Below are 57671 nucleotides of genomic sequence, written 5' to 3'. Positions count from 1 at the left end.
CGACATTCAAAATCTTGCCTTTCAGGGGCAGGATGGCCTGGAATCGACGATCGCGACCCTGTTTCGCCGAGCCGCCGGCCGAGTCGCCCTCGACGATATATATCTCGCACAACTCCGGATCGCGAGAGGAGCAGTCGGCAAGTTTGCCGGGCAGCGACGCGCTGTCCAGCGCCGTCTTGCGGCGGGTCAGTTCCTTGGCTTTGCGGGCCGCTTCGCGTGCGGTCGCCGCCTGGACCAGCTTCTCGACGATCTTTCGGGCAACCGGCGGGTTCTCGTCGAAATACTCGCCCAGTACCTCGTTGGTGATCGATTCCACCACCCCGCGCACCTCGGAGTTGCCCAGCTTCGTCTTCGTCTGCCCTTCAAACTGCGGGTCGCGGACCTTCACCGAAATCACCGCGGTCAATCCTTCCCGGGAGTCGTCGCCGACAAAGGTGAAGTTTTCCTTTTTCAGCAGCTTGTTCTTCGATGCATAGGAGTTGATCGTGCGCGTTAGCGCCGTGCGAAATCCGGTGACGTGCGTGCCGCCCTCGATCGTATTGATGTTGTTGACGTAGGAATACAGCGATTCGATATAGCCGTCGTTGTACTGGATCGCGATCTCGACTTCGACGTCCTCGCGCGACTTCGTGATATAAATGGGCTTCTTGAAAATCGAGTTCTTGTTTTCGTTGAGGTACTCGACAAACGACGCCAGCCCGCCCTTGTACACGAACTCCTCTTCGCGGCCATCGCGATTGTCCTTCAACTGGATTCGCAACCCGGCATTGAGGAAAGCAAGCTCGCGGAGGCGCGACGCGATAATGGAATAGCGGAACTGGGTCGTGGTGAATATCTCGCTGTCCGGGAAGAAACACGTTTTGGTACCGGTCTTCTTGCGTGACCCGGTCTTCTTCGCCGGCCCGGTCGCGATCCCCCGGCGGTATTCCTGACGCCACAGCTCGCCGTCACGCGCAACCTCCACCCAGCACCATTCCGATAGCGCATTCACGACGGAGACGCCGACACCATGCAGGCCGCCGGACACCTTGTAGCTCTCATGCGTGAATTTGCCGCCGGCATGCAGCGTCGTCATGACCACTTCGAGCGCCGATACCCTCATTTCGGGGTGCTCCTCGACCGGAATGCCACGGCCGTTATCGGTCACGGTGACGGAGCCGTCCGTGCCGATCTCCACGATGATAAGATCGCAGAAACCCGCCATGGCCTCGTCGACCGAGTTGTCGACCACCTCGTAAACCATATGATGAAGGCCGCGCTGCGAGATATCGCCGATATACATCGCGGGGCGCCGGCGAACCGCTTCGAGCCCCTTGAGTACCTGGATAGAGTCGGCCTCGTAGCCGCCGTTCTCGGAATTTCTCTTCTTCTTGTTGTTGACGTCAGCCGTTCCTGAGGCCATCGGGATCGAGTCCTTTCTTTCCTCCCACCAGACGGATTTCCCTGATCGTGCGACCATAGGGGAGGCGGTGGATTTTGTGCAGTATCTCTTCTCGTTGCATGTGCAACTGCTGTCGCCAGACGTCCTTTTCGACACACACGAACAGAACGCCGTCGACCACACGGTCCGCAACAGCGCGCGCTGCGATGTCGGCGCCGACTATCTCCGGCCAGGCATCAATCACCCGGGCCGCTTCGTAGGAAGCCTTAATGCCCATCGACGACACCACCGAATTCATGACCGCCGAGATCTCAACCGGTCGCGATCGGTCGCGCGAAGAACGCGCCGCGTTGCTCGTGGCAGATGACTTTCTCAAGCGTATAAGATACCAGATTTACCCTCCTCCTGCAAGAAAAAAACTCTATTTAATTTATTGTGGAACAACCAGTTACGACGGTTTCGAAAGGTCTGTTTTTCAACAGATCAGCAGTCCCGTTTGACGTGTCAAACCGCAGGACTTTTGAGCCATCGACGTCATGAACGTGGACCACGAAAGTCACGAAAAAAACGTGCCGCGCCGACTTCGATTCGCCGGCAAAGCACGCTCATGCGTCTGGTAGAATCACGGCGGGACACGAAAGGCGCCCGTCAGCGTGCTTTGATACGACCCGAGCCCGACACGTTCACTGAAGTTTTCGCCGGATCACCGTAATAGAAAATATCGCCGCTGCCGCTGACAACTCCGTCGAAATCATCCGTCGCGTAGACAGCGATCTCTCCCGATCCCGACACGCGCGCGAACGCCGACTTCGCTTTCAGATTACGCGCGTCGATATCTCCCGAACCGGATATCGTCGCCTCGATCTCGCCTATCTCGCCTTCTGCCGTAATAGACCCGGATCCGGACAGGCGACATTCAAACAGTTCGCCGCTGAGACGTTCGACAGTTATGTCACCCGAGCCGCTCGAGGTAATCCGTTCCAGCGATGGTACCGTGATGGTGATCGTGCAGTCGCTGCGCGAGCGGAAGGATTTGCGCGAGTCGATGCGCAGCGTACCGCCGCGCACCTCGGTTTCGATGAGCTCGATGAGGTTGTCGTCGAACTCGATCTTCAATGTCGGTTCCGGGCCGACCGTCACGTGGATGTCGAACGCGCCCGCCGAATTGATCCGATCGAAATCCCCCACGTCACGGCTTTCCGTTACGATATCTCCCGAACCCTTGACGCCGTTGCCCCACGTGAACCAGTCGTCGGCCACAACCGAACCGATCGGCATCAAAACCGCGGCAAGCAACGGAAGTACCCAGCGCACTGTGCGTTTCATGAATCTCTCTCCCTGCTTCTGACGTGAACTGCGCTTGTGTTGTATCTGTCATACGAACGAAACAGGGGCGAGGTTGCGTTGCGGTGCCGACGATTGTCAGCGGCGAGTTACGTACTCAACCGACTTCAGTTTCTTGCGGTTGGGATGTCGGGGGGAGGGAATGAAGAAATCCGGTCCTTCACGGCGTCGCATGCGCACCGTGTAGTCCTGACAGCCCTGGCAGCGACGAATATTCCCCAAAGCGTCCTTCTTGATACGGCGGAATCGGCGATGGGTAGGAGCGTAAATCTGCTGATCGACCACCTCGTAGCCCTGTGACGGGTCGTCGTCATTCTTCCAGCGTACTCCTTTGGCCACCGTGATTCCGTCCTCCGCGTACAAGGTCGCGCCGGGACACTCTATCACCACGTAAGCCGTGTCATCATCGGCGTCGAGGAAGACCCGAAGTTCGGCAAGATCCTGCGCATTGCAGTGAGGGCAGAGGCTGATCGATCCGATCGTAACCAGTTCGCTCTGGCAGTTGACACAGTGTTTCGGCTCCGGCATCGGGCCTCCTTCGGCTCTCGGCCACGGCGTGTTTAGCGAGAATTGCTCCCCGCAGTGATCCGCGTAATTGTCTCTCTGGTGCCGTCAGCCCGTGCAAGCACGCTGCCGGAGGCGCAAAAGACCACGTATCCCTCCCTCAGGCAGGTGGTTACCGATCTCCGGGCACGATCATACATGGGCTGTTCCGTCGCGAACTGTGGGGATGATTCGCTATACTGAGTGGGACGCGGCCTATCCTTTGAAGAGCATCACCAGCGAGCAGATGGTCACCGTCACCGGCAGGGCGACCGCGAAGTTGAGCCCCATGAAGTACGAGGCCAGGCCCGCCAGCACCACCGACGGTACTACCAGGTACTTCAGTGCGTTGAATCCGATTTTGGCGAGACGGGAAAGAAGCACGATCACGATAACGCCGCCGGCGATATAAGCCGCGAGCAGGCCGTTCTGACCGAAATGGTCGACTATCCACTGCCGCGCCTGCCCGATCACCCCTTCGTATTCGTGCGCACGCGCGGCGGCTTTGTCGGCGAACTCCCTGACCTGAGCAATCAACTCTGCGTTAAACATTGTTGCCCTCTTCCAACGGCTCGATCGTCAGCGACGATTCGCCGACCCGCATCAATCCCTCCATGCGGGTCGTCAGAAAATTCTGGGTGGTGATCCAGCGGTGAGAGATTTCCAGTATCTCTTCCTGCGCCAGATCGTCGATCCAGTCGAGTACGAGCTGGTCGATTCGACGGTCTTCCACGACGACGTCATCCATGGTGAGCACAAACTTGACCTTCATTGTCACCCGTCCTCTAAGCAGTTTCGTCTTCGCTTTCCGACAGATGTGCAAGGGGAATGCCGTCGCCGGGGCGGCACCGGATGACTTGAGCTAAGGCGTTGTAAATCAGTATCTTATGCGGGAGATTGTGGGAGAAATGAGCAGCCGGGAAACCTTTTCCGTGGCGCCGGACAGCGCCGATTGGGGGGAGCCTCCCCCAGTATGTAGGCTAAGGAAATGCCCGGTGGCGGGTTACGACACCGGGCGATCGTTTTGCGCAGCGTTTGATCCGTTCGTGGTGAGTCTCGGAACGGATCTCCACCGGACACTCCCCGATACCTCAGGAACCGGCAACGCGGTCCCGAGAGCCACTCCGGACTGTTGCGACCACCCAAGCGCGCAGTGAACGGGCGGTGGATCAATCCCTGTTCGTCGGATAAGCGCCGATGTCGGCCGGCCGGCACTGGCGGCCGACAGGCCGTTTCTGATTGGTCTGTCTCTCTTCTTGATGTCTTCCGAGACTGTCGCTCTCATCCCTGCAGGGCGACGCCCCGGAACAATTCATTCCATAGGCTTTCCTCCATCCGTTGTCACGTTTTCGCGCGTACGCCAACGGCAGTGGAGGGTTGAGAGGTTTTGAGGATGGGGAGTCTCAAGAGTACTGCACTTCTCTCAGTGCTACTGGCAGTATAGACGGGGCCCCGGTACCTGTCAAGGCAAAACAAAGACCGTCACACACTATCATTATCGCGGCGCAGATGTTGCGTGTGACGGTTTTGGTCAGAACGCAAACCCCGCATTGAAGTAAAACTGATCGACATCGTCATCCGCTCTCCCATACCCGAATTCGATCGGGCCGAGCGGCGAGCTGTAGGCCGCGAACGCGCCGTACCCGTGACGGAGATTCCTCAGCTTGATCTGATCCGTCGACGAGTACACGTCTCCGATATCGAATCGTGCGATCGCGTACAGGTTGAGCGGCAGATTCAACCGCACTTCCTGGTTGAACAAAAACACCTTGTCTCCCGACAGCTCGTCGGTATGATATCCCACGAACGACTGTGCACCGCCCACGTAAAACTTCTCGGGCGGCGGCATGCCCGTGCGCGACAGCCCGATCGCGACCCTGGGATGCACCGTGAGCGCCGTGCCGAATGTCCAGTAGGACTCCAGCGACGAATAGTACTTCGTGAACTCCACGTCGCCGCCGAAAACCTCCCCGGTCAACTGCAGCTTGAAATGGTGCTGATTGCCCGATGTCGGGAAGGGAACGTGATCGAGATTCTCCACTCTGGATTCCAGCGTCAGCGATCGCAGGCTCATGCGGTTTCCCGCATCCTCGACCTTGTCGTACCACCTGATTGCCTCGGTGGTGAGCCCAGCGGTTACCGTGCCCAGCCGGGCAATCTGCTGTCCGATCGTAAACTCGCCGCCCCAGCGTTCCTCTTCGCGCTCGCCCAGTTCGACTCCCCGCGACGAAAACAGCGAACGATCGATCCGTTCGTAGAAAAGGCGCGTCTGCGCCGTCATGTACGTGAAAAAGATGCGATCGAGTTTTCCCTTTACGAAGTACTGCCAGCGATCCTTCCCCACCCGGGCGTGCGCGAGCGCCTCGAGACCGACGCCGTACAGGTTGTCATCCCGCAGTTCGAAAAATTCCTCCGACTGGTACTCGTCAACCCAGTGCCACCCGACACGAAGCTGCGTATATCTTTTTTCGACCACCTGGATCTTGACGATTGCCCCCCCTCGATACGGAATGAGGTCGACACTCACGCGGTCGAACAGGTCCGTACCATAGAGGTTTGAAACCCCCTGCGCGGCGCCCGACGTTGAGTACGGCTGACCGACCCGAAAGGGAAAGTACGACCGGATCAACCAGTCGCGGCTGCGCGAGTTGTTCTCCACGTCGATTCGCCGGATAATTGCCTCGTCGACTGCAATCGTCACTCTGGCGCTGTCCCGGTTGTAGCTGATCGTGCGGATGTCGGCGAAATCGTAGCCGTCGCGACGATACTGCGCCCGAATACTGTCGATACCCGCCCGCAGATCGCGTGCGCTGATATCGCCGTCGGACAGGCGCATGAGTGAGGTCAGTGTCGAGTCGTCATAAATGGCGTTGTTATCGAACGTAACCGTGACGCGCTCTCGCGGCAACGCCGGCTCGACAACTATCTCCACGTCGACCGCGTGGTCGGACGACATCCCTTCATCCAAAACCGCGTCGCGAATGATGGCCTCTATCTGGAAGGGCTCGACCTCCCGATAGAAGGACCGCAGGTGCGCGATAAGCTCGCGGCGTGACATGAGGCGGTCGATCAACTCGGCGTGCAGCCGGTCCGCATGAAAGCGATCGACTCCCGCCACCCGAACCGCGTGTATGCGAACGAGCCGCGCACGATGCTGCGCTTCCTGGAGTGCGATAATACTGTCGGCGGCGCTCAGACCGGCGCGGTAGCCCAAAGCAATCAGGCTGTCCTTGCTGTCGAAATCGGACGATGAGTAGCTTTCGATGGCCGGAGTCACGACGTACGATGCGCGAGACAACTGATCGCGGAGCTGGTCCGCGGTCATGATTGATGTCACCTGACCCGCGATATCTACCGGTGTCGTCAGGTCGTCCTTGCCGACGAGCGGGCTGGTCGTATTGACTGCCACCACGAACGACACCGAATCCACCAACGCTCGCGCCAGGTCGACCGGCACCGGCGCCAGCATGCCGCCGTCCATCAGCAGTCGCCCGTCCGTCTCCACGCCCGTGAACGCGAGCGGAAAAGCCATTGTCGCCCGCATCGCATCCGACAGAGAACCGCCTCGCAGCGGCACGAGTTCACCCGACACCACATCGGTACTGACTGTGACAAACGGAACGACAAACCGACTGAAATCGCCGCCCGCGAGGTAGTTCGCCTTGGTGGTCAGGCGCGTGAACAGCGCGGTCAGCTTCTGGCCCGTCGTAAGCCCCTGCGGAATATACGGCGTAATCCCGTCAAATCGGATCGTGACCAGATGACGATCGCGGTCCGCCCGCCGTGTCTGGAACATTGTCGATCGCGCCGGCTGGTTGGAAAAAACTTCGGAAAAGTCGAACGCGCCCACCGTGTCCGCCAGCTCGTCGGGAGTATAGCCGCAGGCGTACAGGCCGCCGACAATACCGCCCATTGACGTGCCCGCGATGCCGCGTATGGTCAGGTTTTTTTCCTCGAATGCCTTGAGCACGCCAATCGCCGCAAGACCCCGCGCGCCACCGCCCGACAGCGCCAGCAGCACGGGATAGTCGGTAGAGTCGCCGAGTGGATCGAGTCCGTCGAGGCCGCCGAGGCGCACTCGTTCCTCGGCCGCAGGGCACAACGACGCGAACCACAACAGCGTGAGGCATAGAACGAAAACAGTTTTCGCTTGCATAAGCTGCCGAAGTCTCAAGACATTACCACCATTGGATTTGCGAAAGGCTCGCTATGGCGACCATTACCGGTACCGAACTCAAACATATTAAATCTCTTCTTACGAAAAAAGGACGAAAAGAACACGCACAATTTGTCGCCGAAGGCGTTCGTGTGCTCGAGGAAGCTTATCGAAATCAAGCAAGCCCGGCAGCCATCTACTACGCGCCGTCGCTGATCTCCGATCGTGGCGAAGGGCTGGTGACGGTGTTCGCCAAGCGCGGCGTCGTGATCAAGGAACTCTCAGCCCAGCGAATCCAGTCGGTGACCGATACGATGACCAGTCAGGGCATTCTGGCCGTTTTTCCCGTGCCCGACGGTCGATTCACCGAACTTTGCCGATCTTCCGTTCGTAAGGTCCTTCTGTGTGAGAACATAGGCGACCCGGGCAATCTCGGAACGCTGATCCGGTCCGCGGCCGCATTCGGTTTCGGAGTGGTCGGACTGCTCGGCGCTTGCGCCGAACCATTTGCGCCGAAAGTCGTCCGGTCTTCGGCAGGTTCGATCTTCGCCGTGGCCATCGCACAGGCCGGCCTTGATGAGGTTCTCGGTCTGCGCCAGAAGCGACAGATGAAGTTGATCGCGGCCGACAACACTGGCCAGATCGACCCCCCGTCGCTCGGCGATCTCGCTGCCCGGTCGCCTTTCATGCTGGCGGTCGGCTCCGAAGCTGAAGGCCTGTCCGCGAACGTGCTGCAGGCTGCGGACCTGGTCGTCCGACTGGAGCATGAAACTGCGGTGGAGTCGCTCAATGCCGCCGTCGCCGGGTCGATACTTATGAAACAGATTTATGACTTCACTCGGGAAAGGACGACATGACGCCTCTGCGACGTATACTCCTCCTTGTGATCGCGGCTCTGCTGTGCGATCTCGTGCCCGCGTCCGCGCAGGATATATTCGAGATCGAACGCGGATCGTTCTCCACCCCGGAATTGGTCGTCTCAAGGGCGATGGGTCAGCGGCGGCGCGTACAGGTTCGCTCGACCGAGAACCTGACCGGGCGCCTGCGTATCGAAACGGGCCCCGCTTCAAATGTTGTCGCGACCTATACCAAGCAGGCGAGGACCGACTCGCGCTCCCGCGCTTTCGACTACATCGACGTCATCTCCGTCACCGTGGATGCCCTTCCCGACTACATCCGCGTCGACCTTCGTGCGCCCAACCCCGCGCCGTGGAGCGAAAACATGGAATCCGGGCAGGTCGACCTGCGTATCACGCTGCCGGTCGACTGCGAAGTGCGCGTCGAAGCGCTTTATTTCGATATCGAGGCGACCGGCCCCTTCGCCGAACTCAACATCCCGTCCTCGTACGGCCGGCTCGACGTCAGCCGCGTTACCCGCAAGCTCGAACTGGACACCAAGAACCAGCGAGTGACGATCAAGGACGTCTCCGGCGACATAACCGTCTCGACCACCAACGCCCTGTTGAGCGCGGCGGGTGTGCGGTCGCCCTCGGTCGCGTCGCGGTTTCGTAACGACGGCGGCGACATCCGCATCGAAGATGTTCACGGACAAATCAATGTCCGCAACAGCTTCGGAAGAATCGACATCGTCGGCTTCGTTGCGACCGGCGAAAGCAGCTTCATCCGAGGCGCCTCCGAGCCGATCGCAATCGAAGTCCTCTCGATGCCGAACGGACAGCTCGTCGTTACCAACCGATACGACGATATCGAAATGACCGTGCCTTCGGACATTTCCGCCTACTTCTCGTTCTCTGTCGAAGACAACAGCATCATCGAAGCCGTCAGCCTCCCGTTCCGGGCGGACCTCGTCAAGCCGAACCGGCTTGCCTTTCGCTCCGGTGACGCCGATGTCAGTATCAGCGGCTCGGTGCGCGGAAAGGGCAACATCTATCTGCGGGGGACAGGAAGGGATAATCAGTAATGAGAAGATGCACGACAATCACGACCGTCCTCGCCCTCTGCCTGGCCTGTGTGTTCGCCCGAAACTCCGCCGCCCAGTCAATCGACCGAATCCCTGTTCCTGACGGAGTGTTTTTTCACGTACCCGCCGCCGACGCCTTCGGCGTTGAGGCCGCCTGGACCAACCCGGCGGAACTGGCGCGATACCGTGCCCGCGCCGCGATGATTATGGCTGACTATTTCGACGGTAAGGTCGCACGAAGCTGGGGCTGGGCGGTGACGGGCGATCATGTGACTTCCGCGTACCGCTATCTCGACCGTCCCGATGGCATCTACAAAGAGTGGATTTGGGCCGCCGGGTTTCCGGTCATGTCCGGCATTCAGGCGGGCGTCTCGTACCGGTACTTCAGCGACGGTCCCGGATTCTACAACAATCGCCACTTCTGGAATATCGGGGTGTCGGGCGCGTACGGACCCAAAGTCCGCTGGGGTGCGCTGTTCTCCAATCTCAACAGAGGCCGAGTCGACGGTGACCGCACGGAAACCGAAATGCGTTACTCGCTGGCCCTGCAGCCGTTCGGCCCCAAAGCCACCCTCGCTGCCGATATGCTGCTGTCGACCGGGACGAGCACGTCCGATGCCGACTGGATCTACCACGGTACCTACACGCCGATACGCGGACTCTACCTCTATGGCAGCCTGGACTCCCATCACAACTTCATGCTCGGCTTCCGTACGAATCTCGTCGAGTATTTTGCAGGCGCCCGGAGCCGCTTCACCGACGAGGGTGACGGCAGGGGAACGATAGCATTCGTGGGCCTGACGAACCACCGACAAACGTCCATAATCAATCAGCCGAAACGCCGGCTCGCCCTCGCCCTGTCCGGTGAGCAGCCGGAGAATCCTCCGCGCCCTGTCTTCGGCCCGCAGACCGAACCGTTCGCGACCTTGCTCACGACCATCTATCGAGCCGCCGAAGACCCGTCGATATCCGCCATGATTCTCGATCTCAAACGGCTCCGCCTCGGTTTGGCGCAGGCACAGGAATTACGCTCGGCGCTCCACTTCTTTCGCGATCACGGCAAGCCCGTCACCTGCTACGTCCAGGACGCCAACAACATCGCTTACTATGTCGCGTCGGTCTGCGACGACATCCTCATCCCGCCGGTCAGTCGCGTCAATCTGGTCGGCTTGCGGGCGGAACTCACCTTCTATGCCGGCACGCTCGACAAACTCGGCATCAACGTCGAATTACTGAGGATCGGCGACTATAAGTCCGGTGCCGAGCCGTTTACACGCAGCTCGGCTTCGCCTGAATACCGCGAACAGGTCGACCGTCTGCTCGATGAAACGTACGACCAGTTCGTGGACGGCATCGCGCGCGGTCGCGGACTCAGCCCCGACTCGGTACGCGCACTGATCGACCAGGGGCCGTATACGTCCGAGGACGCCCTCGCGGCCGGTCTTGTCGACGGGCTCTTGTACCGCGACCGTTTGATCGGCGAGTATTTGACCGGTCAACCGCAGGTCTCCTTCAAGCACTATCTGCGCGACACTCTGCTCAACGACTCCTGGACCCCTCGGCCGAAAATCGCCGTCGTGGTAGCCGACGGTGACGTGGTCGATCGATTGGCGTCAATGCCGTTTCTGGCGGGGGAGGGCGTTACCCCCGGCGCCATGGCCGGCGCACTCCGACAGGCGGCCGGCGACCGCAGTATCAAAGGTATCGTCTTCAGGGTGAACTCCCCCGGCGGCGAGGCGCTGGCCGGAGAATCGATCCATCGCGCCGTCGATCTCGCCGCCCGGCAGAAACCTCTGGTCGTGTCGATGGCAAACGTGTCGGCGTCGGCCGCCTATTACTTCAGTATGCCGGCGCACCGCCTGTTCGCTGACGAAGGCTCGATCACCGGCTCAATCGGCATTTTTGGCGGCAAGGCGGATCTCAGCGGGCTCTACGAAAAGATCGCTCTGCACAAGGAACTCTACACCCGTGGACAGTACGCGGGCATGATGACCGCATCGCGACCGTTCACCGACGACGAACGGGCGAAGTACTTCTACCAGCTGCAGGCGTTCTACAACCATTTCGTCGACCTTGTCAGCGACAACCGCTCCCTGTCCCGCGACTCGGTCGATGCGCTTGGACAGGGGCGGGTGTTCAGCGGCCGCGACGCCCTTCAGGCGGGACTGGTCGACGAAATCGGCGGGCTCAAACAAGCGCTGGAATATACGGCCTCGCAGCTCGGACTCGACGACTACGATATCGTTGTGTACCCCGAGCGACGCCCGCTCTTTATCCTTCCGGGAGGGTCGCTGGTCCGTGCCGCCGCATCGATACTCGCCCGAGGCGATACCTCGCCGGACAAGCTGTGGTCGTCAACGGTATCGACCGACGACGGCCCGACGCTTCTCGCGCGACTTCCGTTCGACGTGACAATCGAATGATCGCCGACCTTTCGCCACAAACAAAAAGCCCGCCGCATGCGGCGGGCTTTTCGTTGTAAGGGCGTCGAAGGTGTCGTGCGTCGATGCTTTCGGCGACGTCACCTCTTAGTTGGTCGGAACCAGCGCGTCCCAGTCGAAGTCGTCGGCTGCATCGGCATATCCGACGTTGACCTGCCGCCAGCCGGTGCGCTGGAAAATGCGCACCACCGGGGTTTCGGGAGGCAGCTTGTTCGGGTCGTCGAGATCCGTGTCATATTGCCAGTTACGGACCGGCGGCGAGTAATACGAACCGCCCCAAAGACCGTCAGCCTGCTGCGAGTACCACAGGTTGACCGCCGAGCCGCTCCAGTTGAACGCACGACCGGACCACACCTCGAGGAAGCGCGGAAGGTTCTCGAAACCGCCGTTGTAGTTCGATGCGGTCGTCTCCGTGTTGCCCGTCAGGTAGGATACGTTGACGGTCGTCTCGATCGCCTGCCGGTTGTCCTTGCCCAACGTACTCTTCGAATCATCGAAATTCCCCGAAAGAAACGTGATGGCGTCACCCATGATAGCCGCAGGCTGCTTATTGATGCTGTTGAAATTGCCCTTCGTGTAGAGCGGGTTCTCGCTCGCGATAGTCAGCGGCGCGTCAAGCTGGGCGCCGTTGTTCAGCCTCAGCGCCGGCCAGTCACCCGAACCGCTGATCTCATCCGAGAAATACACCACGCCGTTGTCGGGCGCGTAGCCCTCGTCGTACATCCGGCCGATATCAAGGTCCATCACGTCGACCCACGTCTGCTCACGCTGATCGTAGAACTTGTTGGCCGTAGTCGTGATGACGCCGTCCGCGATCATGCTCGCGGTGACGTTGTTCCAGACGCCGCCGACTTTCTGGTACGCCTGCCCGTCGATAAACTTCAGCGTCGCCTTGTGCTCGTAGGAGTCAGGGTTGGAATTGCCGCGTTCGATAATCTTGTGCGGATCATCGGCGTTCGACAACGGCAGGTTCAATTCACCCTGCCCGTGCGCGCCGTCCTGGACGCGGCCGTCCCACCGGTCGACCGACTGGTTGTACCAGCTCGTATCAAGATGCGTCAACCAGCCGTCGCCGTTGACGTCGGCCGGAGCGCTCGCCTGCGCCGAGCGATAGGTACCCGTCGCGTCCTTGATCCGGACATCACCGCCGTCCACGCTGCCGGGTCCCTTACGGCCGTGCAGGAACTCCCCGCTGCACGTCACGTACGAGTCCATGCGAAGCGTGCTCGCCGCCTGCACCCAGAGATTGCCGTTCGAGTGCACGCGACCGATCAGCGTCATCTCGGCGCCCGGTGCGATCTCGAGATCGTTGCCGTAAAACACCGCGAACTGGAATATCGGCACCAGCGCCGTCTCAAATGACTGCTGAAGCGCCACTCGGGAGCGGTCGGCAGACTTGTATCCGGCCGATGAGATGGTAAACGACTTCACCAGCGCGTGCAGCCCCGCCAGCGTGCCGGTCGTCAGCGTGCGCTGTGTTGCAGGACCGTCGTCCGCGGTGATATACCGGACCCGACACCCGTTGACCGAGTCGCTGCCGGCCGGCATGATGGTCGGCGGAACCCCCGTCGACTCATATTCGTGCTGCAGCGTCGCCGCCGCCGCCTCGAGTCCCGCTTCAGCGGCATAAAACGCCCGCATCTCCTGGAACTCGTTGCCGGCAATATTGACTTCGTCGTCTGACGTCGACAGCGCCGCCAGTCCGATCAGCGTCAACATGCCAACCATAATCAGGGCGATGACGGTGACGATGCCCTGTTCGGATTTCAGTTTCGTTCGGTTCATATGCTGCACCTGCCTGTTAGAGGCCTATATTGCGTAAGTGAATCGCCGATGCGTACGTGCGCTCGCGATATTGCTCGTCTTCATCGGCCTCGGCATCCGGCGTTTCCGAGCGGCCGGTTACGCTGATCAGAACCTCCCGCACGTCTTCGATCAGCAGCGGATTGTCGACCACCGCGCCGCTCTGAATGCGATACCGGAACTGGAGGTCGCTGACGTTGTCCGCGTAGATCTGTGCCGCCTGGCCCGGCAGCTGGATCATCAGCAGCGGGTTGTCCGGCGTCGTCGTCTGATCAACATAGAACAGCACCTGCTCCATCGTCATCACGACCGCGCCTTCCACGTAGGCCTGCGACAACGGCGCCGTCGCGTGGCTGATCCGGCCGTTCGCGCTGTCCACCGAGGTCACCCAGAACCACTCCCCACCCCCGGAGTCGGGATGGAAAATGTACGCGATCTGGTCCGCCTCAAAACAACCCACGCTGCCGGCGCAGATGATGTCTGCGGTCACCGACGCCATCGTCGTGTCCAGGGTCGCCTCGCAGTTGTCGACTCGATATCGGACCCACAGACTGTCCGGGTTGGAATTGACCGGAATCAAACCGTCGACGCCCGCCGGAAGACCATTGCCGGCCATACGGACATGCCGACCGATCTCATCGATCGCGGCGCGGGCGCTCTGCTGCACGGCGGTTACGTCATCCTGCACCATGTAGTTGCGGTGCTGCGTGACGTATGCCTGGAGAATCGCCGCCGTGATCACGCCCGTAAGCGTCAGGGCGATCAATACCTCCAGCAGCGAAAAGCCGCGCGAGTTTTTCAGTATGCTCAGTTTCTTCATATACCACCTACACCGAATCGGTCCGTATGAAACTCGTTATCGAATTTGTCTGCTGGTCGTCACTGATATCGCGCCAGTTCACCTGCACGTCCACCCGGCGCAAGTGACTCGACACCGCCGTCACCGTCCACGTCCGCGCGATATCGCCGACCGTATCACTGCCGCTCACCGGGAAGCCGTCGCCCCGCAACTCCTCCAGCTTGTCCTGAAGCAACTGCGTCGCTACGGTCGTGTGGTTGGCCCAGTCGTTGCCGTCGAGCGCAACCATCGCCATGTTCAACAGCACCAGCAGAGACAACGTGAGGATGATCATGGCGATCAACACTTCCAGCAGCGTGATACCATCCTGATTCTGTATGCGTTTCATCTTCATGTCGAAATTCCTCATGTTTGGCGCAAAGGGTGTAAATAGTATGCCACGGCGCTACAATTCCCCGACCGCCTCTCCGGTCGACGCCTATGTGCCTACCGTCCAACCAATTGGATACTGCCATCCCGCTTCGGAACGGCCCTTGAAAGGACCGTGTCCGCAGCAATCGTGTCCATTGTCCCCCTACAGGTATGGGATGCGTCCAATACCATTTGCACAGGAAATGAACTCACCGGGGCGCGCCGATGTTGACCGTGGAAAGAGATGATCCAGGTCGCTTCGAGCCTCGGACGTCAGGATTGCAATTGAGCAGCCGACTGCTCCTCAGTATACTTGGAAGACTCGGGGGAGAGCCGGGATACGCCCGAACACTGCAAAGCATTGGAACGACAGCGATAAAACCGCGCCGCCGCGCGGGGGACAAAGGACCATGGCGAAGAAATACAAGATGTACCTTGCCGGAGAATGGGTCGACCGCAAGGAGACCATCCGCGTAGAAAACCCGTATGACAACTCACTGGTGGCGACTGTCGCCCGCGCCTCCAAAGAAGACCTGACGACCGCAATCGCCCGGGCCCACGACGCCTTCCGTCAAACCCGCGAGTTGACCACTTATCAGCGCGAAGAAGCATGTCTGGCGGTTGCCGACGGTCTTCGCCGCAACGCCGAGAAGTTTGCCGCGATGATGTCGATGGAAGTCGGCAAGGCGCTGGTGGATTCGCGGGCCGAAGTCGCCCGCGCCGTCGAAGTCTTCAAAACGGCCGCCGAGGAAGCGCGTCGGATCGGCGGCGAAATCACCGACCTCGACTGGACCCGTGGCGCCGAAAACCGCCTGGGGCTTATCCGTCGCTTTCCGATCGGCGTCATCGCCGGTATCTCGCCGTTTAACTTTCCGCTCAATTTGGTGGCGCACAAGATTGCCCCGGCCATGGCCACCGGCAACACGATCGTCCTGAAACCGGCGCCCAAAACGCCCGTTATCGCCCTGATGCTGGCCGAATTGATCGACAAGACCGACTACCCGAAAGGCGCCGTCTCCGTTCTGCCCGCCGCCAACGAGGATTCCTCGCCGCTCATCGAAGACGAGCGAATAAAACTGATCTCGTTCACCGGATCCGATACGGTCGGCTGGTGGATCAAGTCCCGCGCGAAAAAGGCGCGCGTCGTGCTCGAACTCGGCGGCAACGCCGGCGTCGTTCTCGCCGACGATGCCGACCTCGACTTCGCCGTCGAACGCGTCGTGAAAGGCGGGTTCGGCTCGGCCGGACAGTCCTGCATCTCGGTCCAGCGTGTTTTCGTTCAGGAGAAAATCTTCGATCCGTTTCTCTCCAAAATTACCGCGCGCGTCAAAAAACTGAAACTCGGAGACCCGCTCGACGAAAAAACCGATATTGGGACCATGGTCGACGACCGCGCGATCGAAAAAACGAAAGCCATTTTCGACGACGCTCGGGCAGGCGGCGCGACCTTTGTCACCGGCGGCAAAATCAAAGGCCGCCTGGTCGAACCAACCATCCTGACAAACGTCACGAAATCGATGAAGGCCTGTTCGATGGAGGCCTTCGCTCCGCTGATCGCCGTCACGAAATACAAGGACTTCAGGAAAGTCGTCGATGATCTCAACGACACCCCGTTCGGTCTGCAGGCCGGTATCTTCACGAACCGGCTCGACGACGTCTTCTTCGCCTTCCGGCACGTCGACGTCGGCGGGCTTGTGATAAACGACGTTCCCACGTTCCGGGCGGATCACCAACCCTACGGCGGGATCAAAGACTCCGGGATCGGCCGCGAAGGCGTGCGGTACGCCATCGAGGACATGACCGAGATCAAGATCCTTTCGATGAACCTCCGCTAGGCCGATGATCTTGTCGGCTTGCGTCGCCGCGGGAAAACGCCCCCAGTGATTTCAGCCGGGAGACAATCGCTCCCGGCTGCCGCTTGAGTTGCACCGAAATCTCGTTGATCGATAAACCCTGACGGTGCATCGAAACCAATTGGTTGTCTTCGCCCGACTCCCAGTTCTCGTACGCGCGCGGGAACTTCTCGCGAAGCTTCGTCAGGTCGATCACCTGCCCTTTGTTCGCAATCAACTTGATCTCAGCCTCGATTTGAATCTCGTGTTCGGTTGATACCTGCGCCATAATCAGATCATGCGCGAACATCGCCGCCGCCATGATGTCGGTCTGGTTCAGCGCCGGCAAATACCTGAGGATCTGTTCGTAAGTGTACCCCTTGCCGATACCACGAAGAATGTCGGTGACCGATACGCCGGTGTCGCGAATCACGATTGACTTTTGCATCAACGACCCCTTTACTCCAGTATTTATCGGACAAGAAAGGCAGTCCCACTGACAGGGGACGTCAGCGAAAATGAAAGGTCATCACATGCTACGACAGCGCGTCTCATCCGGCTCACCGTGGGAAGAACCAATCGGCTATTGCCGGGCTGTGCGGGCCGGCAATCAGATAGTCGTGTCAGGCACCGCGCCGGTGGCCCCCGACGGCTCCACGGCCGCTCCCGGTGATCCGTACCGCCAGGCTGTCCGCTGCCTCGAGATCATCCGCGACGCAATCGAGCAACTCGGCGGTCGCCTTGATGACGTGGTCCGTACCCGCATGTATGTGACCGATCTCGCGTACGCCGACGCGGTCGGCCGGGCTCACGGCGAGTTCTTCCGGTCCGTCCGGCCCGCCGCCACCATGGTTGGAGTCGCCGGGCTGATTCGAGAGGATTTCCTCGTCGAAATCGAAGCCGAATGCATCATCGACGAACGGCAGGACTAGTCGGACATGAGCACGAAACCACGAACGCGCCTGCCGAAACTCGGCGCCCACGAATCCATCGCCGGCGGCGTGTTTAACGCCATCCTCAACGGCGAGCGGGCCACCTGCGATACTGTCCAGATGTTCAACAAGTCGAACAGCCAGTGGAAAGCCAAGATCCTGACCACCGATGAGATCGACCGATACTTCGCCGAAATCGAGCGAACCGGGATCACCGTCGCCTGCTCGCACGCCAGCTACCTGATCAACCTCGCATCCCCCGACAAAGCGCTGAACAAAAAATCGTTCCTGGCGCTGAAGGAAGAGGTCGAGCGATGCAACACGCTCAAGATCCCCGGCCTCGTGTTCCACCCGGGAGCCCACATGGAGTCGGGCGAAGAGAAAGGAATCGCCGCCATCGCCCGCAACATCAACCGCATTCTCGAAAGCGTCCCCGCCAATACCGTCACGCTCTGCCTCGAAACGACCGCCGGACAGGGAACGACTATCGGTCACACCTTCGAACAACTCCGCGCGATCATCGACCGGGTCGACGACCGCGAACATGTCGGCGTCTGTCTCGATACCTGCCACGCGTTCGCCGCCGGCTATCCCTTGTCAGATCCGAAAGACTTCAAAACGACTCTGAAGTCCTTTGATACCGTGATCGGTCTTGACAAGCTGAAAGTGATTCACCTCAACGACAGCAAGAAGGGGCTCGGCTCACGCCGCGACCGTCACGAGCATATCGGCGACGGGGAAATCGGTATCGAGGCGTTCCGCAGTTTCATGAACGACCGTCGCCTCAAGAACATCCCGATGGTGCTGGAGACACCGAAAGACGACACGCTCTCCGACGACATCCGCAACCTGAAACTCCTCCGCTCGCTGATCAAGTGATCACTTTCCCACACGCTCCCGATCGTGCTGGTCCCCACTGCGCGAAAATGCTGCGCGAAATAGCGCGGCTTTATCCTCTTGTCGCACCATAGCTTCCGATAGCTGCGCGAATTTCCGCGCGGCACCTGCGCGAATTCGCGCACCTTATGCACTCACACGGCTTCCCCGCCACCCGTCCCGTTTAGCCTAAGCGCTTGATCCCCATGCGCATAAGTTTTATGCGGTATGCCCGAAAAAACCGGCACTGAAGTTGTTTACTGTAATTCTATCAGCATCGAATAATCACCGGTTCACTCATCTCGCACGGTCCAATCCGGATAAACTGAATCTCTTTTAACTCTCTCACGAGGGGCTGTCCATGCATCGAGAGAGCGCCCAATCGGTGAACCCGAGCGTCGCCACATTCGTCGTCGATCCCTTCGTACTCCACGCGCTCCACAACCGACCCCACACCCGCGCGCTCTGGACTGCCCTGATTCTGCTCTCACTGGTGTTCGCGCTGCTTACCTGTCGAATCGAAGCCCAAACATTCCTTGCGGCGAAAACGGCGTACCTGGACCGCCAGCCGATTGATACCGCACAGGCCGCCCGATTCATCGAGATTCTCACGGTGTTGATGGGGATTATCTCTCCAATTATAAAACCGCTTCTCACCGCAGCCCTTCTGTGGGGAGCGGCGCTGTTCGTCGCACGGCTGACCGGTTCAGCCGAAGGCGCCGGCCCGATCGGTGTCAGCCACCCCGGCTCGCTTTCCGCGCCGCGCACCTTCTCGAGAATCCTGTATGTGGCTATCCTGGGCGAAACCATCGCAATCCTCTGCGCGTACCTCCTGCTTCCCCTGATACTGCTCACCCGAACGACCTCCATTGAAATCAGTCTCCGTCCGATTGTCCTCGCTCTGGGCGGCCGCCCAGGAGACTTCTACGAATTGTTTCTGCTCACTATCAGTCTTCCGCTGGTGTGGCAGGCTGTCGTGGTCGGTTCCGGAATGCAGCGCGTGTTTTCGTTTCGCGGACGCGAAGGCTACTGGGTGGCGGGTGCGGTGTTTGGCCTGCTGCATCTGATCGATATTTGGATGTTTGAGTAGGGGAGAGGAAGTTGCCCATGCAATCAAAGCCGCAGGCAATAGAAAGAAGACAGGGCGTCACGCTGTACAAGGCGCTGATCTACGTGTTCGCCTCAATCGGTTTTGTGGCCGCGTTATGCCTGATCTTCTTCTTGAGTTTCATTGTACCCCGTGCGCGGGCAATTGCCCGGCAGGTGTCCGACCAGGCCCATCCGCATCCGGTCGAGGTGTACATCGTCGATCTCGACGCCTCCCTGCCGGATTCGTCCGTCACCGCCGGCCTCGCCGATTTCTACTGGCGTCTCTACGACTCGTTACGTCAGGACTCGGTGTTCCTGTTCGATTCGCAACTACCCCAGCACGGCTTCATCGTCAGAAGCAACCCTGAGACTCAAGCCGTCATGCTCGTGTTCAATCGCCATTGCGGCTGTGAAGTCAGTGGCCTGTTTGATGCGTTGATCGTCCGGGCGGAACTCGCGGACGGACTTCCGGTGGAACGGGACCGCTGGGTTTCTTCCGGTCTGCTCCGGGCTGCGTATCCCTTTAACATCCTCGCGCTCGTGAAGGACGAACGCGCTGTGCAGATAATGATGTCGCGTCGCGATTTGACGCGACTGTCGGACAAAGATCGACTGTAGGGCGCCGTCAGTTCGGCCTCGTAGGTGCCGATAACTTCTATACAGGGAGGAACTGCCATCGGAATCTTCGCGGGGGATATAGGAATCAATCCCGAACGGAATCAGAAAGCGGATCTTCTTGAAAGGAGTTCAGGATGCTGAAGAAGATGGTTACCGTGCTGATGTTGCTGGTCCTGTTTGTGGCCTGCGCGCAGTCCGTCGCGTTCGCCATCGGACCCGCTGACCCGATCAATGTCGCGATCGACGGCGTCCCTGCGACCTGTGCGGGCGGATGCGTCGGCATGTCGTCCTGCGCGGCGTGGGCGCTGTTCTGTGTATTCCAGGCGGTGTTTCCGCCCGACTTCTGGCTTGTTGGGCCATTTGAAACCTGGTAAGTTCACCATACCCTCGTGTCCTGCCGCTGCCGCGTAACTCGCGGTATGAGAATCGGGACAGTGGGCTCGTCGTACGTGGAGGGAGTCGCAAAAGTGCAATCGCAAGGTCATTGGCGATACCTGGGACTGGACCACAAACGCTCCTATCAGCGCAATATGGCGATCAGCCTGCTGATCGTCACCATTTCAAGCGTCGTCGCCGTTGTGATCGGCAGCCTGTGTTTCGGGCCCGGACCATCCACGTTGGTTCGCTTCACCGTTAGCGAACCAACGCTGCCGACAGGCTTTCGCAGCGGCGGCCCGGGACGGCACACTGCGCCGACTGCCGGCGAGCGCGCACACGCCGTGTTCGCAGGAGGATTGCTGGCAAGCATCAGAATCATCCCCGATACGCCGCGCGTCTCCCTGACTCTGACTATCCCGAACGACCAACCACTGTCCCCTCTCCCTGGATTCGAACTGGGTGATCCCGCCGTGATATACGCGCAGGCCGGTGACGGTGACGGTTCGGGCGGCGACACCGACTTCGGCCTGCCCGCAGAGAACTGGCTGCTGCCGGTCGCAGCCCGTTTCGATCTCCCCGCTGCGAGCGAACCCGACCTGATTTTACGCGGTCATGATCGATGCGCCATGATTGCGGTCAGCAATATCTTCTGGCCGATGACCGCTCACCGAAGCGACACCGGCTATGTCGTCGTCGATATCACCATTCACGAAGATGAAACGATATCATATCAGTTCATCAGTGAACAGCCCCCCGGCCGGGGATTCAGATCGGTAACCGAGGATGCGATTGTCTTCCGCTACGACTACAAGGCAAGAATAGTCAACGGCCACCCGGTCGAAAGCACGGTCCGCCTGTATATCACGATCTGCTACGACTGCGAACCCGCGGTGGCCGTCATAAGCGGAAAAGACGACTATCTCGTCAGTATGAAAACCGACTGAGGTTTATATCCCCTGCTTTTGCACACGCGCCGAGACCACACTCTGCCGGCCCACCGACTTTTCACTAGACAGTTTTGCTGCTGCGCGACGCGGCGAGAGGTTTACTGCGCGAATTCGCGCAGCAAACCCCTCCTGCACTGTAGTCACACACCTTGGTGATACAACACTAACCCGTTAAAGCGTAACTCCTTCGGTCTTTTTCACACCACATCATCAGAGTCCGGCACATCTGTTGCTTTACGCCGCGCAGTCAACGTTGACGCTCGAGAGATCATTGTTGTAACGATCAATCACGAGTACGCCGGCGGTTCACGCAGACTGTGGACGCACGGTTCCGTGGTTGAGCGAAATGTTAGCGAGGCGGTCCTGACAGTCGCACGGTCTGCGCGTGCGACCGTCGGGCGCTTGCCCAAAAAACACTTGCATCGCACTGCGAAAGGACCAATGTTATGTTTCATAAAACTATTTCACGGGGGATGGTTCTGATGGTTATCGTGGCCATGATGAACCTCACGATCGGCTGCAACCACCACACCGCACCGACAGATTCGGTTCAACCGACTGCCACCGAAACTGACAAGGTCTCTCAGACATCGGCAGCCGAGCATTCAGCCATCAACGACTTCCTCCAGGACGGCTGGCGCGATGCTATTGTCGGGACCGACGAGTACATCGAGCCGGGGGATGATCCCCTGATCGGAGCGCTTCAGATGCCGAGAATCGAGGCGATCGTCGATAGCTTCTATACTAATGGGTATCGTTTCTCTCGTACGTACTCGTTTGCCCAGTCGCTGTACGCGGTATCTGACGACGGGACCGACTCCGTTTTCGTCAACCGGATTACAGTGGCGTTCGTCTATGCTGCTGACACGACCGAGAAAGCTGCGTATGTCGATGTCATCGATTGCGAGTACGGTCGCGTCATCTCACCCTACTTGCTGTCGTTTGTCTATCCGAGCGGTCAGCAGGGGTGGGCTGGAGTGACGGACGGCGTTTGGCAGTTTGACTACCCGGCAGCAGTCTATCCGGCACGAGCGATGAGCGGGCGTGACGGCAATGCTGCAACGCTCGATGCGCAGATATTCAAGTACCTCGACTGTGTTCGTCGAGAAGCAGCATGGCCGTGTGTTGGTGCCTTGATAGTCTGCGGTGCCACGGGCCCGGGGTACCCGAAATGCGTCGCGCTCGGCTGTGCGGCAGGGGCTATCTATGCCGCTGTCAAATGTGCATTCAAGGTATTCGGATGATGGAATATGGGCAGCCAGTGTAGCAAACTGGTTCAAATGAGGAGTAGCGTATGAGCAAAAATGCCGCCGACACAAGTAAGAAGCCCATTAGTGCGGGTTCCTGGATCGGGATCGGCCTCGCCGTCGGTCTCGGGCTTGGATTCTCGACTGGAGCTGCAAGCGGCGGGGAGTTCATTCCCGCACTGGCCTGGAATCTGATATCGTTCGGCCTCGGCTTGGTAACCGCGCTGCTCTTCCAATGGGCACTCGGCCGCGATGACAAACACGAAAAAACCGTCAGGAATCAGTAGACCGTACCGACGTGCGATAACTATTTCATCGCCGACAGACCCCGCCCCACCACAGGCGGGGTCTGTTGCTCAAATACGATCCCGCGTCACAAACTGTCAACGACGCTCCATGCCCACGTCTTGAAATCTCATCCAATCTACGACTTTTTTCGCCTTTCACCTGTCAAAGTGTGGCAGTACGAGTCACCACATGACGTTTCTGCCTGCGCGACGCGGCGAGGGGTTTGCTGCGCGAATTCGCGCAGGAGACACCACTGAACGTCAGTGTCCGTCATCCGTCACACACACTCCAACTCCATACCCAACATCCGCTTGTACGAATTCTGTGTAAATCCATGGGCGATCGGCACGAAAGTTGTATTGCGAACACACTGATACATGTGGAGCTTCACGCGAGTTGTTCTTCATCAAGTTTGGGCGGTCACGTTTCGATTCAGCTCGAAACTACCTCTTGCCGAACTGCCACGACCAGACTTGTTCCACTCCGGTTGTGAAAGGGGGTGATGTCATGAAGTCCATCAAATGCATCGCGATTGTCTGTCTTGTCTGCGCCTTTGCGGCGCTCAACGGCACGGCGCTGTTTGCGAAAGCCGACGTTCGAAAGCCGAAAGTCCAGTTCTCTGCCGGAGATCAATTGATCCAGGGCGGTCAAATCGTCGGCTGCATGTGTCCAAAGGACACGGGACCGTGTGTTTGTCAGTACAACAACGAGTCGTAGCCGGACCGCGTGAGATAGCTGCGACGTGGATATGGCCGCGCAACGCTCCTGGATCGGCGGCCTAATATCGAGTCAGTTGCAACCGATGTCGTCCGGCGCCTCTCCGCGGGAGGCGTCGGCGACCTTCAAGTAAGGAGGGAAATCATGTTTACGGTTTTGCTAATAATGACGGCTGTACTCGCAACCGATTCGACATTTGTGGCCGAAGAGAGATGGTCCATTCCGCCCGATTTCCAGGTCTCTGCTGAACGAGAGTGGACCTTCTACTCGTTCTGGTCGGTCAATCGTGAAGGCACGAAAGCCGCGTTTATCGATCTGGCTCGCCATGAAGTATGCGTCATGGATCTCCGCGATGAGGTCGTGAAATCGGTCGCGCGTCACACCTCCCAGGCCACCCATGTCTCGTTCAGCGAGACCGCCGAACTCGAGGCCTATGTGCCCTCGCAGAACGTTGATCGCATTGCAGCTCAGGGCGCATATCCCGGCGACGTCAACCTTCCCAGCGCCGTTGTCTGGACCGGCGATGGTAACCTGTTTGTCAGCGATGCCGGCAGCAGGCGGGTGTCAGTATTCGATGCCGACGAAGCGTTCCGATTCAGTTTTCTGCTCCCTCCGGATATGGATACGCCCTGGGATTGCGACCTGCTCGGACCGGATACACTGCTGCTGTCATGCCTGGTCATGAGCGACCCGCAGGACATCAACGCGGGCTTCTACTGCAATGTGGTCGACACAACCGGCAAGTGGCTGCAGGCGTACGCCTACACGCCCGATATCGCGTTCTCGAAAAGACTGTGGACCGGCGTGTCATCCTCGGTCGAGACCGACGAACAGGGCAACACCTTTGTCGTGTTTTCAGTCGACCCGACGATTTATATCTTCGACAGAAACGGCAAACTGACCGGCACGATCGGAGATCGGCCCGATTGGTGGGTTGGGCCGCACGAGATGCTGCGAATCAAAGGCGACTACGACAGCCCGCCCGAAGGACACCTCACTTCGTGGACGCGCATAGTGAAGCTGGTTCGACTCGCCGACGGTCGACTGATTCGAGTTGCTGAAGCCAACGGGTTTGTCCCGGGGTGCACGTCGCGGTTTGTGATCGACGTGTTCTCCCGTGAGGGACAACATCTCGGCGACGCGATCTACTCCGACTACTGGCCGGTGGGAGCCTGCGACGACGGCTCGGTTTTTCTGTTGAGCGTCGACGGGAGCGACCTGGTCCGCGCGTCCTGCACGGTTGGGAGGTAGCTATGCGCAAGGGTTGGAGCATCACCATCATCGCGGTCCTCGCTGTCGCCAACATCGCGCTGATCGTCCAGTTGAAACACGCCCGCGAATCAGCGGTAGCTGTCATTGCTCCCGCCGATACGTATGTCGGCGCAATTCGACTCCCTGATATGACGGTTGTAGATCGAGATGGAGACTCCGTCTCCCTGCGGGAGATCGCGGCAAGACACGGGCACACCATGTTTGTCTTTTTCGCACCATCCGATTGCCCGCCCTGCTTCAGCGAATCGGAGCTGTGGAATGAAGTTGTCCGGCGCGGTGACGCCGCCGTGTACGGTGTAGGCACGCACACCAACGCGCCCGAATTCTTTCAATGGGTGGACAACACTGAATGGGGAATTCAAGCGTATCTTGATACGACAGGCTGGCTCGAGAGGGAGATGAACTTTCGAGTCACGCCGCTGAAGGTGCTGGTTGACTCGACAGCACGAATTCAGTGGGCGGACCCGCCCAGGAGCCCGGGGGAAGAACGCGAGCGTTTCTGGAGGGATCTGGGTTATGCTGTGGCGAACTTGTAAAACACTGGCGAGGTGCGCCGCACTTCTACTCATGCTATGGCTCGCCGCACTCGCTTCCGATGATCAGCTTTCATATCGTGTGACGACCGTTACTGCTGCACCGGAGATCGACGGCCTTCTCGATCTGTGCTGGCGTACCGGCGACTCCGTAACGTCGTTCGTGCAGGTAACCCCGGACGAAGGCCTGCCGCTGTCGGAGCCAACCACCGTCTACATACTTCAGGACAGCCGGGCCCTCTACATAGCCTTCAAATGCAAGACGCCGAACAGGTATCCGGACTGCCGTCGAGAGACGCGTGAGAGCAGGAGCGGCGACGAGGTGTCGTTGTTTCTCGATACGTTTTTCGACCGTCAGACCGCCTATCGGTTCACTGTGTCCTGTGGCAACGTGCAATCGGATGCGGTGCTCTCCGCCAATGGACGGGAGGAGAATATCACCTGGGACGGGGTGTTTGAGTCGGCGGTCTACGTCGATACGGGCATCTTCATTGTTGAAATGGCGATTCCATGGTCGAGTCTGCAGTTCGACAAAGGCGCGCCGGCCTGGGGCTTTAATCTTGAGCGGAAGATTCCAAAGCAGGGCGAGGTCGGATACGCCGTCCCTGTTAAACAGAACGAAGCGTTATCCGTCTCAGGGTTCGGGCGGCTCGAAGGAGTGGCGCCGGCAGACCGAAACCTCGGACTCGAACTGGCGCCCACTACGTTCTTTCGCGCGGAGAAAAGCTACAACGAGCGAAGTGACCGGGTGCGCGTGGGAGCCGATATAAACTGGGCGCTGACACCCGCGGTGCGTCTCCAGACAACCTTCTATCCGGATTTCGCACAGGTCGAAGCTGACCCATTCGCGCTGAATCTCTCCAAGTATGCGATCTACTTCTCCGAGAAACGGCCGTTTTTTGTCGAAGGACAGGAGTTTTTCGATCCCCCCGGCGGGGCGATGGCCGGCCTCCTCACGCTGTTCTATTCCCGGTCGATTGGCAAGAAACTTCCGGACGGGACCGAGGTGCCCATTCAGGCCGGCGGCCGACTGGTCGGCAAGCTCCCCAGAGTGGAGTTTGGGACGCTGCTGGCACGCACCGGGAGCGAAGACTACGAGGGCTGGTACGGTCCCGAGACGCAGCAGGCCGCCACCTTCGCGGTCAATCGCGTCACCGTCCATCCGACTCCCGGAACGACGGTCGGGCTGTTCCAGGCCGGTGAGTACGAACAGGATCACCACAACGATGTCTACTCGGTCGACGCCGGCCTCAGCAACGCGCTGCTGGATGTCTACGGTCAGGTGGCGCGGAGCCGCTACGACGACTACAACGACTGGGCGTGGTTGGGGTCGTTTCATTACACGCCGCGCGGGCTTTCACTACGAGCCGACGCAGTGAGTATCGGCTACGATTTCGACGTCTCCGATATTGGGTTCGTCCCCTGGTACGACTACCGGTCGTACGCTGCTTCGGCAGGCCCGACCGTATATCCGTCGTCCGGATTGTTGACCTACGGGAAGATCGCATTTGGGACACAGTTCGACCGCGAGTACGGTGAGTCAATCTACGCCAGCCGCTACTCGATCAACCTGGCGCTGGCCATGCGATGCAACTGGGGCGCCGGGCTGACCTATGCCTGGGGGAGAGACTTCGAACAGGACATGCGCTATGATCCCCGAAGTTGGTCGGGCTTTCTGCGAAGCGACGTCTCCCGGCGGGCCTGGTTCATAGTGAACGTCAGTACATCACGATCTTTCAACTATCTGCGGTACTATCTCGCCCGGTCGTGGAATATCGACTGGTACGCGAGCTTCAAGCCGCAGTCGGCAATGTCGGTCTTCTTCAACGGTGACGCCTGGATAGAAAACGATCCCGGCGGATCTGTCGAGGAGATCACCTGGCGATTTCGCCCCGGCTGTTCGTACTCGGTCACACGGGACATCAGCATGCGGGCGTATGGTGAGTCGACGGTATATCGGAGTGTGGGGATTCGGTCGGTTCGTGTGGGGCTGTCGCTGGCGTACAATTTCCTGCCGAAAAGCTGGCTCTACCTTGCTTACAATGACTATCAGCGGCGCCGCGATGATCACACCTATCAGCCGCTGGAGCAGGTGTTCGTGATGAAGGTTCGCTATCTGGTGAGCATGTGAATGTTTGCTGCGCGACGCGGCGAAAAGTCTACTGCGCGAATTCGCGCAGTTGGACCAACCGAACGTCACTATCCGTCATCTATCACACACACGCCAACTCTCTCCCCGACATCCTCTTGTACGATTTCAGTGCGAATCCATAGGTGATTGGCACGAAGGTTGTAGATACGGAAACACGTCGACGTTGACACTTGAGACAGAGTAACTTCAATCCTTAACCGCGAAAAGAGGTGATTGACTGTGTCACGCACCAAACGTGTCATCGCAGGGCTGTTTCTCGGTCTGCTGGTAACCGCCAATCTCGCCCAGATCAACGCGCCGGTCACGACCGACTCGCATTCGATGATCGAAGCCCGGCTGTTCCCGATTGGCATCCTCAAGCTCAAGAAGAAACAGTTCAATGCGCAGGGCACGTTCCTCGGCTGCTGGGGAGTCGGATCGGACTGTCTGACAATCCCGATCGGCGACGCCCAACTGACAGTGTCAAGCGCGGGGGTGCACACCCAATAACAGCGATTGCTCGAACGAGGTGGAGGTAGATGAGAATGAAAAAGGTAATGATCCCGACTGCGTTTGTCATCCTGGTGGTGCTGAACGTCATGCTCCTGATACAGAACTTCCAACTGAAAGAAGTCATTCAGAAGCAGGACGAGCAGCCGTCGTTTCTGGTCGACTACGGGGGAGTGTACGAAGACCTTCGGGGAATCTACACCTACCCCGGCATCGGCCGGATGATCGTCGCCGACGGCGCCCCAATCGAAGAAGTGCCTTCGCTTACCCTGGCCGTGTTTCTCTCTTCGGAGACAACCTGCCCGGTGAGTATGAGCGAAGCGCACGTTTTTCGGAATCTTCTTCCCGTCTTCAAAGAACGCGAGCAGTCGATCGTGGCGATCTGCACGCTTCGCGACTCGAGCGCGATCGCGCAGCAGCTCGACGACTGGGAGCTGGAAATTCCGCTGGTGATCGGCGCCGACGATACTTCGATGACTTTTGCGCAGATGGGCATTTCCTCCCGATTCATGCCGTTCAAGATCCTGTACGACTCAACCATGACCGCCGTTTACATCCGGGGGGCCGACAATACGCCGGAGAGCCAGGAGGATTTCGAGCGCGCGGCTTTGTGGTTGAGCGAGATGTTGGCGAAACGGTCCTGACGGTCGCACGGAAAGCGTGCGACCGCCGGACGCTCGCCCAAAAAACAACTTGCATCGAACTATGAAGGGAGCATTGTTATGCTTAGTAAGATTATCTCAAGGGGGATGGTTCTGATGGTTATCGTAGCCATGATGAACCTGACGATCGGCTGTAATAGCTGGTTTGACAACCAGCAGTCCGACGACATCACCGCACCTTCGAACACAGAATTGTCGGATGGTTTGACAGCCACAGTGTGCTCCAAGTATCTGGACGAATCGCCGACCAAGACTTCGGCAATCTCATCGGCGCTGAACGATGAGGATGTGGTCGATGCCCATGAATGGCTGACAGCCCAGGGGTACTCGTTCATGGACACCAACAGCGTTGTGCTCGTGAAACGGTACACGAATGCCGAACCGGAGTCAGCGGCCGACATCGACGCCGAGTCGCAGGCGGCTCGGAAGCCATTTCTTGGCAATGATCCGGTCCGGGTCTTGGAGGATACCATACTCTGGGCGGCATTTGAGAACCCGACCAGCGATCCGGCGAATCACACTGCAATCGTTACGCGCTGGACCAACGCCGGCGTCAAGAATAGCGTCTTTCTGGAGATGGATGTGAGTACTGACACGGCCGCGGTTATGAGAAGTGGTTCTTTCGTTGGTGGAGAGTTCATACCGGATCCCGAACCGGTCGACCTTGCCGGATTCTGGAAGTGCCTGGGTCAGAGCACCGGCAGCGCTCTTCTGGGTTGTGCTGTTACAAACTGCCTCTACTTCAAGTGTGTAGGTGTAAGTGCAGGTGCGAGTGCCATCATTTGTGGCATCGACGCCATATTTGGTGGGAGCTCCGAATCATAGAGGAGAAGAACATGTCGTTTGCCTGCAGTAATCGTGCGGTTGCCCTGCACCTGCTCGGAATGTGCGTTGCAGTTGCGGTAGCCGTCATTATCACAAGGCAATTCAATGAGGCTGCAATCGGCTGGGGAGTCGCCGTAGCGATTTGCGCACTGCTCGCCCAACTCACGTTTGTACCGAAGGAGAAGCTGAACCCGGTTCGGTTGGTGGTCCTTCCGGTGCTTCTGGGCGCTGTGATGTGGGCGATACTCCACTACTTTCCCAGTTGATTGACTCGCCGCAACATTCCTCGCAGCCCCCACCCGTACACCGGGTGGGGGCTGCTTTTGCCGCGTGCGGCGTCGCGGCCGCGTGTACAATTGCTGACATTTTCCAAAAGGGAGGAAGGTCATGTACAAAACACTGGCTGTGATTTCTCTCAGTTTCATCGGCGGTGGAATCGCGATGATCCTGGTGGCCAACTTCTTCAGGACTCCGGAGAATCCCCGTCCTTTCTATCATCCTGTGTTTCTCGGACATTTTGGATGGAAGAAGGAGTGGTGGACCCCACCTGGGTACGTTCTTCAAAGGATCGGACCGATTCTCGTCACCGCCGGATTTCTCCTTATCGCGATCTCGTACTTCATGCGCTGGAATTGAGCAGCAGCAAGGCGGGTCCATCCTCGGACCCGCCTTCCCTTTGCCTACCTGCCGTGTGACAAAAACTGTCCCTCGCAAACAGCCGGCCGCACGCGAGTTTATTCGCAAATCGACGCTATTTCTAACAATTCCACTGTCAAGTCACGGCAGTGAAAGTCATCTCGTGACGTTTCAGCAGCTTGCGCGCAATTTCTGCCTTGACAAAATCCTGCCACACCGCGTATTCTGCGTGTGAGTTTAATGACATTCAAACCCGGTCTCTGGGGGAGCCTGCGGTTTGAACTCGGCGGGGAGTGATCTCGCATCGTGATCGTACATCGGAATCCCACCCGCACCGTGGTCGTGTGTCTCGGCTGATTGTGTCCGACCCGTTGCGGAAGCGCCCGAGGGAAGGGTCCGTACAAGCAACAAAATGAATCGCTTACGCACCGCGTGACTCACACGCGACTGTCGGCTTTTGCATATTGCGCCCCGGGGCGTAGTCGTGGCGGCCCGGAGCGGTAGAGACGATTTAACGACCAGACCGGAAGGGTCTCTGTTATGAAGAAGATATGTGTAGCACTCGTAATGGTGGCTATGCTCGTGTGCATCTTTGCGCCCGGGGTCTCGGCGCGAAGCCGCCCGATGTGGATGGACCAGCTGCAAAACCGCGCCGACAAACCACAGGGCGAGGAGACTGGTTGGAATGTCGACGCTGCAGTCGTGGGTCCGGAGACTACCGAACCCGATCACGAGGCGATTCAGCCAATGCGACATCTATGGCTTGATGTAATCGTGCGGCTCCTCGTGCCTGTTTCCTATCCCTCACCGACGGAGAGCGTCCCTCATGAAACGATTCGATGAGGTTCAGCGGCTGATTGATTCGAAGGACTTTAGCGAAGCTCTTCAACTACTCAAGTCACAGGGCGTGCCAAATCCGGACTCACCGTTGTTGAATCTCTACATAGTCATGGAGAGCGAGCTACTCTTGCACAGTGGTGAGTGTCAGAATCTGCGAATTGACGAAGCCATTGAAGCGCTCAGATTCGGCGATCAGTCCGAAATGTTTGCCCGCGCGAAGTATGTCAAAGGATGGCAATTGGCGATGCAAAGTGACTTTCTCGCTGCGAGGGAACAGCTTGTTGAGTCTTACGCTGGCTATCTCAGGCTCAACTCGAAATCCAAAGCTGCGAGTGCGCTGAACCTGCTCGCGTTTGTGGAGACGCATGTTGGCAACCAATCGACGGCGCTTCTGAATCTTGATCGAGCTTCGCAGTTGCATATCGAAGCTGGTAGTCGTGACAAGTCTATGAATGCGAAAGCGAACAAGGCGCACCTGCTTTGCCGTATAGGGCGGTTTGCTGAAGCGCGTGAGCTGTATGGTGAACTTGAAGCCATGATTCTCGACGTGGGTGAGAGAGGGGTCACCAATTTCTTTATTAACGCAAGTCTGTCCGAGTGTCTCGTCGGCGAGTACGATCGCGCGCGAGGCTACCTAGACGAAGTTTCAGAGAGCTTAATGTCTCATCCACGCGAGCATGCGGTTGCCCTCGAGGTCAAAGGCAAACTAGAAACCCTTCGCGGCAATCTCACCAAAGCCGAAAAGCATCTCTCCGAAGGGCTCAAACTCTCTCTGCAGATCGCCCCCGAGTCAACCCTCGTCTCCCAAACCAAACGCCTCCTCGCCGATGTCTATGTCGCCATGAAAGATTATGACCGGGCGAGAACTGTCGCCGAGGAAGCCCTCGCGGTCGCAACCAAGATAAACGAACGTCTTGAAATAGCCGCCTGTCACCGGGTGTTCGGACAGGTCGATGCCTATCGGGGTGAGTATGAGTCCGCCCGCGAGTGGTTCCGCAAAGCCATCGATATGCTGGCGATGATCGGCGCCCAGTACGAGTTGGCAGTCACACGTTTCTGCGCCGTCGAGTCAGGCATATACACAAGTACAGAGTCTATCGCACACCTCACTCTCGCCAAGGAGTATTTCGCGCGGGAGCAGGTCAAGCCGTACCTCGACAAAACCGACCGCGCCCTCCATACCCTCACCTCCCACCGGGCCAAACCCGCCACCGCCGACCGCGAAGCCCCGATTGTCGTCTCCCAGAGCCGGGCCATGCAGACCATTCTCGAGAAAATCGAGTACGTCGCCCCGTCGAACATGAATGTCCTCCTGCTCGGAGAGACCGGTACCGGCAAGGATTTGATCGCACGGTGGATTCACCATGTCTCCGGGCGGACCGGCGAGTTTGTCTCCGTCAACGCCGCCGCGATCCCGGACAACATGTTCGAGGCCGAGTTGTTCGGCTACAAACGCGGCGCCTACACCGGCGCCGAAAGCGACCGCGCGGGCCTGATCGAACTGGCCGCCGGCGGAACGTTTTATCTCAATGAAATCGCCGACACGACACCCGCCGTCCAGGCGAAACTGCTCGAAGTCATCGAGAACAAACGCCTCCGCAGGCTCGGCGAGAACAACGAACGGGCCGTTGACTTCCGCCTGATCGCCGCCTCAAACATCGATATCGTCGCGCTCGTGCAGCAAAACAAGTTCCGTGCCGATCTCTACCACCGCCTGAACGAAATCCCCATCGCCCTCCCGGCCCTTCGCACACGGCCCGAGGACATCTTGCCGCTGATCGGTCACTTCCTGCGCCTGAACGGCGCCGACGGTGATCTCGTGCGGTGTCGGCATGACATCGCTCGACTGGCAAAAGTGTTGTCGTCCCGCATCTGGCCGGGAAACGTCCGGGAACTGCAGGCGGAAGTGCGCCGCCTCTGGGTCGAATCGCGCGGCAGTATCGATCGCATGGCCCATATGCTCGATCGCGACCGCTCCGATATCGAACGCCGCGAATTGCTGGAATTGCTCGACACCTGCGGGGGAAATCGCCGCGAGATGGCCCGCCGCCTCAATGTCAGCGACTCCACCATTCGCTACCGCCTCCGCAAATTCGGAATCGATACCGCAGAGCAGGTCCCGGCCAGTTTCTGATTCGGTCGAATAACATGGCAGCAGGTCCGAACCCCCGCCGAGGCGGGGTTCGGACTGCCCGCTAAACAACCACTCGTCTCGAACCGGTATCATCGGGCAGGATGTTGCCCTGTCACACGACCTCCCCCTGCGCGACGCACCCCACATGCTCCTGCGCGAATTCGCGCACTCCACACGATCCGCAAACTCTCCCCGAATGTCTCTTCGCATGCACATCCTGTCCTCCCGCATACTGTTAGTCGATTGTTACAATCAGTCACACGATCCGGTACGGCGGTTGCATACGCGCTTCACGGGCGGACGGGGAGGTCGCCTCCGTTGTCCGTTCGAGCGCTGTTATTGCCTGACCGCCGGGCCGATGGTCCCGCCACGACCGAGACCCTCGTCGCCATCGGCTCGGCGGCTCAAAAATGGATCCGTGAACGTATAATCTGTGGTGGGGTGAGCGTGCGTCACGTATCTTGTGTCAAAATCGCTCTGGCCTGTCCGGTGCGGCAAAACCGGACATCCGGAGGGGAGAGCTATCATGCGACAGATTGGTTCGGTCCTGACGGCCGCGCTGGCATGCGCGCTGCTGATCACCTGCGGTGCGCGGACGGTGTTCGCCAAGCCGATGCCTCCCCGCTTCTTTTATTACTCCTACGAGTTCATCCCGGCCCTGCAGCCGGGTCCGGTCACGCTCCGCGTGACGCTCTATGACACCACCGGCTGCACCGACATCTCAGCCGAGTTTTTCCACGACGACAACATGGGCTACAGCGGCCCCAAAACGTTTCCCGTGATCAAAACCGAGCAGGAGCCGAGCGTGATCATCGACCTGCCGGTCGTCCTCCCGGAAAACGACACCTGCGGCTTCTGGATGAAGTTCGAGTCGTCGTGCGGCTATCCCCAGTGGGCGGGGCGCTTCTGGGTGACCGGCCCCGATTCGGTCGAGGTCTGGACCCACGACGTCCGCGTCTACGCAGTAAACACCCGGGAGGAGGTGATCATTCCTGACTCCAGCGAATGGAAAGCTCGCCTGGAGGCGATGGAGCGCTTAATGAGCCGGCCTCCCGAAGCAGTCTGGCCATCGGAGAACGGACGTCAACTCACTCCCGAAGAGGCCAAAGTTCGTGCTCACACCCGCTTCCTCGCCGCACAGAAAGCGCACTTTGATTCCTTGCGGGCGGTCGGCGACTCCGGCTGGGTGCGATTGGAGGACGGTACCAAGAAGAAGGTGGACCGCAACGAGCACCGCCGCGAAGTCGAGATGCAGAAGCTTCGCGAGCTGGAGAAGGAGCCGCTCGAGGGACGTTCCGATCAAGCTGTGATGGTTGACGGTGAACTGTGGCTCAGAGCCCCCGGTGACAGCCTCTTCCACAAGTCCGTTGGCTACACCAAAGAGGAACTCAAGGTGGTAGCGAAACAGCACGCGGACTCTGTTCGCCAGTGGGCCGACACCGCGCTGCACGACGTTGTGCTGGATCTCTCGAACCCGGAGTTGCTCGAAAAGGCATCGCGAATCGCAGATTCGTTGGTCCCCACGGAACGCGCTGGGTATTATCGCACGGAAGTAAGAGGAGACAAACTGCTCCAACTGCGGAAGTTACTCATCAGATGGAGTATCTACCCCAACTATCCGACACCGCTACCGAAAAGCACTGAGTAGGTCTGCTCCGTTTTCACCCCCACCGACTCGACAAACCATACCACCCTTTCCCACAAGATGCCGCCCACATCACCGTCCAATCCACCGAGTCGGGCCGGCTCCGCCGGTCCGATTCACTTCCCCCTTGCCATCCCCCCCCGAATTCCCTACCATTGCTCCCTATGAAACTAGGCATCATCGGCAAGCCGCAGGCGGGGAAGACGACCGTGTTCAACGCGGCCGCAGGCCAGGAAGTCGCTGTCGGCGACTTCTCCAAAGCCATCCACCGCGCACAGATCAAAGTCCCGGACCCACGTGTCGACCGCCTCGCCCAAATCGTCAACCCGAAAAAAATCACCTATGCCGAGATCGAATTGCTCGATGCTCCCGGTCTTACGGGACAGGGGAAGGAGGCCGGCGCCGTGGAAATCGGAGCCGACCTTCGCGGCGCCGATGCCCTTATCATGGTCGTCGATGCGTTCTCGTCCGGCGCACGTCCGAAAATCGACATGCAGAACCTCATCGATGAAATGGTCCTGCTCGATGCCGCGCATATCGAGTCCATTCTGGATAAGAAAACGCGAAAGCGTCAGTTGTCCGGCGACAAATCGGAGGAACGCATAATCGACGTGCTCTCGCGATGTCGCGCCGCTCTCGAACAGGAAACCCCGATCATAGAACTGGGTCTTCCCGAGGAGGAACACAAGCTGATCCGAGGCTTCACGTTTCTGACCCAGAAGCCTCTGCTGGTCGCGATCAATATCGCGGAAGAAGATATCCCCCGGGCCGAACAAATCGGCGCCGAATACGCGTCGGTCGTTTCTGCCGGCCGGCGCGAAGTCGCGGTGCTGTGCGGAAAAATTGAAATGGAACTGGTCGGACTCGATGCCGCCGACCGTACAGCCTTTCTCAACGATCTCGGCATCGCCGCGCCCGCCATGGACCAGGTCATCCAGAAGTCCTACGCGCTGCTTGGCCTCATATCATTTCTCACACAGGGGGAAAAAGAAGTGCGAGCGTGGACCATCCCGCGCGGGTATACCGCGCCTCGCGCCGGCAGTGTCATCCACTCCGACATCGAACGCGGCTTCATCCGCGCCGAGGTAATCACCTACGAAGACTTCGTTGCCCTCCAGACGCCGGCGGCCATCAAGGCGGCAGGGAAGATGCGCCTCGAAGGCAAAGAATACGTGGTTGCCGACGGCGACGTTATCCTCTTTCGGTTCAACGTTTAAGCAGGGAACCGAACCGCTTCTCTCCTGTTCTATTGCCTGCCCTGTTCAAAACTTGCGCAGGACTGCCGAAAGTATGATTATGCGTACAACGAACATGTGACCGGGCGCGAAAATACACTGAACCTATGGAACAGACCAAAACCGATACCAAAACAGACAGCCAGAGCGGCTCGCAGGCAATTCCAATCCTCCCACTAAAGGGAACGGTGGTCTACCCGTTTCTCGTCGTGCCGCTGATGATACAGGAGGCGGAGTATGTCCGCCTTGTCGATGAAGCCCTCATGCGCGGTTCGCGGATCGGGCTGTTCGTCCAGAAAAACCCGCAACAGGATAACCCCGGCCCGAAGGATCTCCACGACATCGGTACCTCCGGCAATATCCTGAAAATGCTTCGGTTCCCCGATGGAACCGTGCGGTTTCTCATCCAGGGACTCGCGCGCGTCCGGATCAAACGATTCGCGACCACCGAGCCGTACTTGTCGGGCGAAGTCGAAGAGATCGACGAAGTCAATACCGACCCGGTGAAAACCGAGGCGCAGCAGCGAACTATCCTGACCGCCATCAAAAAACTCGTCGAGCTTGCGCCGTATCTCAACGAAGAGTTCCACGTTTCCGTCATCAATCAGGATACGATTTCCAAGCAGGCCGACTTCATCGCCTCGAACCTGAATATCACGCTCGAAGACAAACAGGCCGTTCTGGCCGAGCGCGATGTGCTCCAGCGACTGAAAAAGCTCTACCAGTGGATCTCAAAAGAAATCGAGGTTCTTGAACTCTCGCAGAAAATTCAGGCCGAGGCCGCCAGCGAACTGGGAAAATCGCAGCGCGAATACATCCTCCGCGAACAGCTCAAGGCCATCCGGCGCGAACTGGGCGAAGCCGACGGCAAGGCGGAACTCGATGAGTTTGATATCAAAATCAAAGAGGCCCGCATGCCCGAGTACGCGGAAAAGGCCGCGTTCAAGGAACTCGACCGACTCCGCCAAATGTCGCCCTCGTCGGCCGAATACACCGTCTCGCGCACCTACCTCGACTGGCTCGTCGCGCTGCCCTGGTCGGTTTCCACCAAAGACATCCTCGATCTGAAAAAGGCCAAACGCATTCTCGACGAAGACCATTATGATCTCGAGAAAGTGAAAGACCGCATCCTCGAACACCTCGCCGTGCGTAAACTGAAGGCCGATATCAAGGGCCCGATCATCTGCTTCGTCGGTCCGCCCGGCGTGGGGAAGACCTCCCTCGGCCGTTCGATCGCCCGTGCTATGGGCCGCAAATTCGCCCGCGTCGCGCTGGGCGGCATGCGCGACGAGGCCGAAATCCGAGGCCACCGCCGTACCTATATCGGTTCCATGCCCGGACGCATCATCCAGAGCATCCGCCGCTGCGAGTCCAACAACCCCATCATCATGCTCGATGAAATCGATAAACTCGGTTCCGACTTCCGAGGCGACCCGGCGTCCGCCCTGCTCGAAGTGCTCGATCCGGAACAGAACAACACCTTCTCGGATCACTACCTCGATATCGCCTTCGACCTGTCGAAAGTCATGTTTATTACGACCGCCAACTGGCTCGAACCGATTCCCCCGGTCCTCCGCGATCGCATGGAAGTCATCCGTATTCCCGGTTACACCGATATCGAGAAACTGCAGATCGCGCGGCGGCACCTCTTGCCCAAGCAGCTCGAAAACCACGGCCTGACCGATTCCCATATGGAGCTGACCGACGCCGCCATACGGACACTCATCGACGGCTACACGCGCGAAGCGGGCCTACGCAATCTCGAACGCGAAATCGCATCGGTCTCCCGCAAAGTCGCTCGCAGGGTCGCCGGCGGACGGTCCGCCCGCAAAACCGTGATCGACAGCAAAAACATCCCCAAACTCCTCGGTCCGGTCCGCTTCACCCGCGAGGTCCTCACCCGCAAGGGACTGATCGGCGTCGTGCCCGGGCTGGCCTACACCGCGGTCGGCGGCGAAGTCCTGTTTGTCGAAGCGACCTGTATGCCCGGCAAAAACGGCATGACGCTGACCGGCCACCTCGGCAACGTCATGAAAGAGTCGGCCCAGGCGGCGCTGTCGTTCATTCGCTCCAATCACGAACCGCTCGGAATCGACCCGGAAACCTTCAAAGACTCGGAGCTGCACATCCATGTTCCGGCAGGCGCCACTCCCAAAGACGGCCCCTCCGCCGGTATCACCATGGCCGTCGCCCTGGCGTCGCTGTACACCAAACGCCCGGTTAAGCCCTGTCTGGCCATGACCGGTGAGGTGACCCTGCGCGGTGAGCTGCTCCCCATCGGCGGTCTCAAGGAGAAGCTACTGGCCGCGGTGCGCCTCGGCGTCGACACCGTCATCCTGCCGGAAGACAACCGCAAAGATATCACCGAACTGCCGGCCGAAGTCCGCAAGAAACTCAAAATGAAGTTCTTCTCCGATGTGCTCTCGGCCATTAACTTTGCCCTGGACAAGCCGGCGCCGAAAAAAACGACCCGGCGCTCCAAAAAGTCGTCCGTGAAATGATCGCCGGGGACAACCTATGAAACTGGTCACCGCCGCCCAGATGCGGGCCATCGACCACGAGACCATCCACGCGGTCGGGATTCCCGGCCCGGAACTCATGGAAAACGCCGGCCGTGGCATCGCCGCCGAAATCCTCGCCGACCATATCGCCCACCCTGAAGACACCCACGTCGTCGTCTTCTGCGGCAAAGGCAACAATGGCGGCGACGGCTTCGTGATCGCCCGGTACCTGCATGAGAACGATGTCCAGGTCTCGGTGTTGTTTCTTGGTCCGGTTGAGAAGCTCTCCGATGACGCCCGGCTGAATCACGATCGGGCCCTGAAAGTCGGCGTCGAAATGCATCAACTCACCGACATAGCCGACCTCCCCGAAGAACTCGAATGCGACATCGTCGTCGACGCTGTCTTTGGAACGGGTTTCGAGGGTTCTCCGCGCGGACTGGCCGGCGAACTGATCGAATACATCAATCGTCAGGACGCCGAAGTCATCGCGGTCGACATGCCCTCCGGGCTCAACGCCGACACCGGCCAGCATGATGGCGCCGTGATCGAGGCGAGCTACACCTACACGCTGGCGCTTCCGAAGTACGGCCTGTATCTGACGCCGGGTCGCGAATTGTCGGGTGTGACCGAGACGGTGCCGATCGGTATTCCTGATGCGGTCGTCGAGGCGGCGCAGTTGCCGGATGAGTTAATCACCCTGGAGATGGTGACCGATATGCTGCCGATGCGCAAACCGGACGGCCACAAAGGGGATTTTGGCAAGCTGTTGCTGGTGGCTGGATCAACCGGATTAACCGGGGCGGCGTGTATGGCCGGGCAGGCCGCGGTCCGATGCGGCTCCGGGCTGGTCAAGATCGCCTGCCCCAAAACGGTCCTGCCGATTATCGCATCGAAACTGACCGAAGTGATGACGTACCCGTTGCCCGATGTCGCACGGAAGGGCGCACTCGCACTTCGCTCGCTCGGCGAAATTCGCGCGCTGTTGAATGAACACGACGCTCTCGTGCTCGGCCCCGGTATCGGACGGCATCGCGAGACATTCGAGCTCGTGCGCCGCCTGCTCGCGCAACTCGACAAGCCGACAATCATCGATGCCGATGGCCTGAATGCGCTCGCCGACCATCTCGATATCGTCCGCGAGTGCTCCGCTCCGCTCGTGCTCACGCCCCACCCGGGAGAATACAGGCGCCTGACCGGCCTCGATATTCCGGAAGATTTCCGCGAAACCTGCGCGATGGTGCGTGAGGTTGCCACCGACCTCGGCGTCGTGCTCGTACTCAAAGGTTCACCGACCATCATCGGCGAACCCGGCGGCTTGACGTACGTGAATCAGACCGGCAACGACGGCATGGCTACCGGCGGTTCGGGCGATGTGCTCTCGGGAATGATAGGTTCGTTTCTGGGGCAGCGGATGACGCCCATCGAAGCGGCTGTTGCCAGCGTGTTCATTCACGGCATGACCGGCGATCTGGCGGCCGAGGCCTACACGAACCGCGCCATGATCCCCACTGATATGATTTCTTTCCTACCCAAAGCCTTCGCCCTGCTCGAAGGGTAGAGGCTCTATCTCGCTCGCTGCAACTGCACCCGCTACCCGTTCGCCCCGTGGCACTTCTTGTACTTCTTGCCCGATCCGCACGGACAGGGATCGTTCCGACCCACCTTCGGCATCTCCCGCCGCACCGTGCGCTGCCCGGTCCCGGCCTGCGATGCCTCCGCCATCGGATTTTTCTCCTGTCGTCCGCTCGGGTCGGCGACCGCCGCCGCCGCGTAGCCCATACCGGTCGAGTCGGCATGCCGCGCCACCATCTCCGGCTGACGCTGCTGCTGGCGCTCCTGCTCCGGCATGCGTACCTGCAGCTTGAAAACGAGATTGACGATCTCGCGATCGATTTCGCCGATCATCTTCTCGAACATCTTGAACGCTTCTCGCTTGTAGATGTCGATCGGCTTGCCCATCGCCCCGTGATACGCCCGCAGGCCGATTCCGGTCCGAAGTTCGTCCATCTCGGCGAGGTGATCACGCCAGTGGCGGTCGATCGTCGACAGCACCGCGTACCGCTCCAGCTGCCGCATGATCTGTTCGCCGTACGCCGCCTCCTTCTGCTCGTAGATTTTCATCACGAGCTCCATCGACGATTCTTTCAACTTCTCCTGCGACAACTGCTCGATATATTCATCGGCGATTCGCAGGTTGACGAGGAATATCTTTCGAAGCTCGTCGAGGTAGCCGGTCAGGTTCCAGTTCTCGGCGTATTCGATCTTGGCCGGGCAGTATTCCTCGATCATGCCGTCCACCACCTCGCCGATCAACTCGACCACTTCCTCCTTGATGGACTCTCGTTCCAGCGCCGCCAGTCGTCGTTCGTAGATCCACTTGCGCTGGACATTCATCACGTCGTCGTATTCCAGCGTGTGTTTGCGAATCGCGAAATTCTGCGCCTCGACCTTCTTCTGCGCCCGCTCGATTGCGTTTGTGACCATCTTGTGCGTGATCACTTCGCCTTCCTCGAGTCCGAGCCGGTCCATCAGCGAGCCGAGCCGCTCGCCGCCGAATAACCGCATCAGGTCGTCCTCCAGCGAGAGGAAGAAGATCGATGATCCGGGGTCGCCCTGGCGTCCGGCGCGCCCGCGAAGCTGACGGTCGATACGACGGGAGTCGTGCCGCTCCGTACCCACGATATGCAGTCCGCCCGCTTCGGCCACTCCTCGTCCCAGCTTGATATCCGTGCCGCGACCCGCCATGTTGGTGGCGATCGTCACCGCTCCCGGCTGACCGGCCTGTGTTACTATCTCCGCTTCACGCTGGTGCTGCTTCGCGTTGAGCACGTTGTGCGGGATATTCTGACGCTTCAGCATCCGCGACAGCGTCTCCGAAACTTCAACCGATATCGTCCCTACCAGCACCGGCCGACCGGCCCGGTGTTTGTCGGCGATCTCGTCGATAATCGCGTTGTATTTCTCGCGCCTCGTGCGGTATATCTGGTCGTCCCGATCGTCGCGGATACACGGCAGATTGGTCGGAATGACGTTTACATCCATTTTGTAAATGTCCCAGAACTCCGGCGCCTCGGTCTCCGCCGTACCCGTCATGCCCGCCAGCTTGTCGTACATGCGGAAGTAGTTCTGCAGCGTAATCGTCGCCAGCGTCTGGCTCTCGGCCTCGATCGTGACGCCTTCCTTCGCCTCGATCGCCTGGTGAAGCCCGTCCGCGTAGCGCCGTCCCGGCAGGATGCGGCCCGTAAACTCGTCGACAATCATCACCTTGCCGTCCTGCACCACGTATTCGACATCCTTCTCGTACAGAGAATATGCCCGCAGGAGTTGGTTGATTGCATGTACCTTCTCGGAACGCTCCGCATGCAGCGCATACAACTCCTCGGTGCGGGACTGGCGTTCCTCCGCCGACAGGCTCTCGTCTCCGTCGAGCTCTGACAACTGCGTCGACAAATCCGGAATCTCGAACAGACGCTGCTCCTCCGGAGAGAACTGGCTGTTGCCGAGATCCGTCAGCGCGATCGTATGTTCGCGCTCGTCGATATAGTAATACAGACGATCGTCGATCTCGTGCAGCCGCTTGTCGCGCATATACGCCGACTCCACGTCGGTCACCAGCTGCTGAACACCCGGCTCCTTGAGCACCTTGAGCAATCGCTTGTTCTTCGGCGCGCCGCGACGAACCGCCAGCAGCTTCGACCCGGCCTCGAACTGATCGTCGGATTTACCCTCCTCCAGCAGCTTCTCCGCCTCCGCGACTGTTTCGTTGAGCAGGTTGGTCTGTTTGCGTACCAGCGTCTCCACCGTCGCTTTCATCTGGCGGTACCGATCGTGCCCGCTCGCCTCGACCTGCCCTGAGATGATCAGCGGCGTCCGGGCCTCGTCGATCAATATCGAATCGACCTCGTCGATGATCGCGTACGAGTAGTTCCTGTGCACCCGGTCCTCGGCCCGCTGCGCCATGTTGTCGCGGAGATAGTCGAATCCGAACTCGTTGGCCGTGCCGAACGTCACGTCACAGCCGTACGCCGCCCGGCGCTCTTCGTTGTTCATCTGGTTCTGAATCACCCCGACCGTCAGCCCCAGATACTCGTATATCCGCCCCATCCACTCGCGGTCGCGCCGGGCGAGGTAATCGTTCACCGTCACTATGTGGACACCCGTGCCGGGTAGGGCGTTGAGGTACGTCGGCAGCGTCGCCACCAGCGTTTTCCCTTCGCCCGTGGCCATCTCTGCGATTTTGCCCTCGTGCAGAACGATTCCACCCATCAACTGCACGTCGAAATGGACCATGTTCCAGTCGGTGTCCTGACCGACCACCTTCCACGATGTCCCGACATGCCGGCGACACGCCTCCTTGACGACCGCAAACGCCTCCGGGAGAATGTCATCCAGTGTCTCACCGGCCGCCAGTCGAGACCGAAACTCCGCGGTCTTTCCCCGAAGTTCATCCTCGCTGAGCGTACTGAGTGTGCCGAACTGCGCGTTGATCTCGTCGACGATCGGCGTCAGCCGCTTGACCTCGCGTTCGTGTTTCGTGCCGAATACTTTTGTGATCAGGTTCCACATGATTGTCTATAGAGTTCCTTTAGCGGTGTTTTTCTCGTGTAATCATACAGCATAGCACATTTGATACACAAGTGCAATTGCCCCGTTGCACTTCCCCTGCTCATCGTGCACGACATACCGGGTACAACACCGTCTTACCGCCGTCTGTGCCCGCTCGAAGGCGGCCGGTACGAACTCCGGGCTGACCAATGAGCGCTTGCCCGCTGCGATGCCGGGCTGTACTTTGTGTTCAGAATGCACGAGACGGAACCCGGCATTGTGGTCGCCCTCCGCGGGCGGCTCTTCGAAGTCAGCGCCACGGACGGAAGTCGAATGTTGTGCGAGGTGCGCCAGAAGGTCAAAACCGACGCCTGTAACACGACGCCGGTCGCGGCGGGCGACGACGTCGTTTTCTGCAGAACCGACGACAGCCGTGGCGTGATCGAAGAGGTTCGCCCACGCCGCTCAGCGTTTTTCCGCCCGATGGTCGGTCTGGAACACAACCAACAGGTGATCGCCGCTAACCTCGATCAACTTGCCGTCGTCGCGTCCGTCGTCTCGCCCCCGCTCAAGCCGGGTTTCATCGACCGATGTATTGTCGCCGCCTATCGCGGCTCGCTGTCCCCGCTGATTGTCATTAACAAAATCGATCTTTCTCCCGCCGACGGTTTCGATGAGTTCGTCGACACCTACCACAGGATCGGTTTCACTATCCTGAAAGTCTCGGCGGAGACCGGCGACGGCGTCGATACGCTGCGCTCACGCCTCGCGTCCCACCGGACAATCTTTGTCGGCCATTCCGGGGTGGGGAAGTCCACCCTGTTGAACCGACTCATTCCCGGCCTGAATATCAAAACCCGCGAAGTCTCGGCCTATTCCAACAAGGGGAAGCACACTACCACATCAGTCGAATTCTACGAACTCCCCAGCGGAGGCTTCGCCGTTGATTCCCCCGGACTCAAGCTCTTGGGCCTCTGGGAAGTCAGCCGGTCCGAACTGGCCGACTACTACCCTGAATTCGAAAGGTTACGGAACCAGTGCCGCTTCAAACCCTGCAGCCATACCCATGAACCCGGCTGCGCGGTGCAATCCGCCGTGGCCGACGGCACCGTAAGTCGCCTCCGGTATGACAATTACAGGGCTATCTACGGCTCACTGCCGGGACGCTGACTCCCCGGTGCAGGCCGAACCGACACGGGCCGATAAGGAACTATATGGCGCCCAAAAGCAGCAAAGAGTTTAAAGTCGGCCTGCTGATCCTCATCGGCATCATCATGCTCGCCGTATCGCTCTACTGGCTCCAGGGATACAAGCTGGAAAGCAACGCCTACGTCGTGCGGGTACACTTTGAAGACGTTGGCACCCTGTCGGTTGGCGACAAAGTGGCGGTCTCCGGTGTCCATAAGGGCAAGGTCAACGCCATGGCCCTCTCCGACACCGGCGTCGTCGTCGAACTGCTCATTTACCAGGATGTCGTACTCCGCTCCGATGCCACGTTCCGTATCCGAAACATGGGCGTCATGGGCGAGCGATATATCGCCATCGACCCCGGCGCCGCCCCCGATTTCCTCGAAACCTCCGGCATCCTGCCCGGCGACTACGACGTCGGCATCCCGGAAGTGATGGGAATGATCGGCGAGGTCGTCTCCGAACTCAAACTGACTCTGCAGGATCTGCGAACCGCCATGGGACCGGAGTCGACTATCGATCGACTCAACAAGACCCTCGGCAACCTCGAGAGCGTCACCGCCACGATGGCTTCGTTTCTGGCCGACAACCGTTCGCGGATGGACACCACCGCCCTCAACATGCTCGAAGCGAGCCGCGATGTGCGCCGTATCGTGAGCGGCAACGTTCAAATAATAGACTCGACCCTCACCCGCTTCAACCGCGCCTCCGTCGGCTTCGAAGCCTTTGTAAACACGCTGGATTCACTCTCCAATGCCACCCGCCGCCTGGCGCGGGCGTTTAACGAGGGCGACGGAACGCTCCAGGCTCTGCTCGAAGACCGGCGGCTGTACGATGATCTGCGGAGAACCGCCGACGATCTCGATGATCTCATCCTCGATATTCGTCAGAATCCGGACAAGTATATCAACCTCAAGTTCGAACTTTTCTGACCCTCCGCCGCTAAGAGAAAGTCTTTGTCTTTTCTCCCGGCACGGCGTATGTTTTTTCCATGCTGGAAACGCTGTGTGATCTGGTGTCGCGCTGCCGACGGGCCGTCGTTCTGACCGGCGCCGGCATCTCCGCCGAGTCCGGCGTCCCGACCTTTCGCGGCAAAGAAGGACTGTGGGGAAAATTCCGCGCCGAAGAGCTGGCCACCATGGAAGCCTTCCTCGCCAACCCCAAAATCGTCTGGGAGTGGTATAACTGGCGACGCCGCCTGATTGGCGACGTCCGTCCCAATCCCGGCCACTACGCCCTCGTCGACCTCGCCCGTTATTTCGACTCCTTCACGCTCGTGACGCAAAATGTCGATGGTCTGCACCGGCTGGCCGGCTCCGAAGACATCCTCGAGCTGCACGGCAATATCAACCGCAACAAATGTGTCAAGTGTGACACCCCGTATGAAGACCGCGAGATCGACCCCGATCGGATCCCCCGATGCCCGTCCTGCGGCGGTCAGATTCGCCCCGGCGTCGTCTGGTTCGGCGAAATGCTGCCCGGCGAAATCATCGATGCCGCGTTTCGGCGGTCCGAACAGGCCGACCTGTTCTTCTCCGTCGGCACCTCCGCAATCGTCCATCCCGCCGCGTCGCTTCCGCTGACCGCCAGGCACTGCGGAGCGACCCTGGTGGAAATCAACCCCGAAGAAACGCCCCTCAGCGCCCTTGCCGACTTCCGCATCCCCCAGCGTTCCGGCGAATTCCTCCCGGCGCTGCTGGACGCGCTCCGAAAACGGGCCGGATCGGACCACCCCGCATGATCGGTATGACAAACACCGCGTATAACAAATGATGACACCACACTCCCACAACCCCGCTGCCGCCGCCCGCCGCCCGCTTTTGCTCGCTGTGCTGGCAATCGCGCTTATCGCCCTCTCAGGATGCGTCTACTACAATACGTTTTACAACGCGCGCAAGGCGTTCAACGAGGCTGAGCAGCAGCGCAAAGGCTCCAAACAGGCCGGCCGAGGCGGCGAAAGCGCCTACCGCGTCGCGATCGACAAATCCCTCAAAGTTGTCGAGAACTATCCCAACTCGAGCTGGTACGACGACGCCCTGTACGTCCTCGGCGTCTCATACTTCCACACCGACCAGCCCGGCAAAGCGGAACGACGCTTCCGCGAACTGCTCGCCAATTACCCGGAATCGAAATACGTCCCCGAAGCCACTCTGTACCTCGCGCAATCGAAACTGCAGCTCGAGGAAGAGTCCGACGCCATGGTCCTCTTCGAGGGAATATTCGCCGATCCCGAGTATTCCCGCGATCTCAAGGCTCAGGCCGCTCTCGCCCTCGGTAATTACCACTTCTCGGAAAGCGACTGGGACCGCGCCCGAAGCTACTTCCTGGCGGTGCGCGACTCCCTCGGCGGCAGCGATCTCGAACTGCAGGCGCAGGCGCTGATTGCTGACGCCGCCTACAACGCCTATCGCTTTCGGGATGCGCTTGGCGATTACCTGCAGGTGCTCGGCATGAACCCGCCCCCCGATCAGAAATACCACGCCCTCTTCCAGGCCGCCCAGTGCTCCTACCACATGCAGCGCATCGACGACGGCCTGGATTACCTCGATCGCCTCCTCACCGACGACCTCTACTACGATTCGCTTGGTGTCCTCCTGCTGGAGGTTGCCCACGGCTATGAAATGAACGAGGATCTCATGCTGGCGGAAGCGACCTACGAGGACATCACCGTCCGCGCCAACAAAAAACCGATTATCGCCGAAGCGTACTACCGCCTGGGACTAATCGCCCAGTATGATTACGACGATCTGAAACGCGCCAAGGAATATTACGACAAGGCGGCTGAGGCCAATCGCGGGGTAGAGGCCGGCCAGCTCGCCCTCCAGAAATCGTCGGATATCGGCAAACTCGAAACCTACGCGCGTGACACCGAGCTCGATTCGACCGCCACCGAGGAAGCCATCAACGAGGCGGCACACACCCAGTACCTCCTCTCCGAACTGTACTGGTTCCAGCTCAATAAACCCGAATCGGCTATGGTCGAAATGGCCTACATCCTCGATGCCTACCCTGAGTCCGAACACGCCCCCCGGGCCATGATCGCACTGGCGCAAATGTACCGCGACCATCAGGCCGATACATCCGCCGCCGATTCCCTGCTGCGTTTGATGTTGAAAACGTATCCGAACTCCGACGATGTCCCGCTGGCGCTGGACCTGCTCGGTCTCCGCGGCACCGCCGCCGATACCGGCTACGCCGAGCTCTATATCCATCGCGCCGAGCAGTTCCTCGTCGATAGCGGGAATCCCGACTCGGCGATGTACTATTATCGCTATGTCGCGGACCACTTCCCGGAATCCAGGTATTGGCTGCAGGCGCAGTTTGGTGCCCTGTTCGTACAGGAGCAGTATGCCCTGCCCGGTGACTCGTCGCTCGTCTTCGCCTACCGGGACCTTGCCGACTCCTTCCCCGGTACCGATTGGGCTAATCTCGCCTCCCAGCGCCTCAGTCAGACGCCCCCGCGTGTCCGACCGAAACCGGGCGACGACCGGCCCACTGATGACCGGGAGGAAGACCTCTTCGCCGAAGTTGACGATACGGCCGGGGAGATGTCGGCCCTCGACGACGAAGGCGGTTCCTATGCCGATGTCCAAACCTCCCTGTATTTGCGGCCAAACGGCGATACGGTCATCCTTCTCGATGACGAGCCGGTTCTGATCGAAGAACCGTTCGAGTTTCCGCCCGAGGCGTTCAACATGGAGCAGGACTTCATCGTGCTCTATTTCCAAATCCTGCTTGATTTTTCCGGCAAAGTTATAGAATATGACCTGAAAGTCCCGTCCCGCTGGGATGAATTGAACGCCCGGGCGTCGCGTACCATTGCCTCGATGACCTTTGACGCCATCGAAACCTCGCGACTGATTGACCTCATCGGTCAGCCCCCCGATCCAAGCGGTCAGGGACACTGGTTCCTGTACAAGTATCAAGTGGACAAGCCGGAACATTTGCGATGAGCAAAATCGTCAGTGAAGAAGCCGTCATCACCCGCCGCCGCGATCTTCACAACAATTACTACTCTCTGACCTTTGGGCCGATCCACTCGCTGTCCGCCTGTCGCCCGGGTAATTTCGTCCACATCAAGCTGCCGACTTCCGACATCTACTTCCGTCGCGCCATGTCGGTCGCTGCGGTGTATCCCGATACGAACGAATTGGAGATTATCTTCAGAGTCTTCGGGCGGGGGACCACGCGCCTTGCGACCTTCCGTACCGGGGATACGCTCGACGTGCTCGGGCCACTGGGAAAGGGCTTCGCGAAACCTCGAAAATCCGATCGGGTTATCTGCGTCGCCGGCGGGATCGGATTCCCGCCGTTGTTTTATCTCGCCTCCGATCTCGTGCAGGCAGGATTCGACCCGAAAAAAATCGAATTCTTCTACGGCGGTCGAAGCGCTCCCGATATCATCGAGCGTTCCCGCATCAAAAAGCTCGGCCTCAACTTTTACCCCGTCACCGAAGACGGTTCGGTCGGACGCACCGGCCTGGTCACGCAGTTCGTCCGTGACATGATCGAAAACGGCCGGAAAGAAAAGTTCGTGCTGTATGGCTGCGGGCCGGAAGGCATGCTGCGCGCCACCAATCAGATCGGATTGGATCTGTCCGTCCCCGGAGAACTCGCGTTCGAAGCCCCCATGCCGTGCGGGATCGGCGTGTGCCTTGGCTGTGTGGTACCGCTGGTCAAAGGCGGATACGCGCGGGTCTGCGCCGATGGCCCCGTGTTTAAGATCGGCGAGGTGGTGCTATGACTCCCGACCTCGGCGTGAGCATCGCCGGCGTTTCTTTCAAAAACCCGATTCTCACGGCCTCCGGCTGTTGCGGTTATGGCGAAGAGCTCGCCGATCTTTTCCCGCTGGCGAAACTCGGCGGACTGGTCACCAAGTCCATAACGAAAAACCCGCGACCGGGGCACCCGCCGCCGCGAACGGCGGAAACCACCGGCGGCATGATCAACGCCATCGGCCTGGCGAATGTCGGGATCGATGAGTTCATTGCGAAAAAAATTCCATTCCTCGAAAAGCAGAAAACGACCATCGTTGTTAATGTGGCCGGCTCCAAAATCGACGAATATGTCGAGCTGTGCGCGCGCCTCAATGACATTGCACGCGTCGACATGGTCGAGTTGAATATCAGTTGTCCCAATGTCGACGTCGGCGGAATCGAGTTCGGCACCGACCCGAAACTGACCGAGGAAACCGTCCGTCGCGTGCGGAAAGTCTTCGCGCGGCCGATTATCGCCAAACTCGCCCCCAATGTAACTGACATCTCGAAGATCGCCATCGCCGCTGAAAACGGCGGCGCCGATGCCGTCTCGGTCATTAACTCGGTCGTCGGCATGGCCGTCGACCCGGAATCATGGCGCACGCGGATCACGAACAACAAAGGCGGCCTGACCGGGCCGGCCATTAAACCGATTGCGCTCGCGGCCGTCGATCGCGTCTACAACAGCCAGTGCAAGCTGCCCATCATCGGCATCGGCGGCATCACCAACGCGTCCGATGTCGTGGAGTTTCTGCTCGTCGGGGCCTCCGCTGTCCAGATCGGAACCGCGCTGTTTGTCGAACCCGATGCACCGCTGAAGATGGTTGAAGGACTCAAGCGCTACCTGGCCCGAAAAAAACTCTCGTCGGTCCGCGAGCTGATCGGCAAGGTGAGGAAGTACTAAATGACCGCCGTCCGAAAACTCCAGAAGATACAGCAGGATCAGAAGTCGATGATCTGTCTCGGCCTCGACCTCGATCCCAAGCGCATGCCCGCTCCGTTTGCCAATACCGTCAAGGGAATGTTCGACTTCGCTCACCGCGTGATCGATGCAACCTCCGATCTGGTGTGCGCCTACAAGCCGAACCTCGCTTTCTACGAAAGCCTCGGCGCCGAGGGCATCTCGTTGCTCCGACTCATCACCGAGCGAATCCCCGACCACATCCCGATTATTCTCGACGGCAAGCGCGGTGACATCGGCAATACGGCGTCCCATTACGCGGCTTTCCTCTTCGAGAAGCTCCGCGGCGACTGGGTGACCCTGAATCCCTACATGGGCTATGATTCCATGCGACCCTTTCTCGAATACAAGGAGAAAGGCGTGTTCGTCCTTTGCCTGACGTCAAACAGCGGCTCCAAAGATTTCCAGATGCTCGAGTTCAACGGCGTTCCTCTGTACCGCCTGGTTGCCGAGAAGGTTAACTACTGGAACAAGGAACACAATTGCGGGCTGGTGGTCGGCGCTACGCACCCGGAACAACTCGATGATGTCCGTGCGGCCGCGGGGGAGATGCCGCTGCTGATCCCCGGGGTCGGCGCGCAGGGAGGAGCGCTGGAAACCGCCGTGATGTCGGGTACCGACTCGTTCCGCAAGCTCGCGCTCATCAACGTGTCGCGCTCCGTGCTGTATGCGTCCACCGATCAGGACTTCGCCCAGCGCGCCCGTCAGGAGCTTGAGAAACTTAACAAAACCGTGAATGATCTACGAAGTGGCGAACGCCCCGATAACCGGCCGACCGATCAACCCGCACCGGCGCCGCAGCCGGAGTCGCCGTCGGCCCCGGCAACACCTTCGCAAGAGCTGCCGCAACAACCCGGCGATGCGCGCACCGATCAGAACCCCGCTTCGCCGCGTCCGGAGTCAGGCTCAAACGAATTCAAACCGCAGCAGTGAAAACACCAGCGCGTTGTGGTACTCGCCGCCGAAGTAGAAATGCTGACGAAGCGTACCGTCCCGCTTGAACCCGATCTTCTCCAGCAATCCAACCGCCGCATGATTGCACTGTGCGACCTGCGTGTACACCTTGTTGAATCCACGTTGGTCGAACAGGTATCCGCATAACAGGTGTATGCCGTCCGAGGCGTACCCCTTGCGCCGAAGATCCGGGTCCACAACCACCATGAACTCCGCCGATCGGTTCTGATGGTTGACATTGAAATACATCACCTGCGCCACCGGCATGTTGTCGTCGCGTCGGACCAGCATGAAAATCGATCGCCCGGCGGGATCACCCTTTTTGAACGACTCGGCAGCGGCCGATGACGTTTCGATCGGCGCTGTGCCGACCAGGAGAGACTGCGGTTCGCTTAACGCGATCCAGTGGTTCGTAGCCGTGATATCCTCGGCCGCGGCCGGTCGAAGGTAGAGATGACGTCCGACCAGCGACGGCGCGGTCAGTGGCGGTCGTGTCGAATTCGGCATAGCCTCCTCGCTTTTTGCTCGACTATAGAACGATTGCCCGCCAAGAGCAACAAATGTAATCAGATGACGTTGACAGGCACTCCGCCACGGCGTAGACTACCCGTATGAAAAAAAGCGTCATCTTCCTGCTCGTGCTGATCGCCCTGTACGCGACCATCTCGGTTGCCCTGCACGCCGTCTACGGCGATTCCTATCCGCTCTGGCCCGGTGACAACTATTGGCGCCCCGACGGGCAGCTCGGCTGGGAGGCCGTCGGGACCCCCGAAAACCCCATGCCGTCAGCCCCCAGCCAGAACATCCCGACCCCGCTCATGTTTCTGCCGTTCCTTGTGCCGGGATTGCTGCTGGCCGTTATGATGCTGACCCCCCTCGGACGGATCCTCGAAACGCCCCGCTCCTCGCCGCCCCCGGACGACACCGCCACCGACTCCGACACGCCGTCCGACCTTCCCGATACCGACAAAAAATAAACGCCCGGCCGTTCGACAGCCGGGCGCATTTCCCCGCTTGTGTGCTCAAAAGACAGCAGATTTCTACTTGCCGAGCGCTTTCCTCACCGCGTTCAGCGCCGACTCGTAATCCGGCTCCGAGGCCACTTCCTTGTTCACCTGCATGTAGCTGATTGTATCGTTTTTGTCGATCACCAGCACCGCGCGGCCGAGCAGGCGAAGCTCCTTGATCAGCAGCCCGTACGCCTCCCCGAATGACGCATCCTTGTAGTCGGACAGCATCGTCAAACGATCCACCGCCTTCGCCGTGCAGAACCGCTTCTGCGCGAACGGAAGGTCCATCGTAATCGTGTACAGCGCCACGTCCTCGCCGAGTTCCGCCGCCCGCTTGTTGAACGTCACCGTCTGGGTGTCGCACACCGACGTGTCAAGCGATGTCGCCACGGATATCAGCCGCACCTTCCCCTTCGAATCATTCAACGTCACCGGTTTAAGCTCGTTGTTGAGCGCCGTAAAATCCGGCGCTTTGTCGCCTACCTTCACCGGGTTGCCGGTCAGGGTCAGCGGGTTGCCTTTCAGCGTGATCGCATTCGGTCGGTCCATTTTGTCTCTTCCTTACTGAGTTGATTGTTTTTCGAGATCGATACCGCCGAAACACCCGCACCACCCGCCCGGTTCCGGACAAAAAAACTGGCACCCGCCTGCCCGGCTCGTATATTGGCCGCATGGAACCGGAAATGATGCACTACTTCATGGGCGTCGCCCTCCGCGAAGCGGCCGAGGCCTTCGACAAGGGCGAAGTGCCCGTCGGCTCGGTCGTCGTCTTCGAAAACCGCATCGTCGGCCGCGGACACAACCTCACCGCCTCCATGCGCGATGCCTCCGCTCACGCCGAAATGGTCGCCCTCTCCGCGGCCTATTCCCACTTCAACGACTGGCGCCTGGAAAACTGCTGGCTTTTTTCGACCCTCGAACCCTGCCCCATGTGCGCCGGCGCCGCCATGCTCTCCCGAATCCACACGCTCGTCTATGGCGCGCGCGACCCGAAATTCGGCGCCTGCGGCTCAATCATCGATATCCCCGCCGAACCGCGATTCAACCACCGCATCGCCGTCATCGAAGGCGTGCGCGCCGACGAAGTCTCGGAGTTGATGAAGCAGTTTTTCCAGGAGATTCGTCGCAAAAACGAACGGATTCACTGATGAATGACTCGACCCCCGCACCCGTCGATTCGCCGGTCCTGAAGATTATCGTCTTCGCCATGCTGATCGGCGCGCCCCTCCTCTACCTCGCGGTCGCCGCCGTCATCACCGTCACCGCCGAAACCGACACCGGCCGGAACGTCTTTCTCTATATGCTCCTCGCCGTCGCACTGCTGACTCCCGCAACCATCCCGCTGATCGAACGATTCCAGATCGCCGGATGGAAAAATCGCGCCTCCGCGCAGTCGCCGCGACAGTTTCTCTTCTCGCTCGTCCTTGTCCGGTGCGCGATGATCGAGGCCGTGTATATCTACGGCCTCGTGGCCTTCCTGCTTACCGCCGCCATAACCAACATGCTGTTTTTCTACGCTATCGCCATCGGCTGGACCTTCCCGTTCTGGCCCACCGAATCGCGACTGCACTCACTGCTCGAACGAATGGAGAAACCGTGAATACGATCTTCGACGAAGACTACGACCTCACCCGCATTGTCGCCCGGCCGCTGTACTTCGGCATGATGGTGAACATTATCGTACCGATGGTGCTTCTGTTTGTGTGTTACCACCTCAGCAACAACCAGCAGGTAAACAACAAAGTGGGAGATCTCGGCGTCACCCTGTTTTATGTCTTCGCCGCCGGTGCGCTCGTCGAAGCCGCCGCCGCCCTCTGGCTTCGGCAACGCATGTTTCACATGCCCATGATCCGCCGAATGGAAACATTCGAGGACGACTTCTCCGATGAACTGCTCAAACGAAGCAGAATCATCTTCGTCGTGATCGCCTCGATCTCGCTGTGGGGATACCTGTTCTTCTTTCTAACCGGCCAGTTTCTCGAAACCGTAGCTTTCGTGGTGCTTTCGTTCATCACCTTCCAGCTGGTGCGGCCGCGCTACGGCTCGACCCGCAAACTCGTAATCGCACAGGAAAAACTCGCACGGGCCGGAAATCTCCTCCGCGACTGATTACCCCCTCGTTTAGGTAATCCGGTCGCGGAACCCCTCGCTGAACTGCTCGAGCAACCGCCGGCTGGGGCGCAAACGGAATCTGGTTCACTACCCCTGCAGGTCCTTCACCAGCTCCAGATACCGCTCGAAATAGATCCGCGCCACCTTGGCAAGGACTATCCCCGGCGAACTCTTTTCCGCCGGGAGCATCAGGTGCACGTCCCTGCTCATGAGCATGTAGACATGACTTGATGGCGCCCCGCACTTGAAGATCGTCTCGCCGCTGTGACACTCCTTCGTCGAAGACGCGTTCGACAGTTGATCGGCGTCCTTCACATGTAACGACCGGAACCGCTCATGCCCCTTCAGTAAATTCTCCGCTTTCATTGCGCACCTCCTGCTACATGCGAGCTCGATGCGTGCAACGGATATGGCCTGAACCATCGAGCCCCGGGTCGTGAATGTGAAATGCGTAGGGAATGCGATGTCGGCTGGCGTGGAGTGCCCTCACCCCAAAACAGGGCAACGCCGGCCAATCGTCAAGAACCGCCCCGAAGGAAGGGGAGACGTCAGACTTCAAAAAACGTGTGGCTGACCCAGACCAGCACGACTATCAGTACGACGCCGAGAATGAGACTCCAGACGATCAACTTCTTCTCGATCGGCAGAAGCGGCTCGTACGCCATCTTCTCGATCTCGTCTTTGATCTTCGGCTCGTCCATCAGTGCAACCTCATCCCGCAATCGGCGGCGTCACCCCGTGGAAAAACAACCACGAAATGAACAGCCCGATCCAGATGATGAATCCGAACAGGCAGATCACATACACCAGCGCCAGTTTGCCGATCCCTTCCGTCCAGAGCTTGCGGAAGTTTGAACTCACGCCGATCGTGAAAAACGTCATGACGAAAAAGATCCCCCGGAACACGTTCGCTTCGGCCATCGCGGCCTTCGTGCTTTTTACCAGACTCGGGGCCAAAACGGCAATCAGGATCACGATCACGAACGTCGCCATATATCCGAGAATGAACTTCGGGAAACGATCCCATATCTGCGAAATCCGAACCTTCTCGTTCTCCCGTCGCTCGATCCGGGTCGACCAGATCCACGCAAGAATAAACGCCCACACGGCGATAAACACGTCGATGAACACCTTCACCGTGGTGGTCGTCGCCATGATCCACCCCGGCTGATAGTTGACTCCGTACCGCACGGCCGCCTCAGCCAGAATCAAGGACTCCGCGATCGCCCCGCTGGCCACCGCCGCACCGTCCGTCTTCACCGCCAGCCCCATCCAGGCCCCCGCCACCATCGGCTCGCCGCTCAAAAACTGCTGCGACAAAAACGGCAGCAACAGAAGCTCAACAACCGCGAAAATGACCACCAGCGATGACACCATGATCGGCACCACCGGACGGGCCTTGATTGCGGAGCCCGTGGCAATAGCCGCCGACACGCCGCAAATAGAGATACCGCTCGCAAGCGGAACCGCCCACTCACGACTGAATTTGAAATACTTCCGGGATATGAAATAGACCAGCGCCCAGTAAATCAGGTATGCTTCGATTATCGCACAGAACCCACGGAACATCACCGAGGTCGCCAGGCCAAGCTGCTCCGCCGCCGTGATTCCCAAATACCCTCCCAGAATCACGATCGCCGACTTGATATACAACTCCGGCCGTATCCCTTCGTTGATCGCGCGCGCGAAACCCGGAGCGAAATTCCCGATAAACAAACCCACCAGCAGCGCGATAATATATCCCGCCTCCGATGTCAGGTTCATCGACCACGATATGTCAAACGCCTTCAGCTGATTCGGCGTCGCCGCGATGTTGGCGAAACATCCCAGTATCCAGCACAGGTAGCTGACGAAAAAAATCACCGTAAACGATACCGCAAACTTCTTCACGTTGGCCTTCAGAAGCGAGGCGCCGATCGTCATGATCGCCAGCAAAAACAGGTAGGTCAAAAGCAAGGATACCGGTCCGGGAAGTCCCGCGAACGCCTTCGAACACGGCCCGAGTGCCGCGCCGATACTGGTCCAGACCGATGTCGCGACCGCCCAGCCGAGCATATCGGCGCCCAAAAGCAGTCCCAGGGCCAGAACGAATACGAACAGGCCCACGATCAGGGCCAGCCAGTCTTCGGACAACGCTTTTGTCATGGACAAATGATACGATGTTCAAAAACTCGATGCGACTAGAACTTTCAATGGACCGCCCAGATCGACTTTACCCGCATTTTGCGCTGCCGCGGATTCCGTGCGTGATGTAGTCGAGTATCCGAGTAGCCCACCCGTCCTCGGGTGGGATCGACCGCCGACCTGAACGTTCCCGAACATGGGTAACGGTCTAGACTCGCGACATAGGTAACAGCGCCACCTTCCCGCCGTGTATGGCGTACGTCCTCGTGCGCCACGAACCCTCACGAGCGTTGCGTCACGTGCTAGGCCGCCCGCCGTGGCCGTCAGGTCCGCCTGTGGCGGGCAGGGGTGGGCATGACGGACGACCTGAACGTTCCCGAACATGGGTAACGGTCTAGACTCACGACACAGGTAACAGCGCCACCTTCCCGCCGTGCATGGCGTACCCGGGTGGCCCACCTTCCAGGTGGGTTCCCGTGAAACGATTCTGTTCCACCAACCGCACACTTTCCCTACCAGCTCAACGGCCGCGTCGCCCACCCGCCGCGGCGGGCTGTGGGTTCCAACCGAATCGTCCCCATCCCCTCCGGCTTCTCTCGGATATTTCACGCTGCGTCCCCCCGCGCCTCCGGCGCGTGTGATGTGTCGAAGTTGACTGCAATATAGGCTGGTTGGGCGATTATACAATGCATGAACGGATCCTTCGCCCCACGAGAAGCCCACCCTGCCACAGACGGACAGACGCAGGGTGGGTCACCCCGACCGATCTCATCAAAGCGGAGCGACTGGGATTCGCCGCCTCGTCTTGTGCGCAAGCCTCTCAATGACCGTTAGATACGCCCAATTCACTGCCACATCAAGGGTTAAGTTCGCGGCACTTCGGTGAAGTTCAGTGAAGTTCGATGCACTACGATACACTTCGCGGTTAGAACAGAGAGGTGCGCCTCGAACCTCCTCCGCAAGCTGCTTCCGCTTTGCTAAGCCGGCGGTGCGAGACGCCGCGACCAGATGAGCTTTCGGCCATAGGAGCGTTTCGGAGTGCAAACCCCGAATAGCACCTTCAATAAGGGGATGGTTGATTCCATTCCTCCTCTGAGATCCACTCTCCACAGAATTTGCAGAACTCCTTCCTGGTCCATCCATCTCTTCGAAGATCGTCGTAGGTGACTTCGGGTGAACTGCCCGAGAGAAGGATGCTGCCGTCGATCGAGGAATATACAGTTCGTACGTGACCATGATGCCAGCCGTAAGCTTCCCTGTCAAGTAGACAATTCATAAGTAGAGTTTTCGGCGGTTTGACGTTCCCGGAAGATCGTCGGCGGCAGGCCGCCCAGGGCGTCGTGACACCGCTGCTCGTTGTATCTGACCAG

At 59.3% G+C, this 57671-nt stretch carries 56 protein-coding genes (1 of these 56 running past the window's edge); 39 read left to right on the top strand and 17 right to left on the bottom strand.

Annotation, left to right across the window (positions count from 1 at the left end; translation table 11 throughout):
* Both gyrB and RBT76_13765 read right to left on the bottom strand, forming a co-directional pair.
* Positions 1-1402, bottom strand: partial view of a DNA topoisomerase (ATP-hydrolyzing) subunit B gene (gene gyrB / locus RBT76_13770; protein MDX9858855.1) — the 5' portion only. It extends 542 nt beyond the left edge of the window; 1402 of the gene's 1944 nt are visible here — the first part of the coding sequence; its start codon is at positions 1400-1402; its stop codon lies off the left edge, out of view.
* Entirely contained in the window at positions 1383-1658 is a 276-nt protein-coding gene (locus RBT76_13765; protein MDX9858854.1) for a DUF721 domain-containing protein, read from the bottom strand. The genes gyrB and RBT76_13765 overlap by 20 nt, the downstream gene beginning before the upstream one ends.
* On the opposite strand from RBT76_13765, the gene RBT76_13760 reads away from it, so the two are divergent.
* Positions 1651-1881, top strand: coding sequence for a hypothetical protein (locus tag RBT76_13760; GenBank protein ID MDX9858853.1), 231 nt, complete (start codon positions 1651-1653; stop codon positions 1879-1881). The genes RBT76_13765 and RBT76_13760 overlap by 8 nt on opposite strands.
* A gap of 148 nt (positions 1882-2029) precedes the next feature.
* On the opposite strand, the gene RBT76_13755 is transcribed toward RBT76_13760, so the two are convergent.
* The 5 genes from RBT76_13755 to RBT76_13735 form a co-directional block, all read right to left on the bottom strand.
* The gene (locus RBT76_13755; protein MDX9858852.1) at positions 2030-2707 is read right to left on the bottom strand and encodes a head GIN domain-containing protein; all 678 of its coding nucleotides are present in this window, start codon (positions 2705-2707) and stop codon (positions 2030-2032) included.
* Positions 2708-2803: 96 nt separating this feature from the next.
* Positions 2804-3253 (bottom strand): hypothetical protein, encoded by a 450-nt coding sequence (locus tag RBT76_13750; protein MDX9858851.1) that lies wholly within the window; start codon positions 3251-3253, stop codon positions 2804-2806.
* 231 nt (positions 3254-3484) lie between these two features.
* A complete protein-coding gene (locus tag RBT76_13745) occupies positions 3485-3820 on the bottom strand; it encodes a hypothetical protein (protein MDX9858850.1) in 336 nt (111 codons plus the stop codon).
* On the bottom strand, positions 3813-4040 hold the full coding sequence (locus tag RBT76_13740) for a hypothetical protein (protein MDX9858849.1): 228 nt from the start codon (positions 4038-4040) through the stop codon (positions 3813-3815). The genes RBT76_13745 and RBT76_13740 overlap by 8 nt, the downstream gene beginning before the upstream one ends.
* A 759-nt stretch (positions 4041-4799) precedes the next feature.
* On the bottom strand, positions 4800-7424 hold the full coding sequence (locus RBT76_13735; GenBank protein MDX9858848.1) for a patatin-like phospholipase family protein: 2625 nt from the start codon (positions 7422-7424) through the stop codon (positions 4800-4802).
* A 53-nt stretch (positions 7425-7477) separates the two neighbouring features.
* Between RBT76_13735 and RBT76_13730 the strand changes: the two genes are divergently transcribed.
* The 3 genes from RBT76_13730 to RBT76_13720 are packed head-to-tail and all read left to right on the top strand — an operon-like array spanning position 7478 to position 11768.
* Positions 7478-8281 carry an RNA methyltransferase gene (locus tag RBT76_13730; protein MDX9858847.1) on the top strand — a complete coding sequence of 268 codons (804 nt, stop codon included), beginning with the start codon at positions 7478-7480 and terminating at the stop codon, positions 8279-8281.
* A complete protein-coding gene (locus RBT76_13725) occupies positions 8278-9345 on the top strand; it encodes a hypothetical protein (GenBank protein MDX9858846.1) in 1068 nt (355 codons plus the stop codon). The genes RBT76_13730 and RBT76_13725 overlap by 4 nt, the downstream gene beginning before the upstream one ends.
* Entirely contained in the window at positions 9345-11768 is a 2424-nt protein-coding gene (locus RBT76_13720; protein MDX9858845.1) for a S49 family peptidase, read from the top strand. The genes RBT76_13725 and RBT76_13720 overlap by 1 nt, the downstream gene beginning before the upstream one ends.
* Positions 11769-11873: 105 nt before the next feature.
* On the opposite strand, the gene RBT76_13715 is transcribed toward RBT76_13720, so the two are convergent.
* Genes RBT76_13715 through RBT76_13705 form a run of 3 tightly spaced genes read right to left on the bottom strand, consistent with a single transcriptional unit; the run spans position 11874 to position 14782 of the window.
* Positions 11874-13571 carry a PilX N-terminal domain-containing pilus assembly protein gene (locus RBT76_13715; GenBank protein ID MDX9858844.1) on the bottom strand — a complete coding sequence of 566 codons (1698 nt, stop codon included), beginning with the start codon at positions 13569-13571 and terminating at the stop codon, positions 11874-11876.
* A 16-nt stretch (positions 13572-13587) separates the two neighbouring features.
* Entirely contained in the window at positions 13588-14409 is an 822-nt protein-coding gene (locus RBT76_13710) for a prepilin-type N-terminal cleavage/methylation domain-containing protein (GenBank protein MDX9858843.1), read from the bottom strand.
* Between the two features lie 7 nt (positions 14410-14416).
* On the bottom strand, positions 14417-14782 hold the full coding sequence (locus RBT76_13705) for a prepilin-type N-terminal cleavage/methylation domain-containing protein (GenBank protein MDX9858842.1): 366 nt from the start codon (positions 14780-14782) through the stop codon (positions 14417-14419).
* 427 nt (positions 14783-15209) lie between these two features.
* Here RBT76_13705 and RBT76_13700 point away from each other — a divergent pair, with 427 nt between their 5' ends.
* Positions 15210-16634, top strand: a complete 1425-nt coding sequence (locus tag RBT76_13700; protein ID MDX9858841.1) for an aldehyde dehydrogenase family protein — start codon at positions 15210-15212, stop codon at positions 16632-16634.
* On the opposite strand, the gene RBT76_13695 is transcribed toward RBT76_13700, so the two are convergent.
* Positions 16606-17079 carry a DUF433 domain-containing protein gene (locus RBT76_13695; GenBank protein ID MDX9858840.1) on the bottom strand — a complete coding sequence of 158 codons (474 nt, stop codon included), beginning with the start codon at positions 17077-17079 and terminating at the stop codon, positions 16606-16608. The two genes, RBT76_13700 and RBT76_13695, sit on opposite strands and share 29 nt — an antisense overlap.
* An 85-nt stretch (positions 17080-17164) precedes the next feature.
* Here RBT76_13695 and RBT76_13690 point away from each other — a divergent pair, with 85 nt between their 5' ends.
* The 23 genes from RBT76_13690 (at position 17165) to RBT76_13580 (ending at position 40208) form a co-directional block, all read left to right on the top strand.
* Positions 17165-17563 (top strand): RidA family protein, encoded by a 399-nt coding sequence (locus RBT76_13690; protein ID MDX9858839.1) that lies wholly within the window; start codon positions 17165-17167, stop codon positions 17561-17563.
* Positions 17564-17569: 6 nt separating this feature from the next.
* Positions 17570-18442 (top strand): deoxyribonuclease IV, encoded by an 873-nt coding sequence (locus RBT76_13685; GenBank protein ID MDX9858838.1) that lies wholly within the window; start codon positions 17570-17572, stop codon positions 18440-18442.
* A gap of 358 nt (positions 18443-18800) precedes the next feature.
* On the top strand, positions 18801-19529 hold the full coding sequence (locus tag RBT76_13680) for a hypothetical protein (protein ID MDX9858837.1): 729 nt from the start codon (positions 18801-18803) through the stop codon (positions 19527-19529).
* Positions 19530-19546: 17 nt separating this feature from the next.
* Positions 19547-20146, top strand: a complete 600-nt coding sequence (locus tag RBT76_13675) for a hypothetical protein (GenBank protein MDX9858836.1) — start codon at positions 19547-19549, stop codon at positions 20144-20146.
* A 134-nt stretch (positions 20147-20280) separates the two neighbouring features.
* Entirely contained in the window at positions 20281-20520 is a 240-nt protein-coding gene (locus RBT76_13670; GenBank protein MDX9858835.1) for a hypothetical protein, read from the top strand.
* 45 nt (positions 20521-20565) lie between these two features.
* Positions 20566-21468, top strand: a complete 903-nt coding sequence (locus RBT76_13665) for a hypothetical protein (protein MDX9858834.1) — start codon at positions 20566-20568, stop codon at positions 21466-21468.
* 449 nt (positions 21469-21917) lie between these two features.
* Positions 21918-22715, top strand: a complete 798-nt coding sequence (locus tag RBT76_13660) for a hypothetical protein (GenBank protein ID MDX9858833.1) — start codon at positions 21918-21920, stop codon at positions 22713-22715.
* A gap of 50 nt (positions 22716-22765) precedes the next feature.
* Complete coding sequence (locus tag RBT76_13655; GenBank protein MDX9858832.1) at positions 22766-23005, top strand: hypothetical protein; 240 nt, start codon at positions 22766-22768, stop codon at positions 23003-23005.
* Positions 23006-23513: 508 nt separating this feature from the next.
* The gene (locus RBT76_13650; protein ID MDX9858831.1) at positions 23514-23723 is read left to right on the top strand and encodes a hypothetical protein; all 210 of its coding nucleotides are present in this window, start codon (positions 23514-23516) and stop codon (positions 23721-23723) included.
* A gap of 144 nt (positions 23724-23867) precedes the next feature.
* Positions 23868-24974, top strand: coding sequence for a hypothetical protein (locus RBT76_13645; GenBank protein ID MDX9858830.1), 1107 nt, complete (start codon positions 23868-23870; stop codon positions 24972-24974).
* Between the two features lie 2 nt (positions 24975-24976).
* Positions 24977-25531: a redoxin family protein gene (locus RBT76_13640; GenBank protein MDX9858829.1), complete on the top strand. Its 555-nt coding sequence runs from the start codon at positions 24977-24979 to the stop codon at positions 25529-25531.
* Between the two features lie 31 nt (positions 25532-25562).
* The gene (locus RBT76_13635) at positions 25563-27659 is read left to right on the top strand and encodes a DUF5916 domain-containing protein (protein ID MDX9858828.1); all 2097 of its coding nucleotides are present in this window, start codon (positions 25563-25565) and stop codon (positions 27657-27659) included.
* A 240-nt stretch (positions 27660-27899) separates the two neighbouring features.
* Positions 27900-28169 carry a hypothetical protein gene (locus RBT76_13630; GenBank protein ID MDX9858827.1) on the top strand — a complete coding sequence of 90 codons (270 nt, stop codon included), beginning with the start codon at positions 27900-27902 and terminating at the stop codon, positions 28167-28169.
* A gap of 35 nt (positions 28170-28204) precedes the next feature.
* Positions 28205-28813, top strand: a complete 609-nt coding sequence (locus RBT76_13625) for a hypothetical protein (GenBank protein MDX9858826.1) — start codon at positions 28205-28207, stop codon at positions 28811-28813.
* Positions 28814-28891: 78 nt separating this feature from the next.
* Complete coding sequence (locus tag RBT76_13620; GenBank protein ID MDX9858825.1) at positions 28892-29656, top strand: hypothetical protein; 765 nt, start codon at positions 28892-28894, stop codon at positions 29654-29656.
* An 11-nt stretch (positions 29657-29667) separates the two neighbouring features.
* Complete coding sequence (locus RBT76_13615) at positions 29668-29922, top strand: hypothetical protein (GenBank protein MDX9858824.1); 255 nt, start codon at positions 29668-29670, stop codon at positions 29920-29922.
* Between the two features lie 121 nt (positions 29923-30043).
* Positions 30044-30292 carry a hypothetical protein gene (locus tag RBT76_13610; protein ID MDX9858823.1) on the top strand — a complete coding sequence of 83 codons (249 nt, stop codon included), beginning with the start codon at positions 30044-30046 and terminating at the stop codon, positions 30290-30292.
* Between the two features lie 540 nt (positions 30293-30832).
* On the top strand, positions 30833-31135 hold the full coding sequence (locus RBT76_13605) for a hypothetical protein (GenBank protein ID MDX9858822.1): 303 nt from the start codon (positions 30833-30835) through the stop codon (positions 31133-31135).
* On the top strand, positions 31119-33266 hold the full coding sequence (locus RBT76_13600; protein ID MDX9858821.1) for a sigma 54-interacting transcriptional regulator: 2148 nt from the start codon (positions 31119-31121) through the stop codon (positions 33264-33266). The genes RBT76_13605 and RBT76_13600 overlap by 17 nt, the downstream gene beginning before the upstream one ends.
* A 526-nt stretch (positions 33267-33792) precedes the next feature.
* Entirely contained in the window at positions 33793-34914 is a 1122-nt protein-coding gene (locus RBT76_13595; GenBank protein ID MDX9858820.1) for a hypothetical protein, read from the top strand.
* A 161-nt stretch (positions 34915-35075) separates the two neighbouring features.
* Positions 35076-36128 carry a DUF933 domain-containing protein gene (locus tag RBT76_13590; GenBank protein MDX9858819.1) on the top strand — a complete coding sequence of 351 codons (1053 nt, stop codon included), beginning with the start codon at positions 35076-35078 and terminating at the stop codon, positions 36126-36128.
* Positions 36129-36253: 125 nt separating this feature from the next.
* Positions 36254-38647 (top strand): endopeptidase La, encoded by a 2394-nt coding sequence (gene lon / locus RBT76_13585; protein MDX9858818.1) that lies wholly within the window; start codon positions 36254-36256, stop codon positions 38645-38647.
* A 16-nt stretch (positions 38648-38663) separates the two neighbouring features.
* Positions 38664-40208 carry an NAD(P)H-hydrate dehydratase gene (locus RBT76_13580; GenBank protein MDX9858817.1) on the top strand — a complete coding sequence of 515 codons (1545 nt, stop codon included), beginning with the start codon at positions 38664-38666 and terminating at the stop codon, positions 40206-40208.
* A 32-nt stretch (positions 40209-40240) separates the two neighbouring features.
* Here the strand turns inward: RBT76_13580 and secA are convergent, their stop codons facing one another.
* Positions 40241-43216, bottom strand: coding sequence for a preprotein translocase subunit SecA (gene secA / locus RBT76_13575; protein MDX9858816.1), 2976 nt, complete (start codon positions 43214-43216; stop codon positions 40241-40243).
* Between the two features lie 234 nt (positions 43217-43450).
* Between secA and rsgA the strand changes: the two genes are divergently transcribed.
* The 7 genes from rsgA to pyrF are packed head-to-tail and all read left to right on the top strand — an operon-like array spanning position 43451 to position 51034.
* Positions 43451-44365 (top strand): ribosome small subunit-dependent GTPase A, encoded by a 915-nt coding sequence (rsgA, locus tag RBT76_13570; protein ID MDX9858815.1) that lies wholly within the window; start codon positions 43451-43453, stop codon positions 44363-44365.
* Positions 44366-44409: 44 nt separating this feature from the next.
* On the top strand, positions 44410-45315 hold the full coding sequence (locus RBT76_13565; GenBank protein ID MDX9858814.1) for an MlaD family protein: 906 nt from the start codon (positions 44410-44412) through the stop codon (positions 45313-45315).
* A 59-nt stretch (positions 45316-45374) separates the two neighbouring features.
* A complete protein-coding gene (locus RBT76_13560) occupies positions 45375-46124 on the top strand; it encodes an NAD-dependent deacylase (protein MDX9858813.1) in 750 nt (249 codons plus the stop codon).
* Between the two features lie 28 nt (positions 46125-46152).
* Positions 46153-48336, top strand: coding sequence for a tetratricopeptide repeat protein (locus tag RBT76_13555; GenBank protein MDX9858812.1), 2184 nt, complete (start codon positions 46153-46155; stop codon positions 48334-48336).
* Positions 48333-49127 carry a dihydroorotate dehydrogenase electron transfer subunit gene (locus RBT76_13550; protein MDX9858811.1) on the top strand — a complete coding sequence of 265 codons (795 nt, stop codon included), beginning with the start codon at positions 48333-48335 and terminating at the stop codon, positions 49125-49127. Before RBT76_13555 ends, RBT76_13550 begins: the two co-directional genes overlap by 4 nt.
* Positions 49124-50044, top strand: a complete 921-nt coding sequence (locus RBT76_13545) for a dihydroorotate dehydrogenase (GenBank protein ID MDX9858810.1) — start codon at positions 49124-49126, stop codon at positions 50042-50044. The genes RBT76_13550 and RBT76_13545 overlap by 4 nt, the downstream gene beginning before the upstream one ends.
* A complete protein-coding gene (gene pyrF, locus RBT76_13540) occupies positions 50045-51034 on the top strand; it encodes an orotidine-5'-phosphate decarboxylase (protein ID MDX9858809.1) in 990 nt (329 codons plus the stop codon).
* On the opposite strand, the gene RBT76_13535 is transcribed toward pyrF, so the two are convergent.
* Positions 51008-51562 (bottom strand): GNAT family protein, encoded by a 555-nt coding sequence (locus RBT76_13535; GenBank protein MDX9858808.1) that lies wholly within the window; start codon positions 51560-51562, stop codon positions 51008-51010. The two genes, pyrF and RBT76_13535, sit on opposite strands and share 27 nt — an antisense overlap.
* Before the next feature lie 104 nt (positions 51563-51666).
* On the opposite strand from RBT76_13535, the gene RBT76_13530 reads away from it, so the two are divergent.
* Positions 51667-52032 (top strand): hypothetical protein, encoded by a 366-nt coding sequence (locus tag RBT76_13530; GenBank protein MDX9858807.1) that lies wholly within the window; start codon positions 51667-51669, stop codon positions 52030-52032.
* A 63-nt stretch (positions 52033-52095) separates the two neighbouring features.
* Here the strand turns inward: RBT76_13530 and tpx are convergent, their stop codons facing one another.
* Positions 52096-52614 (bottom strand): thiol peroxidase, encoded by a 519-nt coding sequence (tpx, locus tag RBT76_13525; GenBank protein ID MDX9858806.1) that lies wholly within the window; start codon positions 52612-52614, stop codon positions 52096-52098.
* A gap of 122 nt (positions 52615-52736) precedes the next feature.
* Between tpx and tadA the strand changes: the two genes are divergently transcribed.
* The 3 genes from tadA to RBT76_13510 are packed head-to-tail and all read left to right on the top strand — an operon-like array spanning position 52737 to position 54174.
* On the top strand, positions 52737-53213 hold the full coding sequence (gene tadA, locus RBT76_13520) for a tRNA adenosine(34) deaminase TadA (protein ID MDX9858805.1): 477 nt from the start codon (positions 52737-52739) through the stop codon (positions 53211-53213).
* On the top strand, positions 53213-53665 hold the full coding sequence (locus tag RBT76_13515; GenBank protein MDX9858804.1) for a hypothetical protein: 453 nt from the start codon (positions 53213-53215) through the stop codon (positions 53663-53665). Before tadA ends, RBT76_13515 begins: the two co-directional genes overlap by 1 nt.
* The gene (locus RBT76_13510) at positions 53662-54174 is read left to right on the top strand and encodes a hypothetical protein (GenBank protein ID MDX9858803.1); all 513 of its coding nucleotides are present in this window, start codon (positions 53662-53664) and stop codon (positions 54172-54174) included. Before RBT76_13515 ends, RBT76_13510 begins: the two co-directional genes overlap by 4 nt.
* Before the next feature lie 90 nt (positions 54175-54264).
* On the opposite strand, the gene RBT76_13505 is transcribed toward RBT76_13510, so the two are convergent.
* The 3 genes from RBT76_13505 to RBT76_13495 form a co-directional block, all read right to left on the bottom strand.
* Entirely contained in the window at positions 54265-54543 is a 279-nt protein-coding gene (locus RBT76_13505; GenBank protein MDX9858802.1) for a hypothetical protein, read from the bottom strand.
* 182 nt (positions 54544-54725) lie between these two features.
* Entirely contained in the window at positions 54726-54878 is a 153-nt protein-coding gene (locus RBT76_13500) for a hypothetical protein (GenBank protein ID MDX9858801.1), read from the bottom strand.
* A gap of 10 nt (positions 54879-54888) precedes the next feature.
* The gene (locus tag RBT76_13495) at positions 54889-56322 is read right to left on the bottom strand and encodes a putative sulfate exporter family transporter (protein MDX9858800.1); all 1434 of its coding nucleotides are present in this window, start codon (positions 56320-56322) and stop codon (positions 54889-54891) included.
* Positions 56323-57671: the final 1349 nt, after the last annotated feature.

Source organism: Candidatus Zixiibacteriota bacterium (genome assembly GCA_034003725.1).
In the GTDB taxonomy this organism is placed as follows: Bacteria; Zixibacteria; MSB-5A5; order GN15; family FEB-12; genus WJMS01.
The sequence above is the reverse complement of the archived record's forward strand: the minus strand, read 5'-3'. Positions and strand labels throughout refer to the sequence as shown.

What these genes read in the sequence shown, in the direction of transcription:
- rsgA (MDX9858815.1), top strand. Translation starts at nt 43,451, where the DNA reads ATGCACGAGACGGAACCCGGCATTGTGGTCGCCCTCCGCGGGCGGCTC.
- RBT76_13645 (MDX9858830.1), top strand. Translation starts at nt 23,868, where the DNA reads ATGTTTACGGTTTTGCTAATAATGACGGCTGTACTCGCAACCGATTCG.
- RBT76_13710 (MDX9858843.1), bottom strand. Translation starts at nt 14,409, where the DNA reads ATGAAGAAACTGAGCATACTGAAAAACTCGCGCGGCTTTTCGCTGCTG.
- RBT76_13735 (MDX9858848.1), bottom strand. Translation starts at nt 7,424, where the DNA reads ATGCAAGCGAAAACTGTTTTCGTTCTATGCCTCACGCTGTTGTGGTTC.
- RBT76_13625 (MDX9858826.1), top strand. Translation starts at nt 28,205, where the DNA reads ATGAAAAAGGTAATGATCCCGACTGCGTTTGTCATCCTGGTGGTGCTG.
- RBT76_13675 (MDX9858836.1), top strand. Translation starts at nt 19,547, where the DNA reads ATGCAATCAAAGCCGCAGGCAATAGAAAGAAGACAGGGCGTCACGCTG.
- RBT76_13590 (MDX9858819.1), top strand. Translation starts at nt 35,076, where the DNA reads ATGAAACTAGGCATCATCGGCAAGCCGCAGGCGGGGAAGACGACCGTG.
- RBT76_13560 (MDX9858813.1), top strand. Translation starts at nt 45,375, where the DNA reads ATGCTGGAAACGCTGTGTGATCTGGTGTCGCGCTGCCGACGGGCCGTC.
- RBT76_13620 (MDX9858825.1), top strand. Translation starts at nt 28,892, where the DNA reads ATGCTTAGTAAGATTATCTCAAGGGGGATGGTTCTGATGGTTATCGTA.
- RBT76_13580 (MDX9858817.1), top strand. Translation starts at nt 38,664, where the DNA reads ATGAAACTGGTCACCGCCGCCCAGATGCGGGCCATCGACCACGAGACC.
- RBT76_13765 (MDX9858854.1), bottom strand. Translation starts at nt 1,658, where the DNA reads ATGGGCATTAAGGCTTCCTACGAAGCGGCCCGGGTGATTGATGCCTGG.
- RBT76_13500 (MDX9858801.1), bottom strand. Translation starts at nt 54,878, where the DNA reads ATGGACGAGCCGAAGATCAAAGACGAGATCGAGAAGATGGCGTACGAG.
- RBT76_13720 (MDX9858845.1), top strand. Translation starts at nt 9,345, where the DNA reads ATGAGAAGATGCACGACAATCACGACCGTCCTCGCCCTCTGCCTGGCC.
- RBT76_13555 (MDX9858812.1), top strand. Translation starts at nt 46,153, where the DNA reads ATGATGACACCACACTCCCACAACCCCGCTGCCGCCGCCCGCCGCCCG.
- RBT76_13640 (MDX9858829.1), top strand. Translation starts at nt 24,977, where the DNA reads ATGCGCAAGGGTTGGAGCATCACCATCATCGCGGTCCTCGCTGTCGCC.
- RBT76_13655 (MDX9858832.1), top strand. Translation starts at nt 22,766, where the DNA reads ATGAGCAAAAATGCCGCCGACACAAGTAAGAAGCCCATTAGTGCGGGT.
- RBT76_13550 (MDX9858811.1), top strand. Translation starts at nt 48,333, where the DNA reads ATGAGCAAAATCGTCAGTGAAGAAGCCGTCATCACCCGCCGCCGCGAT.
- RBT76_13715 (MDX9858844.1), bottom strand. Translation starts at nt 13,571, where the DNA reads ATGAACCGAACGAAACTGAAATCCGAACAGGGCATCGTCACCGTCATC.
- RBT76_13505 (MDX9858802.1), bottom strand. Translation starts at nt 54,543, where the DNA reads ATGAAAGCGGAGAATTTACTGAAGGGGCATGAGCGGTTCCGGTCGTTA.
- RBT76_13530 (MDX9858807.1), top strand. Translation starts at nt 51,667, where the DNA reads ATGAAAAAAAGCGTCATCTTCCTGCTCGTGCTGATCGCCCTGTACGCG.
- pyrF (MDX9858809.1), top strand. Translation starts at nt 50,045, where the DNA reads ATGACCGCCGTCCGAAAACTCCAGAAGATACAGCAGGATCAGAAGTCG.
- lon (MDX9858818.1), top strand. Translation starts at nt 36,254, where the DNA reads ATGGAACAGACCAAAACCGATACCAAAACAGACAGCCAGAGCGGCTCG.
- RBT76_13600 (MDX9858821.1), top strand. Translation starts at nt 31,119, where the DNA reads ATGAAACGATTCGATGAGGTTCAGCGGCTGATTGATTCGAAGGACTTT.
- RBT76_13745 (MDX9858850.1), bottom strand. Translation starts at nt 3,820, where the DNA reads ATGTTTAACGCAGAGTTGATTGCTCAGGTCAGGGAGTTCGCCGACAAA.
- RBT76_13635 (MDX9858828.1), top strand. Translation starts at nt 25,563, where the DNA reads ATGCTATGGCTCGCCGCACTCGCTTCCGATGATCAGCTTTCATATCGT.
- RBT76_13705 (MDX9858842.1), bottom strand. Translation starts at nt 14,782, where the DNA reads ATGAAGATGAAACGCATACAGAATCAGGATGGTATCACGCTGCTGGAA.
- RBT76_13680 (MDX9858837.1), top strand. Translation starts at nt 18,801, where the DNA reads ATGCATCGAGAGAGCGCCCAATCGGTGAACCCGAGCGTCGCCACATTC.
- RBT76_13605 (MDX9858822.1), top strand. Translation starts at nt 30,833, where the DNA reads ATGAAGAAGATATGTGTAGCACTCGTAATGGTGGCTATGCTCGTGTGC.
- RBT76_13695 (MDX9858840.1), bottom strand. Translation starts at nt 17,079, where the DNA reads ATGCAAAAGTCAATCGTGATTCGCGACACCGGCGTATCGGTCACCGAC.
- secA (MDX9858816.1), bottom strand. Translation starts at nt 43,216, where the DNA reads ATGTGGAACCTGATCACAAAAGTATTCGGCACGAAACACGAACGCGAG.
- RBT76_13690 (MDX9858839.1), top strand. Translation starts at nt 17,165, where the DNA reads ATGCTACGACAGCGCGTCTCATCCGGCTCACCGTGGGAAGAACCAATC.
- RBT76_13760 (MDX9858853.1), top strand. Translation starts at nt 1,651, where the DNA reads ATGCCCATCGACGACACCACCGAATTCATGACCGCCGAGATCTCAACC.
- RBT76_13725 (MDX9858846.1), top strand. Translation starts at nt 8,278, where the DNA reads ATGACGCCTCTGCGACGTATACTCCTCCTTGTGATCGCGGCTCTGCTG.
- RBT76_13615 (MDX9858824.1), top strand. Translation starts at nt 29,668, where the DNA reads ATGTCGTTTGCCTGCAGTAATCGTGCGGTTGCCCTGCACCTGCTCGGA.
- RBT76_13515 (MDX9858804.1), top strand. Translation starts at nt 53,213, where the DNA reads ATGAATGACTCGACCCCCGCACCCGTCGATTCGCCGGTCCTGAAGATT.
- RBT76_13495 (MDX9858800.1), bottom strand. Translation starts at nt 56,322, where the DNA reads ATGACAAAAGCGTTGTCCGAAGACTGGCTGGCCCTGATCGTGGGCCTG.
- RBT76_13730 (MDX9858847.1), top strand. Translation starts at nt 7,478, where the DNA reads ATGGCGACCATTACCGGTACCGAACTCAAACATATTAAATCTCTTCTT.
- RBT76_13750 (MDX9858851.1), bottom strand. Translation starts at nt 3,253, where the DNA reads ATGCCGGAGCCGAAACACTGTGTCAACTGCCAGAGCGAACTGGTTACG.
- RBT76_13685 (MDX9858838.1), top strand. Translation starts at nt 17,570, where the DNA reads ATGAGCACGAAACCACGAACGCGCCTGCCGAAACTCGGCGCCCACGAA.
- RBT76_13670 (MDX9858835.1), top strand. Translation starts at nt 20,281, where the DNA reads ATGCTGAAGAAGATGGTTACCGTGCTGATGTTGCTGGTCCTGTTTGTG.
- RBT76_13700 (MDX9858841.1), top strand. Translation starts at nt 15,210, where the DNA reads ATGGCGAAGAAATACAAGATGTACCTTGCCGGAGAATGGGTCGACCGC.
- RBT76_13595 (MDX9858820.1), top strand. Translation starts at nt 33,793, where the DNA reads ATGCGACAGATTGGTTCGGTCCTGACGGCCGCGCTGGCATGCGCGCTG.
- RBT76_13545 (MDX9858810.1), top strand. Translation starts at nt 49,124, where the DNA reads ATGACTCCCGACCTCGGCGTGAGCATCGCCGGCGTTTCTTTCAAAAAC.
- RBT76_13535 (MDX9858808.1), bottom strand. Translation starts at nt 51,562, where the DNA reads ATGCCGAATTCGACACGACCGCCACTGACCGCGCCGTCGCTGGTCGGA.
- RBT76_13660 (MDX9858833.1), top strand. Translation starts at nt 21,918, where the DNA reads ATGTTTCATAAAACTATTTCACGGGGGATGGTTCTGATGGTTATCGTG.
- RBT76_13565 (MDX9858814.1), top strand. Translation starts at nt 44,410, where the DNA reads ATGGCGCCCAAAAGCAGCAAAGAGTTTAAAGTCGGCCTGCTGATCCTC.
- RBT76_13610 (MDX9858823.1), top strand. Translation starts at nt 30,044, where the DNA reads ATGTACAAAACACTGGCTGTGATTTCTCTCAGTTTCATCGGCGGTGGA.
- RBT76_13665 (MDX9858834.1), top strand. Translation starts at nt 20,566, where the DNA reads ATGAGAATCGGGACAGTGGGCTCGTCGTACGTGGAGGGAGTCGCAAAA.
- RBT76_13755 (MDX9858852.1), bottom strand. Translation starts at nt 2,707, where the DNA reads ATGAAACGCACAGTGCGCTGGGTACTTCCGTTGCTTGCCGCGGTTTTG.
- RBT76_13650 (MDX9858831.1), top strand. Translation starts at nt 23,514, where the DNA reads ATGAAGTCCATCAAATGCATCGCGATTGTCTGTCTTGTCTGCGCCTTT.
- tadA (MDX9858805.1), top strand. Translation starts at nt 52,737, where the DNA reads ATGGAACCGGAAATGATGCACTACTTCATGGGCGTCGCCCTCCGCGAA.
- tpx (MDX9858806.1), bottom strand. Translation starts at nt 52,614, where the DNA reads ATGGACCGACCGAATGCGATCACGCTGAAAGGCAACCCGCTGACCCTG.
- RBT76_13740 (MDX9858849.1), bottom strand. Translation starts at nt 4,040, where the DNA reads ATGAAGGTCAAGTTTGTGCTCACCATGGATGACGTCGTCGTGGAAGAC.